Source organism: Mycobacterium venezuelense, from assembly GCF_054919535.1.
Genome location: NZ_JBONDW010000009.1, coordinates 55,109 through 110,578, shown reverse-complemented (window position 1 = coordinate 110,578; position 55,470 = coordinate 55,109). Strand labels below are relative to the sequence as shown.

The following is a 55,470-nucleotide window of genomic DNA, read 5'->3' as shown; positions in this document are numbered from 1 at the left end:
TCGCAGCGCTGCTGGCCGCGTACACCGTGAACGCCATGGACCGCATGGTTTTCCCGGTCCTGTTGCTCGACGTTCGCGCTGAGTACGGGTTCACCCTGGGCGAGGCGGGATTGCAGTCCACGCTCTTCGCGCTCGGCATGGGGCTCACCGGCATCCCGGCCGGACTACTTGTCGAGAAGATGCGCCGGAAGGACGTCGTGGTGCTCGGCACGGTCGTCTTCTCCGCGGCGACGCTACTGACCGTCGTATCGGTGGGCTTTGTCGACATGTCGGTGTGGCGCGTGCTGTCCGGCGTCGGTGAAGCACTGCAGCTGACGGCGATATTCGCCATCGCGGCAAGTGCATTCACCCGGCATCGGGGTGCTGCCGTCGGCTGCGTCAACATGGCCTTCGCGATGGGCTCGTTGATCGGGCCCACGCTCGGCAGCGCCTTGGTGTCGCACTACGAGACGTGGCGTGCGCCGATGATCGCCTTCGGCCTCATCGGTCTGGCCCTGGCGGCCTTGGTGGTCGTCGCCGTCCGGCCCTGGTTCAGCGAGGCGGTCACCGCCGTCGGCGCGGCCGCCACGCAGGTCGGCGGCGCGACGCGGCTGCTGAGCCGAAACCCGATGGTGCTCATGGTCATCACCATCCTTTTCGGGCTGGCGGACTTCGGCTTCATCGGCATGTACGCCAGCTACTTACGAGACCAGCTCGCCTACACCACCGGCGCGGCTGGCCTTGTCGTCGGATTGTCCGGCCTGGCGGCGTTTGCCTCAATCGTCGGCGGTCATCTCGTCGACCGCATCGATCCCAGGCTCGCGATCGGCGGCGCGCAGACGCTCGTCGCCACCGCCGCTGTCGCGCTGTTCGTCGGTCCGGATCAGCTGTGGTGGCATGCCGTCTGGGCGTTCTTGTTCGGCCTGTTCGCGAGTGCGGGCAGCTACGTCATCCTCGCCGGCTGCCTGGTGAAATCTGTGGACGTACGACATGCCAGCCGGGCGGCCGGGCTGTTCGTCTCCGCCGTTTACGTACCGGCAGGCCTCGCGGGTTACGTGTTCAGCGTGCTGGTCGGGGTCACCGGCTGGCAGGGCGCCGGCCTCATCCAGCTCGCCGCGCTGTCGCTGATCGGCGCGGCGCTCGCCCTCCTGCTGCGGCCTCAAGAATTCAGCCGCCCTGCCGATTCCGCTTTCGTCCACCAACCACAGGAAGCCACGACATGACCCTTCCCGCAGCTCCGACCAGCCATCCCGTACAGATTCCCGTGGCCGGGCAGCGCTCACCGGTGCCGGTGCGTCGGATCTATTGTGTCGGAAGAAATTACGTCGACCACATCCGCGAGATGAAAGAGGGGGATGAACGGGACGCACCGTTCTTCTTCCAGAAACCGACCGACGCCGTTGTCGGCGACGGCGCGGCGGTGAGCTACCCGTCCGCCACGAGTGACTTTCAATACGAAGGTGAGCTTGTGATCGTGATCGGCGAAGGCGGACAAGACATTCCAGTGGAGGCGTCAGTCGACCACATCTTCGGGTTCGCGGTGGGCATAGATCTCACCCGCCGCGATCTCCAACGCGAACTCGCCCGTGCCGGGCGGCCATGGGAGGCCGGCAAGTCGTTCGATCAGTCGGCGCCGGTGGGGACCGTGACCAGACTGGCCGATCTGACGGTCCCGCCGGTGTCCGACGGCGAACTGTCGCTGTGGGTCAACGGCGAGTTGCGCCAGCACTGCCGGTTCGCCCAAATGATCTGGAAGGTACCGGAAATCGTGTCGAACTTATCCGCTCAGTACCGGCTCGAATACGGCGATCTGATCTACACCGGCACCCCCGCCGGTGTCGGCCCGCTGGTACCAGGGGACCGCGTGCGGGCCGCGATCACCGGCCTGCATGACCTGACCATCACGATTGTCTGAGGAGTACGGCATGTTGCCCAACGAACGAATCGACTACAGCGCCATTACCGAACGGCCACGCCGTCAACTGCCCGGCGAGGCCCGGCTCGCCGTGTGGATCATCGTCAACGTCGAGGAATGGTCGCCGCTCGAACCGATGCCCCGCACGGTCCTGACCCCGCCGGCCGGGGGCACGCCGACGCCGGATGTGCCCAACTGGGCGTGGCACGAGTACGGCAACCGGGTGGGGTTCTGGCGCCTGCTGCAGGCGATCGACGCGCACGAGGTCCCCGCGGCACTGGCGATCAACGGCAGCGCCATCGCGAGTTATCCCGAGATCACACAGGCCGCGATCGCACGCAAGTGGGAACCGATCGGCCACGGCTACACGCAGAAGAACATGCAGAAGGTGACTGACGAGCGCCTCGACATCCAGCTCACGACGCAGGCCATCGAACGCGCGTGGGGCCGCCCGCCGCGCGGTTGGCTCGGCCCCGGTCTCACCGAAACCTGGGAAACACCAGAACTTCTCGTCGATGCCGGATATAGCTACGTGTGCGACTGGGTGCTCGATGACCAGCCGGTCGAACTGCGCACCGAGCGCGGTCCGATCGTCAACATCCCATACACGCAGGAGTGCAACGACGTCGCGATGATGCTTATCCAGCATCATCCCGCGCAGGAATACTACCAACGGGCCATCGATCAATTCGATCAGCTCTACGCCGACAGTGCGGACTCGGCACGGGTGATGGCCCTCGTGGTGCACCCGTACATCATGGGAGTTCCGCACCGCGCCAAGTATTTCGCCGATGCACTCGCGTACATGCGCCGTCGTGACGACGTGGTGTTCTGGACCGGCGAGCAGATCCTCGACTGGCACCTCGAGAGCCGCAGACCTGTGTCGCATGCAGGCAGCTGACCTTGTCGTGGTGGCCGCTGCGGTGGTGGCCGGTGCCGTCAACGCAGCGGCCGGGTCAGGGTCGCTCGTCACTTTCCCCGCCCTCGTGGCGGCCGGGCTGCCACCCGTCGGCGCGAACATGCTCAACACCGTCGGCCTCGCACCCGGAATGATGCTCGCCGCCTGGACCGACCGCCGCGTGCTTCGCGACATCGCCGGCTTGGTGTGGCTACTGCCGATCGGTGTCCTGGGGGCGGTATGCGGCGCGGGGTTGCTGCGGGTCGCCCCGCCGGACCTGTTCCACGCCGCCGTGCCCTACCTGATCGGTGCCGCTGCGGTTCTGGTGGCCGCCCAACCTGTGCTGGTGAAACGGCTACGCCGCACCCGAAATGGCGGGTGGCTTTATCCGTGCGTATTCGCGGTCAGCGTGTACGGCGGCTTTTTCAGTGCGGCGCAAGGGATTCTGTTGCTGGCGGTGGTGGGCCTGTGCCTCGACACCTCGGTACCCGAACAGAACGCGATCAAGAACGTCATGCAGGGTCTCGTCAGCCTGGTGGCGGGGGTCTTCTTCCTGGCGACGTCGGCCATCGACTGGAAGACCGCGCTGATCCTCGCTGCCGGGTCCGCCGTCGGTACTCCGCTCGGCATCCGGTTGGTGCGACACATCTCGCCGAACGTCTTCCGGATCGGTGTGGCGGCATTCGGCGCGACGGCAGCCGTCGTGTTCTTGCTCAGGGGCTAAGCGTTCGAGGACGCCCATTCGGCCACCCGGCGTTCCCGCTCCTCGGCTGACAGATCTTCGACTCTGGTCATCACGGTCCAGCGCTGGCCGAACGGATCGAGGATCGACGCGAAACGGTCACCGGTGACGAAGGTCTGGGCCGGCTCGCGGACGGTGGCACCCGCCTGTTCGGCCCGCGCGACGACGTCGTCGACGTCGGGGCAGTACAGGCCGATCGAGTGTGTCGCTGCGGCACCCGGAGCGGGTGCGGCGATCTGGTATGCCTCCTGGGGGTCGCCGAGCTGCAGTCGGCCCGCGCCGAAGTCCAGTTCGGCGTGCGCGACCGTGCCGTCGGGACCGTCCATCCGCTCGACGACCTTCGCGCCGAACACCCGCTCGTAGAACTCGATGGCCGCGGCGGCCCCGTCGACGCAGATGAATGGGGTCAGGCTCGTGTAGCCCTCCGGAATCGGTTTAACGCTCATGTGGCCAGTTTCGTAGCCTGGTTGTCGTGGCCGCTTGGAAAAACGCGCCAGTGCGCGGTGTGGTGGGCCGCGCGGGCAGCACGTCGGCGTTCGACCTGCACCGCTGGCTGCCGTCGGAGGACAGTGCCCGGTTTGTCGAGCATTTCTGGTCGGTCAGTTGGGACCGTCGCGAGGACGGGCCGTTCGACAGCACCGTCATCACCTTCCCATCGGTGCACCTCACCCGCGAGTGGGGCGATGACGACGCCCGCCACGGCCATCCGCTGCCGAACACACTTGTGCACGGCGTGGTGCAACGAGTCTTCCGAACCACCATCAGCCAGCGCGGCTCCGTCGTCGGCGCCCGGTTTCTTCCGGGCGGATACACGGCCCGGTTCGGTAGGGACGCGGGTATGATCACCGGACTCGTCGTGCCCGTCGACGACGAATTATTCGGGGCACCAGTCCTTCTCGGTGAGGATATGACCACAGCCGGAGCGCGGCTTGACGCCGCGATCGGAGCCTACTCCGGACCGGCGGATGAGGTGTTTCATTCCTTGACCCCGTTGATCGAGCGCATGCGCGACGACGGCACCCTGCATCGCGTCGAGCAGGTCATGGACCATTCGCCGTGGAGCGTTCGTACCACGCAGCGAGTGTTCCGCCGCTACGTCGGGGTGCCGGTTAAGTGGGTGCTGTGCCGATATCGGTTGCAGCAGGCGGCTTTGGAGATCGAAAGCAGCCCCGATGTCGACTTCGCCGACTTGGCAGTGCGTCTGGGCTGGTATGACCAGGCGCATTTCATCAACGACTTCCGGTCCATGTTGGGCTGGACGCCGGGAGAGTACGCCACCAGGCACGGGGCGTGAGCCGACTCAGAACGGCGGCGGTTCGTAGTTGTCGGCGAGCCAGGCTTGGTGCTGGCGTTGCCGTTCGGCGTTGATCTCGGCGCGTTGGCGTCGTTCAGCGGTGATGCGGGTTTGGCGATCGTGTTCGCGAGTGTGCTTGCGAGTGGGCATCATGATGGCCCGGTTGGGATCGGGTGGTGTGGTGTCGGGGATGTCGACTTCGCCGGTGGGTCGGCCGAGGGCAGGAAAGAGCGCCGCGCCGTGGGGCTCGGTGGTGTAGATGTGGCCGGTGGGGGCGGTGAACTCGATTGTGCCGTCGGCCAATTGGCGGTCGGTCCAGCCGTTCGGTCCAGTGTGGAAGGTTTTGAGCAAGTGGTGCGACCGGCAGTACAGCTTGGTGTTGGACGGGTGGGTCGGCCCGGCGGGGTAGGGCGTGGTGTGATCGATATCGGCTTTGACGGCCGGCGCATCGCAGCCGGGGAAGCGACAGGTCAGATCGCGCAAACGCACGAACTCGGCCAACGCCACCGAGGGCCGGTACCCCGGTTCTGGCGTATCGCCGGGCACGCTCAGCGGTTTGAGCGTGGCCGTTTTGGCGAGCTCGCGCACCTCCTCGGCGGGCTGGATGCCGAATCCCGGTAGGTAGCCGGGCGCATCGCTGGTCCCGTCGATGGTGGCTTGTTCGGCCAGCACATGGATCACCGCCGCGCCGGCGCGGCGTTCGGCGGCGGGGCAGTCGGGTTGCCCGCATTGGCAGGCCAATTGGTCCTGCATGTGAGCAATCGGTCCCATCGCGTCCGAGCGGCGTTGGTCGCGCGTGCGCGGGTCGTGTTCGCAGACGGTGTCGACCAGGGCGTCGAGGCGTTGGTCGATGGCGGCGGCGACATCCGCACGGACCGTCGCCCAGATGGTGGCCAGACCGGGACTGAAGGGCTGGATGATCACCTGGCGACCCTCGTCGAGCTTGGGGGCGACGCGCACGCCGTTGGGATCGTGCGTGGCCACCCATGCGTCTATGCGGTCTTTGAGTTTGGGTTCCGACAGCTTCATCCACTTCGGGGCGTTGCGTGCCATGGCCTCGTCGAGGTCGGGCCAGACTGCCGGGTCGACGAGGTCAGTGCGGGCGATCAGGGTGCTCAGAAGCCGGAAATCGATGTCGCCGGTTGCGAACACGGCTGCGACTTTGGGGAGTTTGTCGCGCAGCACGCGCGCGTAGTGGATGAGGGTCCGGGCGCGCGCACGGCTGATGTTGAGTGCGGCCGACACCTCGGCGGCGACGGCTTCGAACGGATCGGTGCGCCAGAGCTTCATTTCAGCCAGCTCCACCGCCCGGCGGGCGTCGAGCTCGCCGATCATTTCCAGCCGCCACGCTATCTGGGCTGATTCACCCCGTGATGTCGCGCCCATCCCGTCGATCAGGTCGGCATCGGTGAACGCTTCGAACATGTGTTCGATTATGCCAGGACGTACTGACAAGCCCGTCCGGTTGCGGCGAGGCGGCTGCTGCTTTCGTTCCGCGCTACTTGATGACGCCAGTGGCCCTTGAGTCACACTGCAGCGCCTCTTGAATGCAAATTCGCTAAACCGGAATCCGACCGTCGCCGCGTAGCGAGACAATAGAGAAGAACTCCCACTCCCGGGGGCTCCGGGCATCGGTATGAATTGTGTCGCCACTGGCGTGCCCGCCACCGCCCACGGCTGTGAGATAAAACCCTCTTTGCGTCTGGATCGCGTAGGTACCCGGTTGCTGTTGGGCAACCAGCTTGAATAACTCCCATCCCAAGATTTTTGTTGCATCGCTGTGTAGGGCGTCGGAAATCATTCCGCCCGCATTTACCGCGGTGATGAAGTGGCCGCTCGCCGTCTGTAGTGCATAGTTGTGCGTGTCGCTGTCGGACCACAGCGTGAAGGATTCCCAAGCGTTTGGCTGCTTTGCGTCTGTGTGAATGACGTCGGTAATTCTTCCGCCGCCGCCCACGGCTGTGAGAAATGTGCCTTTGAGATGGGTTTTGATCGCATACTTGCCGAACAGTGGCTGCAGTGCCGGTGATGAACCAGTCATTTCAATCTCCTGTGAAACGGTTGTGCAGATGCCATTGTCGGGCCGACATTAACGCTGCGACGCGCTGCGGAATTGAGTAGTGCACTACTTGAGTTTCGTCGAAATTTGAACGTCGCCGGAGCCGCGTCATGTCACACTTCCTCAATGGGACTCTTCGGAAGCTCGGACGGCGACCTGCAGGGCCGTATCGACGCATTGGAGCGGCGAGTCGCCGCGCTCGAACGTGCCGTCTTAGCCGCGGGTCATCCTGTAACGCCGACGCCCGTCGGAAGGTCCACCGAGGCGGTGGCCAGCCACATGGTGCGCCAGCTTGCACTGCAGGGCAACAAGATCGCGGCGATCAAGTTGCTCCGTGACGAGACCGGGTTGGGGCTCAAGGAAGCCAAGGACGTCGTCGACGGCCTCGCCTAACGGCTCAGCGCGACCCGCCAGGCGACCAGCTTGTCCGCATACCGCATCGTCTGAGCTGGGCTCGTCGACGGAACCCGCACCGCTGGAATCGGAGGTTCGGCCACGAGGCGTCGGTAATTCGCCTCGGCTGCGGCGCCGTTGAACACGAGACGAGTAATCCCGCGATGCGTCGCGAAGAAGGCGCCAAAGTCATTAGGCACCATGCTGTCCCGCTCGACCGCCGAGTCAAGGCTGCCGACCCGCCGGCAGGATCGCAGGACATCCCAGACGGCGACGCCGTGGTCCCGCAACGCCGTGACACGTTGCAAATATGGCGCTTGGTAATCGAATCCGAGGATCTCGGCGGTGATCCGCCAGAACGCGTTGCGCGGGTTTCCGTAGTACTGCTGACTGGCCAGCGACATCGCACTCGGCATGTTGCCGAGGATCAGCACGCGCGATCGCGCGTCGGCAATGGGCGAAAGCCCGTACAGAATATCAGCCACCGGACTTCAGCAATTCGGACGCGGTGACGAATCGGTAGCCGTCGGAGCGCAATTCGTCGACGATGCGGGGAATCGCGGCTCGCGAGGCTTCGCGGCTGCCGTACATGACGTGCAAGAGGATGATCGACCCGGGCCGAACCTTGTCGAGTGTCTCCGACACGATCGCGTCCGCGTCGGCCCCGGCCGCCGAATCGGGCTCGACGTCCCAGGTCACCGAAATACGATCGTGCTCGGATAGGTAATGCGGTAGCGCCCAGAGCTTTTTGCCGTAGGGCGGCCGGAACGTGATCGGGCCTTGGTAGCCGGTGGCCCGGATCGCGGCATCGGTGCGCTCGACTTCGTCGGCCACAGTGTCCGACGACATCAACACCATGCGCTGGTGCGAATAGCTGTGGTTACCGATCTCGTGCCCGGCGGCGGCGATTGCCTTGCCCTGCGCTGGTGCCGCTTCCAATTCACGGCCGGTGAGATAGAACGTCGCTGGTACATGGGCGTCGGCAAGGATCTTCAACACCTCGGGCGTCAGATCGGTTGGGCCGTCATCGAGCGTCAGCGCCACCACCTTGTCCGTCGTGTCGACCCGGTCCACCAGTCGGCCAGCCAACTGGAATGTCCGGGCATTCGAAACCCAATATCCGCCGGCCGTCACCGCGATGATCACGACCAGAACCAGGGCCACACCCCACAACCAACGACGCATCCTGCCTGTATACCTGGGCGCGATTGTCACGTTGGAGTGGCGCTGGGCTGCGATTGCCACGCTGGCGTGACAATCGGCGGCGCACACAACGCAACCACACGCAAACACACCCCACACACGCGGGCGCCCCGAACGGAGTGGGGGTGTCACGTTCGGGGCGCCATGTCGTGTGGTCGTCAGCTCAGGTGATGGACCTCCTGCAGGCCGTACACGGGCGTCGGCAGCCCTTCGTAGCGGGCTTTGAGCTGCAACGCCAAATACAGTGAGTAGTGGCGTGATTGATGCAGGTTGCCGCCGTGGAACCACAGGTTTTCCTGTTGGGTCGGCTTCCACATGTTGCGTTGCTCGCCCTCCCATGGGCCGGGATCCTTGGTGGTTCCGGAGCCGAGCCCCCAGACCTTGCCGACCTTATCGGCCACGTCTTGACCGATAAGGTCGGCGGCCCAGCCGTTCATCGAGCCGAAGCCGGTCGCGTAGACCACGACGTCGGTGGGCAGTTCCGTGCCGTCGGCCAGGATCACCGAGTCCTCGGTGAGCCGGTCGACCTGCCCGTGCGCCAGTTTGATGCTGCCGTCGGCGATCAGGTCCGAGGCGCCGACGTCGATGTAGTAGCCAGAGCCGCGGCGCAGGTATTTCATGAACAGCCCGGAGTCGTCGTCACCGAAATCGAGATCGAAGCCGGCGGCTTCCAAGCGCGCGTAGAAGTCCTTGTCGCGCTGGCGGATTGCGTCGTAGATCGGCCGCTGGAAGTCGGCCATGATGCGGTAGGGCAGTGACGCGAACGTGAGATCTGCCTTCTCGGTCGTCATTCCGGCGGCCACCGCGCGCTCGGAGTACAGATCGCCGAGGCCGATTTCCATCAGTGAGTCCGACTTGACGATGTGTGTCGATGACCGTTGCACCATGGTGACGTCTACGTCGTTCTCGCAGAGCGCCTTGCAGATGTCGTGTGCGGAGTTGTTGGAACCGATCACCACGGCGCGTTTGCCCACGTACTGATCGGGACCCGGATGGTGGCTCGAATGGTGCTGGTCGCCCCGGAAAACGTTCTGCCCTGGCAGCACCGGGATGTTGGGCTTGCCGGACATGCCCGTCGCGAGCACGAGATGGGTCGGCCGCAGCGTGACACGTTCGCCCTTTCGGTCCACCTCGACCGTCCAGCGCTGCTCGGCCTCGTCGTACGACGCGGACAGGCACGTCGTCGAACTCCAGTACGGCACCTCCATGACCCGGGTGTAGAACTCCAGCCAGTCACCGATCTTGTCTTTCGGCGCGAACACCGGCCAGTTCTGCGGGAACGGCAGGTAGGGCAGGTGGTCGTACCAGACCGGATCATGCAGGCACAGCGACTTGTAGCGCTTGCGCCACTGGTCGCCGGGCCGTTCGTGCTTGTCGACGACGATCGCGGGCACACCGAGCTGACGGAGCCGTGCACCAAGCGCGATCCCGCCCTGGCCGCCGCCGATCACCACGATGTAAGGCTGCTCGGTGTAGCCGAGCGTCAGTTCCTCGTCGAGACGCTTCTCGGCCCACGAGCGGGTGTCGGGGTCGGAGCCGTGCACGGCGCCCAGCGGCCGGGTGGCACCCTTGCGCTCCTCGTGACCCTTGAGTTCCTGCAGCGTCGTCAGCAGGGTCCAGGCCTTGTCGTCACGCAGCCGCAGATGTCCGTTGCCACGGCCGCCCGCCGTCTCGAACTCGATGAACGCCGAGGTGATGACGGAGTCGCCGTCGAAATCCTCGGTCGGGGTCTCCCTGGTCCGAAAGCCCGACGGGTCGGTGTCGTGCAGACGCGCCGTCAGCATGTCGCCGATGCCCTCGTGCCCCTCGACCGTCTTGATGTTCCAGGTGAACGCGACGAGGTCCCGCCAGAAGCTGTCGGTGGCGAACTTGTCGACGACACGGTCGATGTCGCGTGCGGTGAGAGCGGACTCGAAGTCGGCCAGCCACGCGTCGACCCGCTCTTGCGGTGACAGTGTGGCCAGCGGTGCAACGGTGGTCTGTGTCATGTGGCCTAGCGCACACCGCGCCGCAAGGTTGCGACAAGGGTTGCACGGGGTTGCAGGGAGGCGTCTGTTTGCTTGCGGAAACAAGGCGCAACGGGTTGCAACTCTTCCGGCGTGAGTTGCCGGTCACCTAGAACAGCCACATGAAAGCAGCCGTGTACTACGGACCCAACAAGGTCGAGGTCGCCGACGTTCCCGAGCCGCAGCCGGGGCCCGGCACCGTCAAACTCAAGGTCGGATTCAACGGGATTTGCGGCACTGACCTGCACGAATACTATGCGGGCCCGATCTTTGTGCCTACTGAGCCGCATCCACTCACCGGCCAGCAGATGCCGCTGACCATGGGCCACGAATTCTCGGGCACCATCACCGACGTCGGCCCGGGCGTCACCGATTTCGCGCCAGGAGACCGCGTTGCCGTCGAACCGATCTACCGGTGCGGAAAATGTGGGCCTTGCCGAGCCGGCAACTACAACATCTGCCAGCAGATCGGCTTTCACGGGCTCATGTCCGACGGCGGCATGGCCGAGTACACCGTCGTCCCGACCAACATGTTGCATCGACTGCCCGACAACGTGTCGCTGGAGCTCGGCGCGCTCGTCGAACCGATGTCGGTGGCCTATCACGCTGCGACCCTCGGCGAGGTGGGTCCGCTGCACACCGCGGTCATCTTCGGAGCCGGCCCGATCGGCATCGGGCTGTGGTTCGCCCTGCGCGGCAAAGGCCTCGACTCGGTGTTCGTCTCCGAGCCGTCACCCACCCGACGCGCCGCGATCGAGGCGCTGGGCGCCAAGACCCTCGATCCCACCCAGATCGACGTTCCCACCTTCATCGCCGACCACACCGACGGACGTGGGGCCGACGCGGCGTTCGACGCCGCCGGGGTGGCGCCTGCCGTCGAGGCGGCCACCGCGTGTGTGGGCGCCCGCAAACCGACCATCAGTGTCGCGATCTACGAGAAGCCGCTCACCACGCCGCTGCTGAATCTGGTGATGAACGAGTCTCGGATCCAGGGCTCGCTGTGCTACACGTCCGCCGACTTCGAAGCCGTCATCGAGCTGATGTCGCAAGGCGTGTACGACACCACGGGCTGGGTGACGCCGATCGGCATCGACGATGTCATCGACGAGGGCTTCGAGGCACTGCACGCGGGAACCAAGATGAAGGTTCTCGTCGATCCCGCCGATTGACCGGAAAACCAACTAGGAGAACACATGTCACTTGAGGGCAAAGTCGCGCTTGTCACCGGCGCGGGCCGGGGTATCGGACGCGGGATCGCGCTGCGGCTGGCACGGGACGGCGCCGACGTCGCGCTGGTCGACGTGGTCGCCGACGCCATCGACGAGGTGGCCGACGAGGTATCTGCGATCGGTTCGAAGGCGACGACGTTCGTGGCCGACGTCAGTGACCGCGACTCGGTGTACGCCGCGGTAGAGCACGCCGCAAAGGCACTCGGCGGGTTCGACGTGATGGTCAACAACGCGGGCATCGCCCTGGTCGGGCCGATCGCCGACGTCACTCCGGCCGAGGCCGCGCGGGTATGGTCGATCAACGTCGACGGTGTGCTGTGGGGCATCCAGGCGGCCGCGGCGAAGTTCATCGAGCTTGGCCGTCCCGGCCGGATCATCAATGCATCGTCGATCGCCGGTCACGACGGGTTCGGAATGCTCGGCGTGTACAGCGCGAGCAAGTTCGCGGTGCGCGGGCTGACCCAGGCTGCGGCCAAGGAGTACGCATCGGCGGGTATCACCGTGAACGCGTACTGTCCGGGCATCGTCGGCACCGACATGTGGGTGGAGATCGACAAGAGGTTCGCCGAACTGACGGGCGCCGAGGTGGGCGAGACGTTCAAGCAATACGTCGGCGGCATCGCGCTCGGCCGGCCGGAAACCCCCGATGACGTCGCCGGATTCGTCTCCTACCTGGCCGGCCCCGACGCCGCGTACATGACCGGGCAGGCCGGGCTGATCGACGGCGGGCTGGTGTATCGGTAGGGCGAGTCGGCATTAACTTGTGATGTGGAGCACAATCGTGGGTGATGGCCGGTTCGTCAGTACCTGAGCCCGCGGTCGCGCCCGGCGACGACCCGCGGCGCTACGCCATGCTGCTGTCGGAGGTCTACGACGCCACCATGTCGGGCGCCCGGGCGCCGGCGCGGCCACGCGCGTTGATTGCGGACTCATGGAATCGACTGCTCGGCAAGGGTATTCATCCCGAGCGCCATTCGCCGCCGGATATCGACACGAGCGGGCTGGACATGTTGCGGCAGTCCTCGGGGTTGCTGACGGTTCTTGACGACGTGTCGCGCGGGCTGGAGTCGGTGATCGAGGAGGGCGACAACATCCTGGTCATGGCCGATGCCCGGGGCCGGGTGCTGTGGCGTTCCGGCTCGCCTCGGGTGCTCAATTTCGCCGACCGGCTCGGCTTCATCGAGGGCGCGTCGTGGAGTGAGAGCTCGGTCGGTACCAATGGCATCGGAACGGCGCTGGCCTCGCACCGAGCGGTGCAGATCTTTTCCGCCGAGCATTTCCTGCGCAGCCACCATCCCTGGACCTGCGCCGGCGCACCGATCCGTGATCCGCGCACGGGTCACGTGATCGGCATTGTCGACGTGTCGGGTCCGGCCGCGACCGTGCACCCGACGACCGTCGCACTGGTCGATCTGGTGGCCCGGCTGGCCGAGTCGAAACTGCGCGAGGCGCACGACCGCACGCTCAACCGGTTGCGGACGGTGTCGGCGCCGATTCTGGCCCGGATGGGCAGTCCCGCGCTCGCGGTCGATCCGCACGGTTGGGTCGCGGCCGTTGACTCGCTGCCGCTGCACAACCGGATCCTGTTGCCGGAGAACGGAATGCCGGGTCGGGTGTGGATACCACCGCTCGGTATGTGCGATGTGGAGTCCCTGCCGGACGGCTGGCTGGTGCGGGTGGCCAGCGAGGCGGAATCCAGCCCCATGGTGTCGCGGGTGACCCTCGATCTGCGTGACGGAAACGAACCGTCGCTGGAGATGGTGGGCCAGTTCGGCAGCTGGCGCCGTGGGATCTCGAGCCGACACGCCGAGATCCTGCTGGTACTGGCCACCTGTCCGCAAGGGCGGTCGGCACCCGAACTCGCCGAAGACCTCTACGGCGACCGGTCGCGCGTGGTGACGGTGCGCGCCGAGATGTCGCGGCTGCGTAAGCAGTTCGTCGGGTTGGTGGCTGGCAAGCCTTACCGCTTCGGTGATTCGGTGGCCGTCGACGTGCGCTATCCCCAGGACATGTCGACGCTTCTCACGTCGTCCACGGCGCCGGCAGTGCGCGCGGCCCGCGGGATACGTTGACGGGGTGTCTGAACAGACGGAGCGCGCCGAGCTGATCGACTGGCTGCTGGCCCGCGGCATATCCGCCGACCAGATCGACCATGCCACCAATCCGATGCTGCTCGCGTCACGACGCGTGGCGGGCGATGACGGAAGTTATGTGTCCGCGCGCGAGATCAGCGAGCAGAGCGGCATCGACATCGAGCTCCTGCAACGCCTTCAGCGGGCGATGGGTCTGCCTGCGGTCGAGGATCCGGACGCCGCGGTGTTGTTGCGCGCCGACGCGGAAGCGGTGGCATTCGCACAGCGATTCATCGAACTCGGGATAGACCCGGACCAGATCGTGCTGATCAACCGGGTGCTCTCCGAAGGTCTGAGCCGCGCGGCCGAGGTCATGCGCTATGCCGCGCTGGCGGCTGTGCTGGAGCCGGGGGCCACGGAATTGGAGACCGCGCAGGCGTCGGAAGCCCTGGTGGCCGAGGCGGCCCCGCTGCTCGGCCCGATGATTCAGGACCTGCTGTTCGTCCAGCTACGCCATGCGATGGAGACCGAGGCCGTCAATGCCACCGAGCGCGAGGAGGGGGTGCCGCTGCCCGGTGCCCGGCTGGTCACCATCGCGTTCGCCGACATCGTCGGGTTCACCCGGCTCGGGGAGGTGGTGCCGCCCGAAGACCTTGAGCGGCTGGCGAATCGGCTTGCGGAGGCCGCGCGGGAGGTTTCGGTGCCGCCGGTGCGGTTGATCAAGACGATCGGGGATGCCGTGATGCTCGTGAGCCCCAACCCGGCCGCGCTGCTGGACGCCGTGCTGGCGCTGGTGGCCGCAACCGAAACCGATGAGGATTTTCCGCGACTGCGGGTGGGCGTGGCGTCGGGGCTCGCGGTGAGCCGGGCCGGCGACTGGTTCGGCAGCCCGGTGAACCTGGCCAGCCGTGTCACCGGTGTGGCCAGACCCGGCACGGTGCTGGTGGCCGAGTCCACCCGCGAAGCGATCGGGGATTCGGACGGGTTCACCTGGTCGTTCGCGGGTGCGCGTCACCTCAAAGGCATCAAAGGCGACGTCAAACTATTCCGCGCGCGTTCGCAAACCTGAGCCTTTATCGAATCTTCACAGAACGACGAGGGCAGCCACATCGACAGTCGGCAGGCTCGGAGTCATGTGGAAACGAACAACTTTGGTCGGCGCCGGTGCACTCGTCGCGGTCGCCGTGGCAGCGGGCTGTAGTAGCACGACCGAAACCCAGCCGACGGCGGCCGGCCCGTCGGCTTCGGTCACCGCGTCCAGCTCGGTCAGCGCCCAGCCCCAGGCCCACAATGACGCCGACGTGATGTTCGCCCAACACATGATTCCGCACCACCAGCAGGCAGTCGAGATGAGCGACATGTTGCTGGCCAAGCAGGGCGTCGATCCGCGGGTGAGCGAGCTCGCCACCCAGATCAAGGCTGCGCAGGGCCCCGAGATCGAGCAGATGCAGGGCTGGCTCGACGAGTGGGGTAATCCGCCGAGGCCGCCGATGCCAGGGGGCCACGGCAACATGGACCACGGCAACATGCCCGGCATGGAAGGTATGCAGGGCATGATGTCGGAGGCCGACATGGCCGCGCTGCAGAACGCGCAGGGCGTCGAGGCCGTCAAGCTGTTTCTCACGCAGATGATCGCGCACCACGAAGGGGCGATCACCATGGCGCAGGACGAGATCGACGACGGTCAGTTCCCGGACGCCGTGGAGATGGCACGCACGATCGTCACCACACAACAGCAGGAGATCGACACCATGCGTGGCCTGCTCGGCTCGCTCTAGCCGTCGGCGGGCAGGGTGATGGTGAATGTGGTTCCGGCACCCGAGCTTTCGACGCTGATGCGGCCCCGGTGGGCCTCGACGAGCGCCTTGGCGATGGCCAGGCCGATGCCGGAGCCACCGTGGTCGCGGTCGCGCGCGGTGTCCGTGCGGTAGAACCGTTCGAAGATGCGTGAGAGATGTTCGGCCGGTATGCCTTCGCCGGTGTCGGCAACGCTGAGTGTGACGGTGCCGTCGCGGCCGATGGCTTCGATCGAGACATGGCCGCCCGGCGGGGTGTGTCGCAGGGCGTTGTCGAGCAGGTTACCCAGCACCTGCCCCAGCCGGTGGGGATCTGCCCACAGCCGTGGCAGGTCCGACGCGACCCGGGCCTGCAACGTCACGCCCTTGGTGTCGAACCGGTCGCGCGCCGCGGTTACCGCGGCTTCCACCGCGCTCTGCACCGAGACCGCGACCGGGGTGAAGGTGGCTTTGCCCTCCTCGGCTTGTGCGAGCGCCGCGGCGTCGTCGGCGAATCGGACCAGCCGGCGGGTCTGTGCTCGCAGCATCGAAACCGTCTCGGGGTCGAGCGTTCTCACCCCGTCTTCGACGGCTTCGAAGTAGGCCTCCAAAACTGATATGGGAGTGCGTATTTCATGCGCCAGATCGCTGAACAGCTGCCGGCGGCCGGCGTCGACCGTCTCGAGTCGGCCGGCCATCTGATTGAAAGCCCGCGCGAGGGTGTCGAAGTCGTCACCCAGACGCGGGGGTGGCACGCGCGAGTCGTAGTGCCCGTCGGCCACGGCGGTCGCGGCGCGCGCGACGTCGGTGACGGACCGTTGCAGTCTGCGGCTGAAGTACCAGGTGACGACGAGGGCGGCGAGTACCGAGACGCACAAGGCCGCGCCGACCGAGATGAGTGTGGCGTAGACATAGGCCTCCTCGGCGTGCATCTGCTCAGCCGACGGGCCCGAGACGCCGGCGCGGTGCAAATGCTCACGGAACAGCGGCGGCCCGACGATCGCGGCCACGAGCCCGATCGTCGCTGCCCCGATGGCCAGCACCAATGCCTGCGCGAGCAACAGTCGCGCGCCGAGGCCGGGGCGCTGCCTGGGGCTCATTGCCCGGTTCCCATGCGGTACCCGACACCGCGGACCGTCGTCACGAACCGCGGTGCGCCCGGATCGTCGCCGAGCTTGCGGCGCAGGTGACCGATATGCACGTCGACGAGGTGTTCGTTGCCGACATAAGTGGGTTCCCAGACGGTTTCGAGGAGTTGGCGACGGCTGAGCACCACGCCGGGCCGGGCCGAGAGCGCGGCCAGTACATCGAACTCGGTGCGCGTCAACATGATCGGTTCGTCGTCGATGAACACCTGACGCCCCGCCACGTCGATGCGCAGCGGGCCGAAGACCCGGGCGTCGGCGGCTGGGGTCGCGGCGCGTGGCCGCCGCAGCATCGCGCGGATGCGCGCGACAAGCTCACGCGGGCTGAACGGCTTGGTCATGTAATCGTCGGCGCCCACCGACAGGCCCACGATGGTGTCCACCTCGGTATCGCGCGCGGTGAGCATCACCACATAGGCATCGGAGAACGTCCGCAGTTGGCGGCACGCTTCGACGCCGTCGACGCCGGGCAGCCCCAGATCCAGCACGACGACGTCAGGGTCGACCTCGCGGGCCAGCCGCACCGCGTCATGCCCGTTGTGGGCGACGCTGACCTCGAACTGCTCGCGCGTGAGGTAGCTCGCGATGACTCCGGCGAGTGGGACCTCGTCGTCGACAACGAGGGCGCGGTAGCCGCCCGGTATTCGATCCACTCCCTTATGGTGCATGAGGACCTAGGCTAATACCCTAGGGGGGTATAGTATGAATCGGACAACGAACATCGGACTCCAGAAGGGAACCGCATGAGCACCCAGACCGTCACCGTCACCGGCATGACCTGCGGGCATTGCGCAAGCTCGGTGCGTGAAGAGGTCGGCGCCATCCCCGGCGTCACCACGGTCGACGTCGATTTGGCCACCGGGCTCGTGACCATCGCGAGCGATGCCGAGCTGGACGAAGGCGCGATCGCCGAGGCCGTGGCCGAAGCCGGCTACCAGGTCGCGAGCTGAGCCACCCATGAACGCGCCCCAGAAGATCGCCGCGTTCGCCGCGGCCCTCGCGGTGGTATTCGCCGTTGCCCTCGGGCTCGGGGCGCTGTGGGGACCGGTCGACGCACCGGTGAGCGCACCGGCCGATCATTCCGAGCCGGTCGACGCCGAGCCCAAGGGCGCCTACACGCTCGAGCTCGCCCAGCCCCTGGTGCGGGCAGGCAAGCAGGTTCCGGTGCGGTTCCGCATCACCGACAGCTCGAACGCCGCAATCACCGACTACGTCGAGAGCCATGAAAAGCAACTGCACCTCATCGTGGTGCGCCGTGACCTGAGCGGGTATCAACACGTACACCCGACATTGGATGACACCGGTACCTGGAGCATCTCGTTGGACTTTCCCGAGGCCGGCGACTATCGCGTGTTCGCCGATTTCGTCCCGCAGGGCGGTGACGCCACGACAATCGGCGCCGATCTGCGAGTCGCCGGGGACTATCAGCCGCAGCCGCTGCCGCCGCCGGCCACCACGACGACGGTCGACGGCTATACCGTGGCCCTCGCCGGTTCGCCGACGACAGGCGAGTCGTCGGAGCTCACGCTGTCGGTCAGCCGCGACGGCAAGCCCGTGACCGACTTGCAACCGTACCTGGGGGCGTACGGTCATCTGGTTGCGCTGCGCGCCGCCGACCTCGACTACCTGCACGTGCATCCGATGGGTGACCCCACCGATCCGGCCACCCCTGCCGGTCCGGGCATCGGATTCCACACCAGTTTCCCGAGCGCCGGGGAGTACCGGCTCTATCTGGACTTCCAGCACCGCGACGTGGTGCGTACGGCCGAATTCACCGTATCCGTTCCGGCCGCCGGGCAGCAGGAGACTGAGCCCGACGGGCACGGCCACAGCCACTGAGAGGAGTCGCCATGACGGTCGAACTGCAGATCGGTGGGATGACGTGCGCCTCCTGCGCGGCACGCATCGAGCGCAAGCTCAACAAACTCGACGGCGTCACCGCGACCGTGAACTACGCGACCGAAAAGGCACACGTCGACGTCTCGGGCGAGGTGACGCCCGAGCAGCTGATCGAGGCCGTCGAAACCGCCGGCTACACCGCGCAGCTGCCCGCGCCGGAGATCACCGCCGAGCCCGAGAACACCGACGATCCCGGCGGCGCGTTGCGGGCATTGCGGACCCGGCTCATGGTGTCCGCGGTACTGACCGTGCCGGTGATCGCCATGGCGATGATTCCCGCGCTGCAGTTCACCAACTGGCAGTGGCTTTCACTGACGCTGGCCGCGCCGGTGGTGGTGTGGGGCGCCCTGCCTTTCCACCGTGCCGCATGGCTCAATCTGCGCCACGGCACCGCCACGATGGACACGCTGATCTCGATGGGCACCATCGCCGCGTTCGGCTGGTCGGTGTATGCGTTGTTCTGGGGCACTGCGGGCGTGGCGGGGATGACGCATCCGTTCTCCCTTGCCATCTCGCGCACCGACGGCACCGGCAACATCTACCTCGAGGTGGCCGCAGGCGTCACCACGTTCATCCTGGCCGGCCGGTACTTCGAAGCCCGGTCGAAGCGACGCGCGGGTGCTGCGCTGCGTGCGCTGCTCGAACTCGGCGCCAAAGACGTCGCGGTGCGCAGAAACGGTGCAGAACAACGTATTCCGATCGATCAACTGGCCGTGGGTGACGAGTTCGTGGTACGGCCCGGTGAGAAGATCGCGACCGACGGTGTGGTGGTCGACGGATCATCGGCCGTGGATGCGTCGATGCTCACCGGCGAATCCGTGCCCGTCGAAGTCGCTCCCGGTGATCAGGTCGTCGGGGCGACCGTCAACGTGGGCGGCCGACTTGTCGTGCGGGCCAACCGGATCGGATCCGACACCCAGCTCGCGCAGATGGCCCGCCTCGTGGAGGACGCACAGAACGGCAAGGCCCAGGCACAGCGCCTGGCCGACCGGATCTCGGGCGTATTCGTGCCGATCGTCATCGCGCTTGCGGTGGCCACGCTGGGCTTCTGGATCGGCACCGGGGGATCGGTCGCTGCGGCGTTCACCGCGGCGGTGGCGGTGCTGATCATCGCGTGCCCATGCGCACTAGGACTGGCCACGCCCACCGCACTACTTGTCGGCACGGGTCGTGGAGCACAGCTCGGGATCCTCATCAAGGGGCCCGAGGTGCTCGAATCGACTCGCCGGGTCGACACGATCGTGCTCGACAAGACGGGGACCGTCACCACCGGCACGATGACACTGCTCGACGTGATCGTGGACGACGAGGAACCAGGTGAGGTCATCCGGCTGGCCGGTGCCGTCGAGGACGCCTCCGAACATCCCATCGCCCGCGCGATCGCCAAGGGCGCCAAGGACAAGGTCGGCGAACTTCCGCCGGTCGAGGATTTCGCCAACGTCGAGGGCCTGGGTGTACAAGGGGTTGTCGACGGGCACGCCGTCGTCGTCGGTCGCGGCCGGCTGCTGGCCGACTGGGGACAGTCACTGGGCGCGAAGCTCACCGACGCGATGAACGAAGCCCAGGCGCAGGGGCGCACCGCTGTCGCCGTGGGATGGGACGGCAAGGCACGTGGCGTCCTGGTGGTCGCCGACGCGGTCAAACCGACGTCGGCGGAGGCGATCAGCCAACTGCGCGCACTCGGGCTCAAGCCGATCATGCTGACCGGAGACAACGAAGCGGCGGCCAACGCCATAGCCGAACAGGTTGGCATCGACGAGGTTTACGCCGAGGTGCTGCCCAAGGACAAGGTCGACGTGGTCAAGCGTCTACAGGCCGATGGCGACGTGGTCGCGATGGTCGGCGACGGCGTGAACGATGCCGCGGCATTGGCGCAGGCCGACCTCGGTCTGGCCATGGGAACCGGAACCGACGTCGCCATCGAGGCCAGCGATCTCACGCTCGTGCGTGGAGACCTGCGCGCAGCCCCCGACGCGATCCGGTTGTCGCGCAAGACGTTGGCAACCATCAAGGGAAACCTGTTCTGGGCCTTCGCATACAACGTCGCGGCGTTGCCGCTGGCCGCTGCCGGCCTGCTGAACCCGATGCTGGCCGGTGCTGCGATGGCGTTCTCGTCGGTGTTCGTTGTCAGCAACAGCCTGCGGTTGCGGCGGTTCAAATGACGTCGGCCCTGCGATGCGCGGTCGTGGCGGCGATGGCTTGCTTGGCTCTGGCCATCGCAGGGGAGTGGCAGGCCGCATCGCATGAACACGCCGTCCACCATCCGCACGCTGTCGCAGCGGCCATCGGCGATCATCTCGCAGTGGTCGTCGATCACCCGCACGCTGACGACAACAGTGGTTCACACGCACCGGAGACGTTCGCCAACGCAGTACTTCCGCGAGCGGCAACTGCTTTGTCCCTGCTCGTCCTCGTGGCCTTCGGTGTCGGTTGCACTCTGCTGTCGGGTTGCATCGCGGTAGGCCCGTCCCGAGGGCCGCCCGATCGCCAGGCGCCCACCCTCACCGGTCAAGCTCGACTCGTTCGGTTCTGTATCTCGCGCCGCTGATCGGCAGCGCCGGGCACGTGCCATGCGGCACGCCGCCCACCGCTGTCCAATCCAGCTTGCCGCGCACACCGTGGCTCGAGTGCAGAAACGACGACGCATGAACCATGTTCTGTTCGAAGACGACCGCACATCACATCCCGGCCTGCGCCGAAACCGCGGCCCCAACACCATGGTCGGACACACTCCGGCTCTGTGGATTTCCCGACCCTTCACCGGCGACGGCCGCGGCTTCTGGGCCAAGTTGGAGGGGTACAACCCGGGCGGTATGAAAGACCGCCCCGCCATGCACATGGTGGAACGCGCCCGCAGCCGAGGCGACTTGAACCCAGGTGCGAGGGTCGTTGAATCGACCAGCGGCACACTCGGACTCGGCCTGGCATTCGCCGGAACCGTCTACCACCATCCCGTGACGTTGGTGACCGATCCGGGTCTTGAGCCGATCATCGCGCGCATGCTGACGGCCTACGGCGCCGACATCGAAACGGTTACCAGGCCACATCCCACGGGTGGCTGGCAGCAGGCCCGCCGCGACCGGGTCGCCGAGCTGCTCTCGGCGTATCCGGGCTCCTGGTATCCCGATCAATACAACAATCCCGACAACGTCGACGCGTACCGTCCGCTCGCGCTCGAGCTCATCGCCCAACTCGGTCGCATCGACGTGTTGGTCTGCTCGGTGGGCACCGGCGGACATTCCGCCGGGGTGGCCCGGGTGCTGCGCGAAAACAACCCGCGGCTCAAGCTGATCGGTGTCGACGCGATCGGCTCGACGATCTTCGGCCAGCCGGCGGCCACGCGCATCATGCGCGGCCTCGGCTCGAGCATCTACCCGCGCAACGTCGACTATGCGGCGTTCGACGAGGTGCACTGGATCGCTCCGGCCGAGGCGGTGTGGGCGTGCCGCACCCTGGCGGCGACCTATTACGCGAGCGGCGGCTGGAGTGTCGGTGCGGTCGGCGTCGTCGCCGGGTGGGCCGCCCGTAACCATCCGGCCGGTACCACCATTGCCGCGGTCTTCCCGGACGGGCCGCAACGCTATTTCGACACCGTCTACAACGACGACTACTGCCGTGAACACGGACTGCTGGACGGTCCGCCGCCGCGGGAACCCGAGGTGATCGATCGGCCGGGTGATCGGGTGGTCGGCTCGTGGACCCGATGCACGACGGTCGTCGATCCTGTTGCGGTGCAGCGATGATCGGTGTGATCACCCAATTCCGCAGCTTCGACTTGCCCAGCCGGTTGCTGATGGTCAACCAGTTCGGCATCAATCTCGGCTTCTACATGCTGATGCCGTACCTGGCCGGGTATCTCGCCGGTCCGCTCGGGCTGGCCGCGTGGGCGGTGGGTCTCGTCCTCGGGGTCCGCAACTTCTCACAGCAAGGCATGTTCATCGTCGGCGGCACGCTGGCCGACCGGCTGGGGTACAAGCCGCTGATCGTTGCCGGCTGCCTACTGCGCACCGGTGGATTCGGCCTGCTCGTGGTGGCCGACACATTGCCGGCGATGCTGATCGCGTCAGCGGCAACTGGATTCGCCGGCGCGCTGTTCAATCCGGCAGTGCGGGCCTACCTCGCGGCCGACGCCGGCGAGCGCCGCCTGCAGGCATTCGCCACGTTCAATGTCTTCTATCAAGCCGGCATCCTGCTCGGCCCTTTGGTCGGAATGGCACTGCTGGCGTTCGATTTCCGGGTGACCGCCGGGGTGGCGGCCGGGGTTTTCGCGATACTGACGGCAGCGCAGCTGTTCGCGCTGCCGAGGCACCGGGCCGAGCCGGCGGTTCAGCGCGGTTCGGTGCTGCAGGACTGGCGCACCGTCGTGGCGAACCGGTCCTTCCTGCTGTTCGCCGTCGCGATGATCGGGTCCTACGTGCTGTCGTTCCAGGTGTACCTCGCGTTGCCATTGCAGGCCGCGGTGCTGTGGCCCGGCGCCGAATCGGGCCTTGTGGCAGCGCTTTTCGTGGTGTCGGGTCTGGTCGCGGTGGCAGGGCAGTTGCGGATCACGCGATGGTTCTCGGCCCGATGGGGACGTGGCCGCAGCCTTGTGGTCGGGTTGCTGCTTCTGGCGGTGGCATTCGTGCCCCTGGCGGTGGTGCCCGACGCGGGCCGGTTCGGTTCACCCCCAGCGGTGGCGGCGTTGATTCTCGCCGCCGTGCTGCTCGCGCTCGGATCCGCGGCGGTGTTCCCGTTCGAGATGGACACCGTGGTGGCGCTGTCGGGTGACCGCCTGATGGCCACGCACTACGGCTTCTACAACACGATTGTCGGCGTGGGCATACTGCTCGGCAACGTGGCGACCGGAACCGTCATCGGCGCCGCCCGCGGCGCCGGACTTGCCGAGTTGGTGTGGCTGGGCCTGTTCGGGGTCGGCGTGGCCTCGGCGTTGGCGTTGTGGGCGCTCGACCGTGGACGCCACCTCGACACTCCGCGCGTCGATGCGGCTATAGCTCACCGGTAGAAGGGAATTCGGCGATCAGGGATTGCTTGTCGATTTTCTCGCCGGCGAGCGTGGGCAGCGGCGTCGTGCGGATTTCCCACCGGGTGGGGATGGCGAAGGACGACAGCAGGCCGGTCAGGTGGTTGTGCAATACGTCGACGGTCGGCGGGGTGTCGCCGTCCCGGTAGACAACGACGGCCGCGAGTTCTTCCCCGAGGTCGGGATGGGTCAGCCCGATCGCCGCCGCCTCGATCACCGCGGGATGTGTGATCAGCGCGGCCTCGACGTGCGGGCAGGCGATGTTCTCGCCGCCCCGGATCACGACATCCTTGCGCCTGCCGTCGATGTAGAGATAGCCGTCGGCGTCGAGATGACCGAGATCGCCTGTCGACAGCCAACCTTCGGTGTCGATGATGTCCTCGGCTTTACCCACGTAGCCCCGCATGACGGTGGGGGAGCGGGCCAAGATCTCGCCCGTCCCGGTCTCGTCGGGTGCGTCGATCCGCAGTTCGACGACCGGGTAGGGCCGCCCGACCGTACCGGGCCGGTCGAGGAGGTCGCGACCGTCGGCGACCGTGAGGAAGCCGCCGGCTTCGGTCATGCCCCACGTGTTGCTCAGGCCCCGCCGGCGCAAATTGGGCAGCTTGGCCCGGATACGGTCCAGGAGTTCAGCCGACACCGGGGCGCCACCCAGCGGCCACGAGCGCAGGCTCGTCAGATCGTGGCGACCGAAGTCCGGGTGCTCCAGCAGGCGCACGGCCATGGTCGGCACCGCGCCCCAGATCTGGATCTTCTCGGCCTCGATCAGACCCAGAATCTGCCCCGCGTCGAAGCGGCCTTGAGCCAACACGATCCGGCCGCCGGTCAGAAAGTGCGTGATGAGGCTCGACAGTCCGCCGATGTGGAACATCGGTGTGGTGGCCAGGCTCACGACCTGCGGCGCGTCGGCTGGGATCAGGTCTGGAAAGCGGTTGGTGCGGCCCAGGATGTTCTGTTGGTTGCAGATCACCGAACGGCCGCTCAGTTCAACGGCTTTCGGCATGCCCGAGCTGCCGGAGGTGAAGAGAATGAGGGCAGGGTCGTCGGGATCGGGCTGGGGTCCGAGTTCCGGTTCGCGCTCCGCGGGATCGTCGATCGCCACCGCGAGCTCGCCCAGCGCGCTTGTCGGCGCCGAAAACTCGGAGCCGCTGTCGGTCAATACGTGTCGCGGCGCCAGCAGCGTGATGGCGTGTTCGATCTCGGCCGCGCCCCACCACCGGTTGCCGAGCACGGGTACCGCGCCGGTGAGCCACAACGCCCAAAGTGCGACAACCCATTCCGGGCTGTTGTAGCCGAACAGCAGGACACGGTCGCCGGGACGGATACCCAGGCTCCGCAGATGTTCGGTCGCCGGGCCGAGGGCCCGGCGAAACCCGCTGTAGGTGATTCGCCGGGCACCGTGTACCAGGAACGTGCGATCGCTGAAATGGGATGTGGCGCAGATCAGCTCGGCCGGTGACCCCGGTGCGCTGCGGTAGCGCAAGCCGGGATGTCCGGCGTAGCCGTCATTCTCGACGCCGGTGTCCCATGCAGACGGTGTCACTGGACCGGGATGGTCAATCCCTCGGAAGGCTGGACGATGACGAAACCGTTGCCGTGGAACGCCACCTGCAGTGCCTCGCCGGAGCCGCGCCCGATCAGTGCGCCCGCCTTGAAGCTCGTTTTCAACTGGGTCTGCAAATGCGACGACCATGCCACGACGGCGTTGGTGTCGGCGTACGTCGGCGCTTCGCCGGCATTGAGCACCACCGGTGGGCCGTCGGTGGTCAGCGCGACCCAGCCGCTGCCGCGCAATGTCGTGTTGAACAGACCGCCCGTTGCGATGCTGCCCCCCTTGACCCGCTCGATGTTCCAGTCGAGGCTCGACGAGAACGCGAGCACGTTCTTGCCGCTGATCGACAGGCCGGAGTTGGTCAAGTGCAGCAGATGTACGTAATTGGCTTGTTCGGCGAGGAACACATCGCCCTGCCCCTGGCAGCGCATGAGCGGAAGGCCTTCGCCGGTCAGGGCCTTCTTGAGGAACTTGCTTGCGCCACCGCCCTCGAACGCGAAGTCGACGTTGCCCTGATAGGCCACCATCGAACCTTGGCGGGCCATGAACGGCTCGCCGAGGCGAACCCGCAGCATCCGGTCGTTCTGGTTCGCGATTGCGGCCGACTCTTTTTCGCTGAACCGTCCGTCGATCAGATCGCCGGTGATGCCGGCGAATCCGTCGCCCTGCGCGGAGGCCGGCGCACCCTGTTGCTGGGTCTGGTGCTGAGGCTGCTCGGGTGCGGGCGCGCCGCCACCCGGCGGTGGGCCGCCCAGCGGGGCCCTTCCGACCTGGCCCTGGTGTGACACCTGGTCGGTCCAGGCCTGTCCGTCCCACCAGCGGTACTCGTAGCGGCCTTCGGGATCCGGCAGCCAGCTACCGGGGCGGGGACCGTTCACGGATTCACTCCTTGAGTTGATGTACGACGGGACCGGAAACGACACTAGGCCACGGGCGCCGGTGCGCACACCCTTCATCCGCGCCCGCGACGTGCCGAACGCTGGCATTCTGGTGGCATGGCAAAGGAAATCGACCCGATTCGCGCTCAGGGCGCGCTCGCGGTCTTCAAGCAGCACCCGGGCATGGTGCTGTTCGCCGCTTCGCCGGTGCTCGTCGCGCTGGGCGTGGTGTGGTGGGTGTTCGGTGCGGGCTGGGCGGGCCTGCTGCTGGTGGCCCTCATCCTGGCCGGCGGCGCAGCGCTGTTGATGAAGCGCGGCTGACACCGCACGTCATGGTGTTCGCTCATGGCGAACGGCGCCCTACCAGCGGTGTAACGGTGTAATCATGTAATCATGAAGCGCCAACATCATCGCCACGACGCGGGCGAAGCGGCAGAGTGGTTCGCCGGACGCCTGCCGGAGAAGTGGTTCGCCGGCGATCCCACCGTGATCGTCGACCGTGAAGAGATCACCGTCATCGGCCGCCTACCCGAGCCGGCCGAAGGCGAAAGCGAGGCCCGAGCCTCCGGGCGGGCCGCCCGATTCCGTGAAGAGACCCGCGGCGAACGGATGCACATCGCCGACGAAGCGCAGGACCGGTTCGGTCGCAAGGTTTCCTGGGGTGTCGAGGTTGGGACACCGCCCGAGCGAATCCTGTTCACCCACATCGCCGTTCCGGTGATGACACGGTTACGCCAGCCTGAACGGCAGGTGCTCGACACGTTGGTCGACGCCGGTGTGGCTCGGTCGCGCTCCGATGCACTGGCCTGGTCCGTGCGACTGGTCGGCGAACACACCGAAGAGTGGCTGGCCAAGCTGCGCGAAGCGATGAAGACCGTCGACGATCTGCGTGCCGAAGGACCAGAAGTCTAAAATCGCTCGACGCCGACGTAGACCGAACCGAGGGTCGAGGTCTGCGACAGCGGATCCACCGACGTGCCGTCGGCCAGCAAGTTACGGTTCACCCCGTAGGTCTGCGGTGTGCCGCCGCATGGATCGAAAACCCTTGAGCCCCAGCCATGGTCGATCACCACGACACCCCGGCGGGGCCGGTCGCTGATCGCCACGGCCAACTCCACCGCGCCGGTTGGGGAGAACACCCGCACGCGGTCGCCGCCCGCCACGCCGAGACTTTCGGCGTCGTCGGGATGGATCAGAACTTCGTTGCCCTTACCCGCCGGATGTAGTCCCGGCAGTTCGTTGAGCCAGGAGTTCATCGAGTGCCGATGGCGACGATTGCCGAGTAGATACGGGTAGTCCGCAGGCGCCGATGGCGGTGGCGTGGCGAGTAATTCTCGCGCACGAGCGACGAACTCGGCGGGTGCGGCGTGGATCTTCTTGTCCGGGGTTCGCAGCGCGGTGCGGAAGTGCCCGAATTCTCGCGGCCCGAGCACGAGGCCGTGCGGGTTGGCCCTCAGCTCGCGCCATTTCAACTTGTGGCCGTTGACTTTTCGCGATGTCGCGACAACGATCCGGTCGATCCACCCCGGCCCGAATTCGAGGCCCGGTCTGCCGGCCACCCGAGCCAGCCGTCGGCTGGCACCGATGAACGCGTTGAGTCCTTTCACACCGAACAACGGCCTGCGCATCGCCAACGCCAGATCGGTGAAAATCCGCCATTCCTCGCGGACTTCGTCAGGTGGTTCGACGACCTTGGCGCCGTATTGAACGTACGGTTCGTCGTGCATGCTGCTGGTGAATGCCAGCAGGTCATCGCGTTCGAGCCAGTGCGCGGCAGGCAGCAGCCAGTGCGCATGGCGGTGGCTTTCGCGCTGGACGAGGTCGATGGCCACCAGCAGCTCGAGTTGCTCGAGCGCCCTGTCGAGCCGGGCGCCGTCGGGTCCCGAGATCACCGGATTGCCGCAGTTGAGCACCATTGCGCGGATCTGCCCGTGGCCCGGAGTGGTGATCTCGTCGGGCAGTTCGGCGAGTGCGTGTGCGCCGGCGACCAGTTCGCGCCCGGCCACCCGGCTGCGGTGCGGCTTGCTTGCCGCCAGGCTTGCGAGCCGCAACGTGTCGACGTAGCCGTGCTCGAACCGGCGTCCGCCCGGCCGGTCCATCCGGCCCGTGATGACGTTGAGCACATGCCCCAACCACTCCGCGACGGTGCCCGCGGCGTGCAGCGATACGCCCGTGCGCGTCACCACCATCGCGCCCGGCGCCGCGGCGAACTCCCGGGCGACCCGCTCGATCACGTCGCGTGCGACATCGCAGCGCGCCCCGAGGCCGTCGAGGTCGGCCTCGCCCACCAGCGCGCGCAGCGAATCCACCCCCGTCGCCAACTCGTTGCAGTCCGCGCGGTGCTCAAGACCGCCGTCGAGGATGACTTTCACCATCGCCAGCAGCAGCGCCCAGTCTTGGCCCGGCCGCACCGCGAGGTGCAGATCCGCCTTGTCGGCCGTCTCGGTGCGGATGGGGTCGACCACGACGATGCGCGCGCCCCGCTGCTGTCGCGCGAGTGCGCGACGCCAGCCGCCCGGCACCGATTCCACCCAATTCCACGCGCTGACCGCGGGATTGGCGCCCACCAGCAAGAAGTAGTCGCAGTTGTCGATGTCGGACACCGGGACCATGAGCTGCGAGCCGTACATCGCATGAGCGACCACGTGCAAGGCGTTCTGGTCGACCGACCCGACCGCGTAACGATTGTGGGTGCCGATGGCGTCCAGCCAGCCGTTCATGAACACGAGATTCGACGCCGAGTACCCGGCCGGGTTGCCGTAGTACGCGCCGACCGCGTCCGGACCGCCGCGGGCGACGATCGCGTTCATCCGGTCGGCGATATCGCGCAGCGCCTCGTCCCAGTCGGCCTCGACGTAGCGGTCACCAACACGGCGCATCGGGCGCAGGATGCGCCTCGGATGTTCGACGACCTGCGCGGCGGTTCGGCCTTTGGCGCAGAAGTCGTGCCAACTGTGAGGGTTGAGTTTGTCGGCCGAGATCTTCCGTACCCGGTTGTTCTCGACCGTCACCTCCAGGCCGCACGACGCCAGGCAGTACCGGCAGAACGTGTGCACGGTCCGGGACGTCATTACACCGACACTACGGTTTGTAACGACCCATGGGTGCTAAATCTGCGTCATTTCCCAGTATCGGCCGTGCCGCTCCATCAGTTCCTCGTGGCTGCCGCGTTCGACGATCTTCCCGGCGACCATCACGAGGATCAGATCGGCGTCGCGGATCGTCGAAAGCCGGTGAGCGATGATGAAACTCGTCCGTTCCCGGCGCAGCTCGGTCATCGCGTGCTGGATCAACAGCTCGGTGCGGGTGTCGACCGAGCTGGTCGCCTCGTCGAGCACCAGCAGGCGGGGGCGGGCCAGGATCGCCCTGGCGATCGTGATCAGCTGCTTCTCGCCGGCGCTGATGCTGCCGCCGTCGTCGTCAACTCTCGTCTCGTACCCGTTGGGCAGGGTGTGGACGAACCGGTCCACGTACGCGGCCTTCGCGGCCTCGATGACCTCGTCCTCGGTGGCATCCGGCCGGCCGTAGGCGATGTTGTCGTAGATCGTGCCGCCGAACAGCCACGTGTCCTGCAGCACCATGCCGATCGAGGAACGCAGCGATTGACGGCTCACGGTGGAGATGTCGACGCCGTCGACCAGGATGCGCCCCGAGTCGACCTCGTAGAAGCGCATCAGCAGATTGACAAGGGTGGTCTTCCCGGCACCGGTGGGCCCGACGATCGCCACGGTGCTGCCCGGTGCGGCCACGAGCGACAGATCCTCGATCACCGGGGTGTCGGGCAGGTAACCGAAGCTGACCCGCTCGAACTCGACTCGTCCCGTGCGATTGTCGAGTTCGGCTGGACCGTCGGGGGTCTGCTCATCGGCGTCGAGCAGGTCGAAAACCCGTTCCGCACTGGCAATTCCGGATTGCAGCGTGTTGTACATCCCGGCGACCTGGGACAGTGGCTGGTTGAACTGGCGGACGTACTGGATGAACGCCTGGATGCTGCCAAGCGTGATCTGGCCGGTGGCCACCTGCAAGCCGCCCACGACAGCCACCGCGACATAACTCAGGTTGCCGATGAACATGGTGGCTGGGCCCACCAAACCGGAGAAGAACTGAGCCCCGAAACTGGACTGGTAGACCTCGTCGTTGAGCTCGGCGAAACGCTTCTGCGCGGCCGCGCGGTGGCCGAACGTCTTGACGATCGTGAAGCCGCTGTAGGTTTCCTCGACGTGGGCCGCGAGCCGACCGGTGTTACGCCACTGCGCCACGAAAAGCCGTTGCGACCGGCGGGTGATCCACCGAGTCACCCACAGCGACAGCGGGACGGTGACCACGGCCAGCAGTGCCAGCAGCGGGGAGATCGTCAACATCATCACCAAGACCGCGAACACCGTCAGCACCGCGGTCAGCAGCTGGCTGATCGTCATCGACACCGAGGTCTGGATGTTGTCGACGTCGTTGGTGACGCGGCTGAGCACCTCGCCGCGCTGGCGGGAATCGAAGTACGACAACGGTAGTCGGTGGACCTTGTCCTCGACCTCCGCACGCAGGGCCACCATGGTGCGTTGGACGGTGATGTTGAGCAGGCGCGCCTGCAACCACACCAGCAGTGCGGCAAGCAGATACAGACCGAGCGCCAGGGCCAGGGTCCGGGCCACCGCACCGAAGTCCACGCCCTGTCCCGGCACCACGTTCATGCCGGACAGCAGGTCGGCGAATGTGGAATCCCCACGCGCCCTGGCGGCTTCGATCGCCTGCTCTTTGGTCAGGCCCGCGGGCAGTTCACGCCCGATGACGCCGTTGAACAGCAGATCGGTGGCATGTCCCAGGATTCTCGGGCCGATGACGCCGATCGCGATACCGGCAACTCCCAGCAGGATCACCGTGATCGCCAGCGCGCGTTGCGGCAGCAGTCGTTTGACGAGTCGTAGAGCCGAACCCGTGAAATCACGGGTGCGTTCGGGCGGGGCCTGCGGCAGGGCGCCGCGCCGCAGCATCGGGCCCGTCATCGGTGGTCTCCGGCGACGATCGCCTGCGATTCGGCGAACTCGGCGTAGGTGGGGCAGTCGGCCAGCATGGTGTCGTGGGATCCGATGCCCACTACGCGCCCGTCCTCCATGACGATCACCTGGTCGGCCTCGATGACGGTCGAGATTCGCTGCGACACGATGACCTTGGTCGCATCGGCCGACACGTCGCGCAGCGCCGCCCGTACCCGCGCGTCGGTGTGGACGTCGAGCGCGGAGAACGCATCGTCGAACAGGTAGATCGCGGGCCTGCGGATCACGGCCCGCGCGATGGCGAGTCGTTGCCGCTGGCCTCCCGAGAAGTTGTTGCCGCCCTGAGCCACCGGCATGTCCAGGCCGAGGGCGTGGGCACGGACGAAATCGTCGGCCGCGGCGACGCGCAACGCCTCCCACATCTCATCCTCGGTCGCGTCCGCTTTCCCGTACCGCAGGTTCTCGGCGACCGTGCCCGAGAACAGGTATCCGCGCTGGGGTACCAGGCCTATCGCCGACCACAACTGGTCGATGTCGAGATCTCGCACGTCGGTCTCGTCCACCCGGACAGTTCCGCTCGTGACGTCGTATTGCCGGCAGATCAGCGCGAGCAGCGTCGACTTGCCGGAACCCGTCGAGCCGACGACGGCGGTCGTGGTGCCGCGGGGTGCGGTGAACGAAACGTCCTGCAGTACCGGCCGATCGGCGCCGGGATAGCTGAAGGTCGCGCCGTCGAGGCTGATGTCACCCGCGACGACCGGCAGGCGTACCGGTTGCGGCGGGCTCGCGATCTCGGCCCGCGTCGACAGCACCTGCGTGATGCGGTCCGCACAGACCGAGGCGCGGGGGAACATCACCAACATGAAGGTCGCCATGAGCACGGCCATGAGGATCTGCATGAAGTAGGCCAGGAACGCGATCAGCGAACCGACCTGCATGTGACCGGTATCGATGCGTAACCCGCCGAACCAGATCAGCGCGACGCTCGAGATGTTGATCACGAGCGTGGTGACCGGCAGCATGAGCGCCTGCCAGCGGCCGGCATCGAGTGCGGTGTCCGACAGCGCCTGGTTGGCTTCGGCGAACCGATGCCGTTCCAGTGGTTCGCGGGCGAACGCCCGGATCACCCGAATGCCCGACAGCTGATCGCGCATGACGCGGTTGATGCCGTCGATGAGGCGCTGCATGCGACGGAAGATCGGCATCAGGTGGCGGATGATCCAGTAGTTGGCCAGCGCCAGCACGGGCACACTGACCAGCAGCAGCCAGGACAGTCCAGCGTCCTGGTGCAAGGCCATGAAGATCCCGCCGATCGACATGATCGGAGCGGTGATCAGCATCGTGCAGGTCAACTGCAGTAACTGCTGAACCTGCGCGACGTCGTTCGTGGTGCGGGTCAGCAGCGACGGCGCGCCGAACCGCGCGGTCTCGGCCGCCGAGAACGTCGTGACGTGGTTGAAGATTGCCGACCGCAGGTCGCGTCCGAAGCTCATCGCGGCCCGCGATCCGAAATAGACCGCGCCAACGGCGCACACCACCTGCAGCGCGGTGACGGCCAGCATCACCCCACCGAGTTCGACGATCCGGTCGGTGTCACCTATGGCCACACCGTCGTCGATGATCGCGGCGTTGACCGTCGGCAGGTACAGCGAGGCCAGGGTGCTGATCACCTGCAGCGTGGCAACAACGGCCAACAGCCGCCGGTACGGCCGCACGTACTGTCGCAGCAGCGCCCAGAGCATCCCGCTACTGTCGCACACCCGGCTGTGTCGGCTCATGTTCGGCCGCTGACGTGTCGAAAGGGTTGAAAGTCCAGGTCAGTCGGCATGTCGGTGGTTGGGCCGTCACGCTGCCGCTACAGTGCATGGCGTGACTGTCAGCACGGCCGCTAGCGCACGAACGCGCGGCGCCAAAACCTTGGCGGTGTTGGCCACCGCAATGGTTCCGGTGTTCGCTGCGTGCTCCACGGACGAGCCCGCTTCCCCGGAGGTACCGCAGACCGGAGCCCCGGCCGCGGCCGACGCCAAGCATGGCCCGTTCTTCCCACAGTGCGGCGGTGTGACCGATCAGACCGTGTCCGAGCTGACCCAGGTTCAGGGGCTCGTCAACACCGCGACCAACTCGTCGGGCTGCCAGTGGCTGCAGGGCGGCAGCATCTTGGGCCCGCACTTCTCGTTCACGTGGTTCCGGGGCAGCCCGATCGGACGCGAACGCAAGACCGAGGAACTGTCGCGCACCAGCGTCGAAGACATCAACATCGAAGGGCACAGCGGTTTCATCGCAACCGGGGAAGACCCGTTGGGAAGGCCGGGGGACGTCAACCTGTGTGAGATCGGCATCCAGTTCGACGACGACTTCATCGAGTGGTCGGTCAGCTTCAACCAGAAGCCGTATCCCGATCCGTGCGAGGTGGCCAAGGAGCTCACCCGTCAGTCGATTGTGAATTCGAAATGAGCTCGCAGAAGAGGATCGGCCGGGGGATCGCGACCGTCGCCGCGGCGCTGGCGGTGTTTGCCGGGTTGACCGGGTGCACGCGCACGGTCGAGGGCACCGCGGCCAGAGAAGGCACCGGCGGCGGCCCGAGCAACAACAATTCCGAGAAGCAGTACCCGAACCTGCTCAAAGAGTGCGACGTGCTGACCGACGACATCCTGGCCGAGACGGTCGGAGCCGACCCGCTCGACATCCAGAGCACGTTCGTCGGCGCGGTGTGCCGTTGGCAGGCGGCCAATCCCGCTGGCCTCGTCGACATCACCCGGTTCTGGTACGAGCAGGGCAGCCTCGACAACGAGCGGCAGACTGCGCAGCAGCTGCAGTATCAGATCGAGGACCGCCGCGTGCAGGGCGTCGAGTCGATCGTCATGAAGCCCAACGGCCTCAACGGGGCGTGCGGTGTGGCCAGCGATGCCGCCGGTGTCGTCGGCTGGTGGGTCAATCCGCAGGCTCCGGGCATCGACGCGTGCTCGATGGCGATCAAGCTGATGGAGCTGACGCTCGCCACCAACGCTTAGCGCCTATCGGGGCACGTGGAATGTGAGCAGCTCGGCACCACCCAGCGCGAGTTCATCCCACGCCCCGGCAGGGCGTAGCACGGCAATCGCCGACGTCGGGAACTTCAGCGAAATGTCCTCCGCCGCAGCCGTGTTCGTCCCATCGGACAAGCCGAGCGCCACCGCCGACATCGCCGGCTCATGGCCGATCACCAACACCGTGGCCGGCTCGGTGCCGAAACGTGATCGCACGCCGTTGATCTCGCCGATGACCGTGCCGGGAGTGGCGTCGTAGAGGCGTTCGACGTACTCCACCGGTGCATCGATTCCCGTGCGGGCCAGCGTCTGGCGGGTCCTGGTCGCGGTCGAGCACAGCACCGCATCAATCTGTGGCACGTTGGCGCGTATCCAGTCACCGGCCAGTGCACCTTCCCGGATTCCCCGCGGAGCCAGCGGACGGTCGTGGTCGGCAACGCCGTCGGGATAGTCCGATTTGGCGTGGCGCAGGAGCAGCAGGGTCTTTGCTTGGGTCGCCATTCTTCTCAGGTTAGGCCATGCCGACGCACGTCCCAGGACTTGTCGGAGCCCGGATCTAGACTCGCCTTGCCTGATAGAACGCACGGAGAGGACGGGCCGCGATGCGATTTCTGCACACCGCCGACTGGCAGCTCGGCATGACCCGTCACTTCCTCAACGGTGAGGCGCAGCCCCGGTATTCGGCCGCGCGCCGGGATGCAGTCGCGGGCTTGGGTGAGCTGGCCCGTCGGACCGACGCGGAGTTCGTGGTGGTGGCCGGTGACGTCTTCGAGCACAACCAGTTGGCGCCGCGCGAGGTCAGCCAATCGCTTGAGGCGATGCGGTCCATCGGGGTCCCGGTCTACCTCCTGCCCGGCAATCACGACCCACTCGATGCGTCGTCGGTCTACACCAGTGCGCTGTTCCTTGCCGAATGCCCGGACAATGTCGTCGTCCTCGATCGGGCCGGCGTCCACGATGTCCGGCCCGGCCTGCAGATCGTCGCCGCGCCGTGGCGCTCCAAGTCGCCGACCACCGACCTGGTCGCCGACGTCCTGGCCGACCTGCCCGCCGATGGGGTCACGCGCGTGCTGGTCGGCCACGGCGGCGTCGACATATTCGACCCCGACAAGGACAAGCCGTCGTTGATCCGGCTTGAGCCGGTGGAAGCCGCCCTGGCACGTGGCGCGGTGCACTATGTGGCCTTGGGAGACAAGCACTCTCGCATGAAGGTCGGCAGCAGTGGCCGGGTCTGGTACTCCGGTTCACCCGAGGTGACCAACTACGACGACATCGAGTCCGATCCAGGCCATGTGCTCGTCGTCGACATCGATGAATCGGATCCGCGTCGTGAGGTCCGCGTCAGCTCCGAACGGGTCGGTCGCTGGCGGTTCGTGACGCTGCGCCGCTCGGTCGACACCGACCGCGACGTGGCCGATCTCGACATCAATCTCGACCTGCTGGACGACAAGGAACGCACGGTGGTGCGGCTCGCGCTGACGGGTTCGCTGACCGTCACCGACAAAGCCGCCTTGGACGCATGCCTCGACAAGTACGCCCGGTTGTTCGCGGCGCTCACCATGTGGGAACGCCACACCGAGATCGCCGTCCTGCCTGCTGACGGCGAGTTCGATGATCTCGGTATCGGCGGGTTCGCCGCGGCGGCGGTGGATGAGCTGGTGGCCACGGCGCGTTCGGACGCCGACAGCGCCGAGGACGCGCGCGCGGCCCTTGGCTTGTTGTTGCGGTTGGTGGAAAGGGGTAGTGCGGCATGAAATTGCACCGGCTCGTTCTGACCAACTACCGCGGTGTCACGCACCGTGAGATCGAGTTTCCCGATCACGGCGTGGTGGTGGTCAGCGGTGCCAACGAGATCGGTAAGTCGTCGATGATCGAGGCGCTCGACCTGTTACTCGAGGCGAAGGACCGCTCGACCAAGAAGGACGTCAAGCAGGTCAAGCCGACGCATGCCGATGTCGGTGCCGAGGTGACCGCGGAAATCTCCACGGGGCCTTACCGTTTCGTGTACCGGAAACGGTTCCACAAGCGCGCCGAGACGCAGCTCACGGTGCTGGCTCCGGCGCGTGAACAGCTCAGCGGTGACGAGGCGCACGAGCGCGTGCTGGCGATGCTCGCCGAAACCGTCGACACCGACCTGTGGCAGGCGCAGCGGGTGCTGCAGGCGTCGTCGACGGCACCGGTCGATTTGTCTGGTTCGGATGCGCTGGCCCGCGCGTTGGATGTCGCGGCGGGCGAGGCCGTGACGTTGTCCGGTGACGAACCGCTGCTGGTCGAACGCATCGAGGCCGAGTATGCGCGGTACTTCACCGCGACCGGCAGGCCGACTGGAGAGTGGGCAGCCGCGGTCAAACGACTGCAAGCGGCCGATGCCGAGGTGGCGCGCTGCGCGGCCGCGGTGGCCGAGGTCGACGACGCGGTGCGCCGGCATCAGGAACTGAGCATCGAGGTCGCCGGCTTGGCGAAGGAGCGCGAGCAGGCGGTGGTGCGGTTGACGGCCGCGCGCACGGCAGCCGACGCTGTCGCCGCGATGGTCCAGCGCCTCAAAGAGGCCAAGGTCGTCGCGGACGCAGCCCAGGTGGCCCACACCGCCTCGGTGGCCGCGCTGACCGAGCGGCGGCGGTTACGCGCTGACATCGATGAGCGCACGGCGGCGATCACCGCATTGGAGGCCGAACTCGTCACGGCCGGCTCCGACGCCGAGACCGCGTATGAGGTTCACGAGGCAGCCGAAACCGCGGTTGAGGAGGCGCAGGCCGCGGTGCACGCCCATGCGGACCGGGTGGATGCGGCTCGCGCGGCCGTGCAACGGCTTTCCGACCGCGATGAGGCCGATCGGCTTGCGGCCCGCCTGGCCAAAATCGACGCCGCGGCAAGCGATTTCGCCCGGGTCGAGAACGAACTCGCTCACATCGTGATCGACGACGCGGCGATGCGGACCATCGAGGCGGCCGCCGCCGCGGTCGATCGGGCGGCCGGTCAGGCCGAACTCGCCTCGGCGCACATCGAACTCGTCGCCGAGGCCGATCTCGATGTCCGGGTGGGCGACGCCGACGTGGCCCTGCAGGCCGGGGTGGCGTGGTCGGTGGCCACCACGGCCCACACCGAGGTCGATGTGCCGGGCGTGCTGACCGTACGGGTGCGGCCCGGCACACCGGCAGCCGAGACCCGGGCCAAGCTCGACAAGGCCCAGGATGTACTCGCCGCCGCGCTGGCAGCTGTTGGCGCCGAAAGTGCGGCGGGCGCCCGCGAACTCGACGTGCGACGGCGGGAGCTGATCGGCAGCCGGGACCGGTTGCGTGCCACGCTGGACGCGTTGACGGGCGATGACGAGGTCGCTTCCCTGCGGTCACGGCTGGCCGTGTTGCGTGCGGATCAGCCCGCTGAGGCCGCGTTGTTCGAAGTGGACGGCCCGGCCGACATCGCCTCGGCGCGAACAGAACTCGATGCCGCCGTGGCGGCGCACCGCCAAGCCGTCACAGACTGCGAGACCAGCCGCAAGGTTGTCACCGCCGCAGCCCGGCGATTGACCGAGAAGAACACTCGGCTCAGTGTGCTGCGCGAGAAGCTGACCGCGGCGCAGGCCGAGTTGACGGTTTGCACTGGCCGCCTTGACGTGCAGCGAGCGACGACCTCCGACGATGACCTGGCCCTCAAGGCTCAGGCCGACGACGAGCACGCCAAAGCTGCCGCGGGCCGGGTTGCCGAGCTGCGCGACGAATTGTCGCGCACGGCACCGGATGCGGTGACCGCTGAGCTCGATGACGCCACGCGCAGCGTCGAGGTGCTGAAGATTCGCCACGAGGCGGCGGTCGAGGGGCTGCGGGACGTCACGGCACAATTGAAGGTGTACGGCACCCAGGGACGCAAGGGGCTTCTCGACGCTGCCGAAACCGAACGCGAGCACGCGAAGTCCGAGTATCTGCAGGCGCATCGCCGGGCCCGCGCGGCTGAGCTGTTGCGGTCGGTGATGGCGCGGCACCGCGATGCCACCCGCCAGCGCTATGCCGATCCGTTTCGCCTCGAGGTGCAACGTCTGGGCCGCCTGGTGTTCGGCGAGGACTTCGAGGTCGACGTCGACAGCGATCTGCGGATCTGCACGCGCACGGTGTCCGGGCGCACCGTGCCCTATGAGTCACTGTCGGGCGGCGCCAAAGAACAGCTGGCGATCGTTGCCCGCCTGGCCGGTGCGTCGCTGGTCGCCAAGGAGGACAGCGTGCCCGTCATCATCGACGACGCGCTCGGTTTCACCGATGCGGACCGGCTGACCAAGATGGGCGCGGTGTTCGACGCGGTGGGTGGTGACGGCCAGGTGATCGTGTTGACCTGCAGCCCTGAGCGTTACGCGAGTGTCGGCGGTGCCCACCACATCGAGCTGATCGCCTAGGCCTCTTGCCGGAGCGGGGCACGCGATGTTTTGTAGTGCCTGCCGCGGGTACTCCACCGAAGTCCTTTGACAGACGTTGGAGGCTGCCATGGAAAGCCGCGCAAAAATCCTCGGCCACGCCATTCATCCCATGTTGATTCCGTTCCCGCTGGGCCTGTTGGCGACGGCGGTGGTGTTCGACATCATCTATCTGATCACCGACCGGCCGGCGTTCAGCGTGGCCGCTGCATTTGCCATCGCGGCCGGGATCATCGGTGGTGCGCTGGCCGCGCCGTTCGGTTGGGTCGACTGGTTCAAGATCCCGTCCGACACCCGGGCCAAGCGCGTCGGGTTGGTCCACGGCCTGGGCAACGGTCTGGTGCTCGTGCTCTTCGCGGTCGGCTGGCTGCTGCGCGCCAGCGCCGAGGGATGGGAGCCGAACAACTGGGCCTTGGCGTGCGGATTCGTCGCAGTGGTGCTCGCCGTGGGCACCGCCTGGCTCGGTGGTGAGCTCGTCGAGCGGCTGGGCATCGGCGTGGACGAGGGTGCGAACACCGATGCACCCAGCTCATTGAGTCACAAGCACGTCACCAGCTAGGGGTTGGGCTGCTGAGAGGCCCGTCAAGCCCAGGTGATCGCGAAGGGTGTCACCGGTGTACTCGGTGCGGAACAGGCCCCGCCGCTGCAGCTCGGGCACCACGTAGTCGACGAAATCGTTGAAGGTGCCCGGGGTTTGGGCCGCGGACACCATGAACCCGTCGGCCTCGCCCGCCCGGAATGACTCCTCGATCTGGTCGGCCACCTGCTCAGCGGTACCGACGAACTGGGGTAGCAGTACGCCTTGGGCATACCACTTTCCGACGTCACGCAAAGTCAGGTTGTCACGGTTGGCCACCCGGCGGGCGGTGTCGAACAGCCCCTGCGTACCCGTCACCTTGACGTCCTCGACCGGTGCATCGAGATCGTATCGGGAGAAGTCGTGGTCGGTGTGCACGCTCAGGGTGATCAGCCCAGAGATCGGATCCGCCAGTTTGTTGTGGAACGCCTGTTTCTCGCGGGCGATCGACTCGGTCTCACCGATGAAGGGGATGAACGCCGGGAAGATCAGCACGCCGTCCGGATTGCGGCCGAAGTTCGTTGCGCGGGATTTGATGTCGTCGTAATAGGCCCGCCGGCCCTCCGGTGTCGGGTCGATCTCGAATATCGCCTCGGCCCAACGGGCCGCGAAGTCGCGGCCGGTGCTCGACGACCCGGCCTGGATGAGGACCGGCCTGCCCTGCGGCGAATGCGGCACGTTGAGCGGGCCCCGGGTACGGAAATACTGACCGTCGTGGTCAACCTGCCGTACCCGTGACGGGTCGGCGAACACCCCGTCGGCCTTGTCGAGAACCAACGCGTCGGGGTCCCAGCTGGACCACAGCTCCAACGCGGTGCGGACGAATTCTTCGGCCCGCTCGTAGCGGAACTCGTGGTCGAGGTGCTCATCGTGCCCGAAGTTCTGCGCCTCGCCCTGCGTCAGCGAGGTCACGATGTTCCACGCCACCCGGCCTCGCGTGATGTGGTCGAGGCTCGCGAAGATGCGGGCCAGCTCATACGGGTGAAAATAGGTGGCGGACTTGGTGATCGCCACACCGAGCTTTGACGTCACGGCGCCGATGCTGGCCGCGACGATCGACGGGTCGAGCGTCGCGGTGGCCTGGGTGCCGCGGCGCAGCGGTTCGCTGATGTCATCACCGAACCGGACCGGAGCGGCCAGCAGATCTGCGAAGAATACGAAGTCGAATTTCCCGCGTTCGAGGATCCGCCCGATGCGGTGGTAGTACTCGGGCGTGGTGAACGCGGTGTCACTGCCCGGATGGCGCCACGCGGCATGGCTGTGAGTGACCTGCGAGGCGATCTGGAACCCGCCGAGGTGCAGTTGCCGTGTCAAAGTCGTTCCCTTTCTTGTGATTTGTGCACCTCCAGCGGCGCTGACCGCCGCCGGAGGTGCACAAATCGCTGGGTTGTGATCAGAAGTAGGCGTTGGCGGGTACGGGTGTGCCGTGCAGCAGGTTCTGCCCGATCACGCGGGCCTTGTAGGCAACGGGGTTGTGCAGGGTGATGGTGCGGATGTTGCGCCAATGGCGGTCGAGGTTGCGCTGCCGGCTGGCCGCGCTGGCGCCGCCGAGTTCGAGTAGCCGCGTGGCGGCCTCTGGTGCGACGTCGTCGAGGTGGACCTTGACCTTGGCCACCTTGAGTTGCGCTTCCGCCGCGAGCTGAGCGTCGGGCACGCCGTTGACCGCCGAGTCCGTCGCCGCACCGATCGCCGCGGCCGCGTCGAGCACGGCCGCGCGGGCCACATAGGCAGTGCTGGCCAGCACGCCGAGCTGGCGTTGCAGCAGCGGATCCTCGGTGGGCTTCTCGGCAATTGCGTGGTTGAAGTTGCGGTCCCGTGAGCGCAGCAGGGCCACGCCGTCGTCGACGACATTGGCCAGGATGCCCGCGACCACGGCATGGATGAACAGCTGCAGCGACGCGTACTGGACGGTCGGTGTCGGCTCGGCGTCGTAGGGCGTGTCCACCAGCACCTCGTCGGCCGCGACCGCGACGTCGGTGAACGTCGTGGTGCCGGTTCCGGTCCGGCGTTGCCCGAAGCCATCCCAGTCGTCGACGAGCCGTACGCCGTCGCGGTCGGTCGGCACGATGACGCTGGCCACCGAGTCGTGGTCGGTGGTCGCTGCCACGGTCAGATAGTCCGAGAACAGGGTTCCGGTGCTGTAGTACTTCTCGCCCGTGAGCCGGAAGCCTCCCGTGGAATCGGGCAGCAAGCGGGTGTTGAACACAAGGCTGCCGACGGCCAAGGTGCCCTTCTCGCTGAAGGCATTGCCGAAGATCTTGCCTTCGGAAACTTTGCGCAGCCAGTGGGCCGAGATCGCGTCATCGGCGGTGCGCAGGCGCTCTTCGGTGAACCAGAAGTGGGTCCGGAAGATATGGGCGACGATGGGGTCGGCCTTGGCAACGTCGATCACGGCGGAGAACAGCTGTGGCACGGTAAATCCAGCGCCGCCAAGGGATTCCGGCAGACGCAGGGCACCGAAACCGGCCCGCTTGAGCGCATTGACCTGGTCGAAGGGATTCTCGTCGTTGAGGTCTCGGTCCTTTGCTCCCGCGGCGATCTTGGCGAGCAGTTCTGACCACTCCGGGGTGCCGGGCAGGATTCGGGTCACGTTCTCAACGGTCGTCATAGCAACGTTGTATCGACCCCGGGTACGCCGAGCACTGCTTTGGATCAGCTCGAACGAAAGGCACTCGCCCGAGGTTGCCCCGCGCGGGCAGAATGGAGCGCGATGACGATGAACGCCAAGCGCAGGCGAAAGCACGACAAACTCGCCGCGCTACCGGGGGTGCGGGCGGTACGCCGACCGGTTTCGCCGGGATCCGACGAGCAGTTCGACCTGTACTACGTCCGCACCGGCCGCAAGTCCGCGCGCCCGGTGGTCATCATTCCCGGTGGTCCCGGCGTCGCGTCCATTCAGCAGTACCGGGGGCTGCGGCGCCGCGCCGCGACCGCCGGGTTCGACGTGATCATGGTCGAGCACCGCGGGATCGGGATGTCGCGGCACACCGATTCCGGGGCCGACCTGCCGCCCGCGGCCATCACGGTCGACCAGGTCGTCGATGACGTCGCCGCGGTGCTCGAGGATGCCGGGGTGCGGACGGCGGTTGTCTACGGCACCTCGTATGGCACCTACATCGCCGCCGGCTTCGGCGTGCGTCATCGTGAGCGGGTTTCGGCGATGGTGCTGGACTCACCGTTGCTGTCCACCGACGACATCGAGGAGATGCGCACTGCCATCCGCGATCTGCTGTGGGACGGATGTGATCCACAGACCGCGAGGATGGCGCCCAAGGTTCGCCGACTTGTTGCCGATGGCGTGTTCAAGTCCTCGGGTGGTCAGCTCGCTGGACTGTTGTACGGCTACGGCGGTGCGCGGCTGCTCGACCGCCAGCTCGATCTGCTGCTGCGTGGGCACACACTGGTGTGGTCGGCGCTGCGCCGGTTGGGCCGGTTGTCGACGCGGAAAGCCCCGTACCGCAACGAGGCTGATCTCGTCGGACGGATCGCGTTCCGCGAGTTGAACTATGCCGGTGTTCCGGACGGCCTGCCGCTCGACCCCGCGATCGAACTCGGTGAGATGGCAAGCGGCACAAAGTTCTACGAACCGTTCGACACCGAGCCCTACGATCTGGTGGCCGAAATGCCGAGGTTCGACTGGCCAACGGTGATCGTGTCCGGCGGCCGCGACCTCACGACCCCGCCCGCGGTCGCAGAACGGATCACGTCGCTGATCCCCGGCGCCGTGCTGGTGCGCTTGCCGTCCGCCGCGCACAGCATCCTCGATACACGCGAACGTGCGGCCTTCGCAGTCATGCGCGCGGTGTACGACGATGCCGTCGAACAGCTTCCGGCCACGGCCCCCGAATTGGATGCTCTCCCGAGCCGCACCCCCGTGCGGCTGCTCGTGTCCGCGATCTCGGCGGCGACCACGCTCGAATCGATGCTGCCCGTCCGGCGGGCCGCTACTTCATGAACCCGATCTTGGTGTAATCGAGGTCGCCGATGCCGGCCGGCCCGTAGTTGGCCAGGTTGCTGCGCACCGCGAGGTTGCCCGGCGACTGGAACAGCGGGAGGCTGAAACCCTCGGCCCAGATCAGCTTGTCCAGCTCGTTGGCCAGCGTTCGGGCTCTCGCCGCATCGAGTTCGTTGAATGTCTCCTCGACCTTGGCGTCGATCTCCGGGCTGCTGATCTTGCCGAAGTTGCTCTCCGCGTCCGTGGTGTAGATCTGGTTGAGGCAGCACAGGGAGAACGCGTCGCCGACCCAGGAGAACTGGGCGATGTCGAAGTTCCCGGGAATGATCCAGTCGGTGAAAAACCCCGCGCCCGGCTTGGCCTCGATCTCGAGCTTGACGCCGATCTGGGCGAGTCCGTTCTGAGCGACCTGGGCGATCTGGCGGGTGCTCAGCGAGTCGTAGAGCACATCGCGGATCACGAGCTGCTTGCCGTCCTTCTCCCGGAACTGGCCGTTGAGTTTCCAGCCGAGCGCGTCGAGTTCGGCTTTGGCCTTCTCCGGATCGAACGCCACAACCTCGCTGTTGTCCTGATAGCCCTCTTGTCCGGCGACGAAGATGTGGTTGTTGAGCGTCGTCGGAGTGTCGACCAGCCCGCGCTGGCTGATATTGGCGATGGCCTGGCGGTCGATACCCTTGGCGACCGCGAGCCGCAGTGCCTTGTCCGCCAGGATCGACCCGGGCGCGCCGTTGAAGGTGAAGTGGTACCAGCTGGGTGACGGGGCACGTCTGATCGAGATGCCCGGGGTGTTGCGGGCGATGGTCAACTCATCGAGGGAGGCCACGCCCGTCGCGTCAAGTGCGTTGTTCTGCAGTGCGGGGACTCTGGCCGCGTCGTCGAGCACCGAGTACGTGATGCTGTCCAACAGCGGCGGGTTGCCCCACCACTTGGGATTGCGTGTCAACGTGATTCGCTGTGCGCCCCGGTCGAGATTGGACACCATGAAGGGGCCGGCCGACGGGCCGGGGCCGTTCAGCTGACCCTTGTTGAACACCTCGGGGTTGGCGGTGCTGCTCTTGGGCAACAGCATGGCATTGCCCGCGAACATGCCTCTCCACTCCGAGTACGGCTGGGCGAACGTCATGATCGCCTGCCGGTCGTCCACTCCGCGGGTGACCGACGCGACCCGATCGGCGCCGTTGGGCACCGCGATGGTGAATGCCTTGTCTTTTCCGCTCGTGGCGTGGATCTGCGAGGCGATGTCCTCCCACGTGATTGGGGTGCCGTCCGTCCACACCGCCTTGGGATTGATCGTGTACGTGACGATCTGCGGGTTGGTGCTGGTCAACTCGATGCTGGTGAAGTAGTCGTTGTTGACCGTCGTCGAGCCGTCCGGGCCGACGCGGAAGGCACGGGGGAGCGTCACGCGCATGAGCGCCCCGAGAGTGCCTTCGTTGCCGTCGATGTGCAGGGTGTTGAAGTTGGGCGGAAAGGCGGGAAGTGCCAGGCGCAGGTTGCCACCCTCCCGCAGGTTTGCCGTGTCCTGCGGATTGATGTCGTTCGTCGCTCCCACCGCGGCCTCGCCACCGGCGGACGGGACCTCCTCACCACCGCCCGAACACGCGGTCAGGGTGAAGGCGCTGACGAGGGCCGCCACGGCGAAGCGACGGAGTTTGATCCCGTTCATTCCGCCGATGCTAGAGGCAACCGCGGTCACCGTGCGGCATTACCCGGACGTGGAGTCGCCGTCGACGGGCGCCGGTTGTGGCACCGCGGCCAACAGCCGCCGGGTGTACTCGTGCCGGGGGTTGACGAAAACGCTGTCGCCCGAACCGTGCTCGACGATCGCGCCCTTGTACATGACGGCGACGTCGTGCGCGAGATGCTTGACCACGGACAGATCGTGCGAGACGAACAGGTAGGACAGCCCGAACTTGTCCTGCAGATCGAGTAGCAGGTTGATGATGCCGGCTTGGATTGAGACGTCGAGCGCCGACACCGGTTCGTCGAGGGCGATGATCTTGGGTTGGGTGGCCAGCGCGCGGGCGATGCCGATGCGCTGCTTCTGGCCCCCGGAGAACTCGGCTGGATAGCGGCTGGCGTCGGTCGTGCGCAGGCCGACCACGTCCAACAGCTCGGCCACCCGGTCACGGATCTGCGTCTTACCGAAACCGTTGGCAGCCAATGGCTCTGCCAGTACATCGAAAACGGGGAGCCGAGGATCCAGGGATGCCACCGGATCCTGGAACACCACCTGCATGTCGGTGCGCAGCTTCTTTCGGGACTGCCGGTCCAGTTGGGCGACATCGACGCCGAGCACTTCGATGGAACCCGACTGCGGCGCGGTCAGGTTCAGGATCTGGTGCAGCGTCGTGGATTTGCCCGAACCGGATTCGCCGACGATGCCCAGCGTGCGGCCCTGGCGCAGCTCGAAGCTGATGTTGTCGACGGCCTTGACCTCGCCGACCTGACGGCGGAACACCACGCCCTTGGTCAGCTTGTAAGTCTTGACCAGGTCACGCACGCGGAGGATCACCGGGGTTCCCGCGGCCTGCGGGCTGCCATCGGCCTGCGCCGCGGGCACCCGGTAGATCTCGGCAGCGGTGTGCCTGGCTACTTCGTCGGTGCGGATGCACGCGGCATGGTGGTTCGGCGAAACTTCGATGAGCGGGGGTTCGCCGGCCTCGCACTCTTCGATCGACAATGGGCAGCGCGGCGCGAAGGGGCAGCCGTGCGGCAGGGCGGTGAGAGCAGGCGGCGAACCCGGTATGGGCACCAGACGGGCACCCTGCGGTGCGTCCAGACGCGGTACCGAGCCGAGAAGTCCTACGGTGTAAGGCATTCGGGCGTGCCGGTACATGTCGGCCACGGTCGCGTCCTCGACTGCCCGTCCCGCATACATCACCAGCGCCCGGTTGGCGAACTCGGCGACCACGCCGAGGTCGTGGGTGATGATCAGCACCCCCGCACCCGTCACGTCCCGCGCGGTCTTGAGCACCTCGAGGATCTGCGCCTGCACCGTGACATCCAGTGCCGTGGTGGGCTCGTCGCAGATCAGCAGATCGGGGTCGTTGGCGATCGCGATGGCGATGACGACGCGCTGGCGTTCGCCGCCCGACAACTCGTGCGGGAACGCGCGGGCGCGCTTCTCGGGCTGCGCGATACCGACGAGCTCGAGCAGTTCCACGGCCCTGACCTGCGCCGCCCGCCTGCCGAGTTCGCGGTTGTGGATCTGGAGTGCCTCGGCGATCTGGTCGCCGACGGTGTAGACGGGGGTCAACGCCGACATCGGGTCCTGGAACACCGTGCCGATGGCCCGGCCCCTGACGTGTGACAGCTCCGCGTCCGATTTCCCCACGAGTTCCTCACCGTGCAGGCGGATCGAGCCGGACACCTCGGCGAACTCGGGGAGGAGACCGACGACGGCCATGGCGCTCGCGGACTTTCCGGCGCCGGATTCGCCGACGAGCGCGACGACTTCTCCAGCGTCGACGTGAAAGTTCACCCCCCGCACGGCATGCACGGCATCGGCGTCGGTGGGAAACGTCACGCGCAGGTCGGAGACCTCGAGCAGCCTGCTCATGAGCGGCGCTTCTTCCGCCGCAACTGGCCGCTGCCCGGGTCGAGCGCGTCACGCAGGCCGTCGCCGACAAGGTTGGCGCACAGGATGATCAGCACCAGCACGCCGGCCGGGAACAGAAAGACCCACGGGAACGTCGTCGCCGACTTCGTACCGTCGGCGATCAACGTTCCCAACGACACGTCGGGTGGCTGGATGCCGAAACCCAAAAAGCTCAAGCCGGTTTCGGCAAGGATCGCCAATCCGACGTTGAGGGCGGTGTCGATGATCAGCAGTGAGGCCACGTTCGGGACGATGTGGCGCACGATGATCCGCCAGTTGCTCACACCCATGTACCTTGCCGCCACTACGAATTCGCGTTCGCGCAGGCTCATCGTCATGCCGCGCACGATCCGTGAGCTGATCATCCAGCTGAACATCGACAGCAGGATGATCAGCCAGAAAACTCGATCGGACTGACTGAGCCGGGGCGTGACGATCGCGATCAGGATGAAGCTGGGCACCACCAGCAACACGTCGACGATCCACATCAGGCTCCGGTCGCGCCAGCCGCCGAAGTACCCGGCGATGGAGCCGACTGTGGCCGCGATGAGGGTCGAGATGAAGGCCACGCAGACGCCGATGAGCATGGATTTCTGCATGCCGCGCAGGATTTGGGCCAGGATGTCCTGACCGAGCGCGTTCGTGCCGAACCAGTGCTGGGGCGAAGGCGGTTGCTGCAGTGCGTAATAGTCGAGGTCGGTATAGCTGTAGGGCAGCAGCGGCGGCAGTGCATAGCAGCTGACGAACATCACGGCGAGCACGACGAGCGACACCACAGCGGGCCTGTTGCGTACGAAGCGGCGCAGGACCAGGGTGCGGCGCGTCGCGAATTCCTCGGTGTGCAGACCCGAGCGGGCCGACGTGGTGGAGGCATCGGTCATGTCAGGGGTCATGTCAGCCCACCCGCACCCGGGGGTCCAGCATCGCGTATATGACGTCGGACAGCAGACCGGCCAGCAGCACGACGGTGCCGGTGAAGACCGTGATGGCGGCGATGATGTTGGTGTCCTGTGTGGAGATGCCCTGGACCACCCACTCGCCCATGCCGTGCCAGCCGAAGATCTTCTCGACGAACACCGAGCCGGTGACCAAACCGGCCACCCCGTAGGCGAACAGCGTTGCCATCGGGATGAGCGCCGTGCGCAGGCCGTGCTTGAACAGCGCCTGGCGGCGGGTCAGTCCTTTCGCACGTGCGGTGCGGATGAAGTCCTGGCTCAGCACGTCGAGCATCGCGTTGCGCTGATAGCGGCTGAAACTGGCGATGGCGCCAAGGGCCAGCGTCAGCGTCGGCAATACCAGGTGCTGCAGCCGGTCGACGAACTGCGCCCAGCCACCCCCTATCGCGTCAGGCGACGTCTCCCCGGTGTATTCGAACAGCCGGAAGCCGAGGATCGAGTTCACGTCCAGTGCGGCCAGGATCAGCAGGTTGGCGATCACGAAGGTCGGAGTGCTCAACACCAGCAACGACGCCACGGTGACCGCGCGGTCCGACAGCCGGTACTGCCGGATCGCGCCCCACGCGCCGACGACGACACCGATCACGGTGCCGGCCACCGAACCGAGCACCAACAGCCGCAGGCTCACGCCGATTCGCCGCCACAGTTCGTCGGCCACCGGCTGCCCGGTCACCGTGGTGCCGAAGTCGCCGCGGATCGCCCCCGACGCCCAGTCGAGATAGCGGACCGGGATCGGTTTGTCGAGGCCGAGCTCGGCGGCCTTCGCGTCGATCGTCGATTGGGGTGGGCGCGGATTGCGCTGCAGCAGGCTGTCGAGCGGGTCGAACGAGAACGCCGTGAGGGTGAACGTGAGAAACGATGCCAGCGCCAGCAGCAGGATGTAGTTGAGCAGCCGACGCGCCAGGAAACGCGTCATGCGGTCCGTCCTGCCATGGGAGACAGGGTAGAGCAGCCGGTTGCCGCCGGCTGTGAACGGCGTGCTGGGCAATTGGCAGCCGACACTCAGTTCGGGCGGAGAAAGCCCGGTTTCACTGATGTCATGAACGTCTTCGAACGCAACAACGTGAAATTGCTCGCGGCAGGCGCGGGCGGTGCGGCCATCGTCGCCCTCGGCGTATTCGGCGCCTCGGCGGGCGGGTCGGCAGCAACGCTGGCGGGCTCCAAGATGAACATGGGCCAGACGAGTGTCGAGTCCACCCCGCCGACGGCGCCGATGATCTCGATGGCAGTGCCGAAGATCAAGGGCCCGGCGCCGTTGCCGTCCGAGGAAAAGGCCGCCGAGTAACGGTTTCAGCTCCGGCCGTTTCGGCTACCCGGTCAGCAGACCAGGGCGAAAAGCCGAAATCGAACTGCCGGAGGTGAATCACAGGTGAATTCAGCAAAGAATCGTCGGAAACTGAAAGTTGCATCGGCTGGTATTGGGGCCGCGGCCGGGTTAGCGATGGCGGTCGTGGGCGTCGGTCTGAGCGGAGGCTTGGCCGGTGCGCAGAACGAAGTCGAACCCCCAGCGCTCACCACGGGTGAGACCGTCACCGAGACAGTGCCGCCGACCTCGCCGGAGACGTCAGTGGCCACCCCCTCGGTCAGCGCCACCACGCCCTCTGGGTTTGCTGAACCGCACTGATCATGTCGAGTGCGCGATCTCTCGGGCTGGACAGCCCGCGCTCGGCCTGCTTATGGTGGCGCCCGAGCGCCCGGGGGGATACCGCGCTCATCGTGAAACTGTTCGACGGGCCATCCCGCTGAACGGGGGGCCCTGACCGGAATCCGAAATGGGTGGTCAGAGTGACTGGAGAACAACGCAAAAAGCAATATCGGCTTGTGCTGGCTGGTGCCGGCGCAGCCGCCGTGGTGGCCATGGGCGCGTTCGGTGCGCTGTTTGGCCAAGCGTCGGGACTCGGTGCCGAGCCCGGCGGTGAGATCGGCGAAACCATAACGGAGACAACGGCTCCCACGGAGCTCGAGACGTCCGTCGCCACACCTCCCGTCGAGGTCGAGTTGCCTGACGGCTACGGGATGGGCTAGCCCGTTCCGAGGGGTTGGCCGATGCTCGTCACGGTGGCCGTCGTACCGGTGCGCGTGGCTCTGACCAAGACCCGGTCGGCCACCGCGAACGGCGGTGCGGCGGCCGCCGGCAACACATAGGTCTGGCTGAAACCATCGCCGCTGCGGACTGTGATGGATGCAGTCGACAGCGCGGTGATGGTGCCGGTCTGGGTGAGCGTGGTCGTGTAACCGCCGCTTCCGTCGGCGAGCACGGCCTCGCTGTGTATCGTTGCTGGATCGGTGTCGTCGCGTCCCGCAGCCGCCATCGGCGGTGGGCCGCCGTGCCCGGGCGGGCCGCCGTGCCCACCCATCGCGGGGTCGTCGGTGGCGGCATAGATCGCCGCCCCACCGAGTCCGGCGATCGCCGCCGCCACACCCACCGCGGCCATGGTTTGTCGGATGCTCATGGGGCCAACGGTGCCGATGTTGGCTGTGAGCTCGCTGTGTATCACGTCAGTCGGCGATATGTCGGCATGGTCTCGCGGATTTTTCACAGCCGGCACATAGAAACGGCACAGGGTAAGCCCATGGGCCGGGCGAATAATCGGGGGCGTGGTAACGACCAACAGCTCCGAGACCGAGTCCGGGCGCGCAGTCATGCGCCGGGCGGACGGAAATCCGATCCGGGTTCTCGTGGTCGACGACGAACCCGTGCTCGCCGAGCTCGTGTCGATGGCGCTGCGCTACGAGGGCTGGGACATCGCCACCGCCGGGGACGGTGCGGGCGCAATCGCCTCGGCTCGGGAAAACCCGCCGGATGTGGTCGTGCTGGACGTCATGTTGCCGGACATGAGCGGCCTGGACGTATTGCACAAACTTCGTGAGCAAATACCCGGCCTGCCGTTGTTGCTGCTGACCGCCAAGGATTCGGTGGAAGACCGCATCGCGGGGCTCACCGCGGGTGGCGATGACTACGTCACCAAGCCGTTCAGCCTCGAGGAAGTAGTCCTGCGCTTGCGTGCCCTGCTGCGACGTACGGGCGTGACGAGCGAGGACGGCGGCGCCAAGATCGTCGTCGGCGATCTCGTGCTCGACGAGGACAGTCACGAGGTGACCCGTGCGGGCGATCCCATCTCGCTGACGGCGACCGAGTTCGAGTTGCTGCGGTTCATGATGCGCAACGCCAAGCGCGTGCTGAGCAAGGCCCAGATCCTCGACCGGGTATGGAGCTACGACTTCGGCGGCCGCTCCAACATCGTCGAGTTGTATGTGTCCTATCTGCGGAAGAAGATCGACAGCGGCCGCGAGCCGATGATCCACACGCTGCGCGGTGCGGGGTATGTCCTTCGACCTCCGCGCTGACGCGCCCGGCGGGGTTGCCGGTGGAACCCGGTGGTGGGCGCCGCGCACCTGGACGTTACGGGCGCGTCTCGTGGTCACCCAAGTCGCCCTCCTGGCCGTGGTGTGCGCCAGCATCGGCGTGGCGACCGAGTTTGCGCTGCAACGCTTCCTGATGCACCAGCTCGACGATCAAGTCCTCGAGGCGGGGCGCCGATCGGCGGCGATATTCGAATTGCCGCCCCCGCCAATGGGTTTCCCGCCGCCCATGGCAGGGTCGGACAGAGGCCCGGCGCGCGTGATAATCGCGCCGGGGCTGGGGCCGCCCGATGGCATGCCGCCCGGACACCACGTACGCGTGCTGTTCGACCCCGAACAAGGCCCAGGGCCAGGCTTTCTCAACGCACCCGGTCAGGCCGCGCGCACCGTGGGCGCGGTGATCGTACCGGGACGCCCGGTCGATGCGGGCGTCATCACCGCGGACGGCGAGCGTGAGGTGGTCAGTGCGGCTGCGGCCGAACAGCTCGCACAGATACCTCCCGACCGCACCCCCGAAACGGTCGATCTCGACGGGCTCGGGCGCTACCGCGTGATCGGATTGCACCCGCGGCACGGCGGCGCGCAGACGATCGTGACCGGACTGCCGACCGCGGTGGTCGACGACACGCTGCTGTGGGTGCTCGGAATGTTCTGCGTGCTGGCCGCGGTCGCGTTGATCGCCGCGACCACCGGCGGAATACTCATCATCCGTCGCCAACTCGCGCCGCTCTCAAGGGTTTCGGCGGCAGCGCGGGACGTCGCCAACCTGGAGCTCGACCGCGGTGAGGTGCGGTTGCCGACGCCCATCGTGCGGGTCGATCCGGCCGTCGCGCACACCGAGGTCGGCCAGCTCGGCACCGCGCTCAACCGGATGCTGGATCGGATCGCCAGCGCACTGTCCGCCCGGCACGCCAGTGAGACGCGGGTACGCCAGTTCGTCGCCGATGCCAGCCATGAGCTGCGCACACCGCTTGCCGCGATCCGTGGCTACACCGAGCTCGCGCAACGGAAGAGCGATGAGTTGCCTGGCGATGTCGCCCATGCGATGAACCGCGTCGAGTCCGAGACTGCGCGCATGACACAGCTGGTCGAGGACATGCTGCTGCTGGCGCGGCTGGATGCCGGGCGTCCGCTGGAACGCGAAACCGTGGACCTGTCCCGCCTCGTCGTGGACACCGTGAGCGACGCGCACGTCGCAGGTCCCGAACACCGGTGGTCGCTTGACCTGCCCGAGGATCCGGTGGTCGTCGACGGTGACGAGGCCAGGCTGCATCAGGTCCTGGCCAATCTGCTGGCCAATGCCCGCACCCACACCCCGGTGGGGACGTCGGTGACGGTCGCGCTGGGCACCGACGACACGGGTGCGGTGACGCTCACCGTCGCCGACGACGGTCCGGGAATTCCGGAGTCGCTGCTGCCGGAGGTGTTCGAGCGGTTCGCCCGAGGAGATTCGTCGCGCTCGCGGCGCGAGGGCAGTACCGGGCTGGGACTGGCGATCGTCGCGGCCGTGGTCAAAGCCCATGCCGGCACGATCGACGTCCGCAGCGCGCCGGGCGCCACCGCGTTCACTGTGCGGCTGCCGGGCAAGCCTCACAGCTGACACACAGTTCGGCCCAATCGGACACCTAGTCACCGCCACGACGATGAGGTGGTGACTCTGGTAGCCGCCCAACCCGTTGTGCGTGTCGACGCGGCTGTTCCCCAACCGGCCAGGCCGATGGCCGAGCGCATCGCACTGGCGGCACTGCTGGCCGGCACGGCGGTGCTGTACCTGTGGAATCTCTCGATCAGCGGGTGGGCGAACGCGTTCTACTCGGCCGCCGCCCAAGCGGGCGCGCAGGACTGGACGGCGATGCTGTTCGGTTCCAGCGACCCGGCCAACGCGATCACCGTCGACAAGACCCCGGCGGCGCTGTGGATCATCGACATCTCGGTGCGGCTGTTCGGGTTGAACCCGTGGAGTGTGCTGGTGCCGCAAGCGCTCATGGGTGTTGCCGCGGTCGCGGTGCTCTACGCCGCGGTGCGCCGGGCCGCCGGGCCGTGGGCCGCGGTGCTTGCCGGCGCAGTGCTGGCGCTGACGCCGGTGGCCGCGCTGATCTTCCGGTTCAACAATCCCGATGCACTGCTGGTGCTGTTGCTTGTCGTCGCCGCCTATTGCGTGCAGCGCGGCATCGAGAAGGACGCCGGTCGTTGGTGGTTCGTCGCCGCGGGCGCCGCCGTGGGGTTCGGCTTCCTCGCCAAGATGCTGCAGGCGTTCCTGGTGCTGCCCGCGTTCGCGACGGCAGCGCTCGTGGCGGGTGACCGGCCACTCGGGAAGCGGATTGTGGACGTCGTCACGGCCGCTGCCGCCCTCGTCGTGAGCGGCGGGTGGTACCTGGTTCTGGTCGAGCTGTGGCCGGCCTCGGCGCGGCCGTACATCGGCGGCTCTCAGCACGACAGCATCGTCGAGTTGGCGTTGGGCTACAACGGTTTCGGTCGGCTCACCGGCGAAGAGACGGGCGGGCTGGGCAATCTCAATTTCGACGTCGGCGCCGGGCGGCTGTTCGGCTCGCAGATGGGCGCCGACATCGCCTGGCTGCTGCCTGCGGCGTTGATCTGTCTGGCGGCCGGGCTGTATCTCACCCGTCGCGCGCCGCGCACCGACCGCGCGCGGGCAGCGCTCATCGTGTGGGCCGGCTGGCTGCTGGTCACCGCGGTGGTGTTCAGCTTTATGAACGGCATCGTGCATCCGTACTACACCGTGGCACTCGCACCGGCGATCGGCGCGGTGATCGGCATCGGCGCGTCGCTGTTGTGGAAGCAGCGCAACGACATTCGCGCCGTCACGGCGATGGCCGGCGCGGTGCTCGTCACCGCGATCCTGGCCGCGGTGCTGCTGGCGCGCCACGACGATCCCTACCCGTGGTTACGCGCGGCGGTGGCGGTCGGCGGTGTGGGCGCCGCCGTGCTGCTCCTGATGGCGGGCCGGTTGAACGAAGGTGCGCAGCGGGCGATCGCCGCGATGGCCGTCGTGGTGTGTCTCGCCGCACCGGCGGCGTACTCGGTGGCCACAGCGGCCAGCCCGCACAGCGGAGCCATCCCATCGGTCGGTCCGTCCCGCGGTGGCGGGTTCGGCGGGTTGTTCGCGGCGCCGGAGCCGGGGGAGATGCTCACGGCGACGTTGGCCGCCGACTCCGACAACTACACCTGGGTGGCCGCCGTGGTGGGATCCAGCAACGCCGCCGGTTACCAATTGTCAACTGGCGCACCGGTTATGGCGGTCGGAGGCTTCAACGGAACCGATCCCGCGCCGACGCTCGACGAGTTCAAGGGCTATGTCGAGTCGCGTCAGATCCACTATTTCATCCGCAGTCGGATGATGATGGGCGGATTCGGCGGGCACACGCCGAGCGGCAGCCGGGAGGCCGCGGAGATCGCGCAGTGGGTCGAGACCCACTTCACCCCGATCACCGTCGAGAACGTCACCATCTACGACCTCACACAGCGTGCGACGAACACATAGCAGGCGCATAGCTTCGCCCCACGCCCGTCACACGCCACGGAAGAACGATGAAGATATGACAGAGATCGCCGAGCGATTCGACACCGAAGACGCTGACACCGACACACCGGATCGGTTCCATTTCGCATCGCGCCCCAACGCCGCGGTGGCAGCAAAGGCGGCCGGAGTGCCGGTGCTCGACGTGGTCGTGCCGGTGTACAACGAGGAAGCGGCCCTGGGACATTCGGTGCGCCGACTGCACCGGTACCTGCAGGACAATTTCGCGCTGCCCACCCGGATCACCATCGCAGACAACGCCAGCGTGGACGCCACCCCACGCATCGCCGCCGAACTGGCCGCCGAACTGGACGGTGTGCGGGTCATCCGCTTGGAGGAGAAGGGCCGTGGCCGAGCGCTGCACGCGGTGTGGTCGGCGTCCGACGCGCCTGTGCTGGCGTACATGGACGTCGACCTGTCGACCGACCTGACGGCACTCGCGCCGCTCGTGGCCCCGTTGATCTCGGGCCACTCCGATCTGGCGATCGGCACCCGGCTGGGCCGCGGCTCGCGCGTGATCCGCGGTGCCAAACGTGAGTTCATCTCCCGCTGCTACAACTTCATCTTGAAATCCACGTTGGCCGCGCGGTTTTCGGACGCTCAGTGCGGGTTCAAGGCGATCCGCGCGGACGTGGCCAGGCTTTTGCTGCCGCACGTCGCCGACACCGGCTGGTTCTTCGACACCGAGCTTCTCGTCCTGGCCGAGCGCAGTGGGCTGCGCATCCACGAAGTACCGGTCGACTGGGTCGACGACCCTGACAGCCGCGTCGACATCGTCGCCACCGCGACCGCCGACCTCAAAGGCATCGGCCGCCTGTTGCGCGGGTTCGCCAACGGCTCCATCCCGGTCAACACCATTGCCGCACAACTCGGCTCGTCACGGAACTCGGCGGCACCGGGATCGCTGCTGCGGCAGGTGGTGCGGTTCGGGGCCGTCGGCATCGTGTCGACGTTGGCGTACCTGCTGTTGTTCGTGGCACTGCGGTCGGGCATCGGCGCCCA

At 66.8% G+C, this 55,470-nt stretch carries 53 protein-coding genes (2 of these 53 only partly in view); 32 read left to right on the top strand and 21 right to left on the bottom strand.

The window, feature by feature from the left end; all coding sequences use genetic code 11:
- The 4 genes in view from ACRCUN_RS16730 to ACRCUN_RS16715 are tightly spaced (at most 10 nt apart) and all read left to right on the top strand, a layout consistent with a single transcriptional unit that may run on beyond the window.
- Positions 1-1,202: the 3' portion of an MFS transporter gene (locus ACRCUN_RS16730; protein ID WP_462142742.1), read on the top strand. 46 nt of this gene lie to the left of the window's left edge; 1,202 of the gene's 1,248 nt are visible here — the last part of the coding sequence; its start codon lies beyond the left edge, outside the window; it ends in the stop codon at positions 1,200-1,202.
- The gene (locus ACRCUN_RS16725) at positions 1,199-1,894 is read left to right on the top strand and encodes a fumarylacetoacetate hydrolase family protein (RefSeq protein ID WP_462142741.1); all 696 of its coding nucleotides are present in this window, start codon (positions 1,199-1,201) and stop codon (positions 1,892-1,894) included. Before ACRCUN_RS16730 ends, ACRCUN_RS16725 begins: the two co-directional genes overlap by 4 nt.
- A gap of 10 nt (positions 1,895-1,904) precedes the next feature.
- Positions 1,905-2,795: a polysaccharide deacetylase family protein gene (locus tag ACRCUN_RS16720; protein WP_462142740.1), complete on the top strand. Its 891-nt coding sequence runs from the start codon at positions 1,905-1,907 to the stop codon at positions 2,793-2,795.
- Complete coding sequence (locus tag ACRCUN_RS16715) at positions 2,782-3,516, top strand: sulfite exporter TauE/SafE family protein (RefSeq protein WP_462142739.1); 735 nt, start codon at positions 2,782-2,784, stop codon at positions 3,514-3,516. Before ACRCUN_RS16720 ends, ACRCUN_RS16715 begins: the two co-directional genes overlap by 14 nt.
- Here ACRCUN_RS16715 and ACRCUN_RS16710 read toward each other — a convergent pair.
- Positions 3,513-3,980: a VOC family protein gene (locus ACRCUN_RS16710; protein ID WP_462142738.1), complete on the bottom strand. Its 468-nt coding sequence runs from the start codon at positions 3,978-3,980 to the stop codon at positions 3,513-3,515. The two genes, ACRCUN_RS16715 and ACRCUN_RS16710, sit on opposite strands and share 4 nt — an antisense overlap.
- Before the next feature lie 26 nt (positions 3,981-4,006).
- Between ACRCUN_RS16710 and ACRCUN_RS16705 the strand changes: the two genes are divergently transcribed.
- A complete protein-coding gene (locus ACRCUN_RS16705; RefSeq protein ID WP_462142737.1) occupies positions 4,007-4,828 on the top strand; it encodes a DUF6597 domain-containing transcriptional factor in 822 nt (273 codons plus the stop codon).
- A 6-nt stretch (positions 4,829-4,834) separates the two neighbouring features.
- On the opposite strand, the gene ACRCUN_RS16700 is transcribed toward ACRCUN_RS16705, so the two are convergent.
- Complete coding sequence (locus tag ACRCUN_RS16700; protein WP_462142736.1) at positions 4,835-6,253, bottom strand: HNH endonuclease signature motif containing protein; 1,419 nt, start codon at positions 6,251-6,253, stop codon at positions 4,835-4,837.
- Positions 6,254-6,386: 133 nt separating this feature from the next.
- Positions 6,387-6,869, bottom strand: coding sequence for a fascin domain-containing protein (locus tag ACRCUN_RS16695; protein ID WP_462142735.1), 483 nt, complete (start codon positions 6,867-6,869; stop codon positions 6,387-6,389).
- 144 nt (positions 6,870-7,013) lie between these two features.
- On the opposite strand from ACRCUN_RS16695, the gene ACRCUN_RS16690 reads away from it, so the two are divergent.
- Entirely contained in the window at positions 7,014-7,280 is a 267-nt protein-coding gene (locus tag ACRCUN_RS16690; RefSeq protein WP_462142734.1) for a ribosomal protein L7/L12, read from the top strand.
- Here ACRCUN_RS16690 and ACRCUN_RS16685 read toward each other — a convergent pair.
- From ACRCUN_RS16685 to ACRCUN_RS16675, 3 genes are all read right to left on the bottom strand, one after another.
- Positions 7,277-7,765 carry a DNA-deoxyinosine glycosylase gene (locus ACRCUN_RS16685; RefSeq protein ID WP_462142733.1) on the bottom strand — a complete coding sequence of 163 codons (489 nt, stop codon included), beginning with the start codon at positions 7,763-7,765 and terminating at the stop codon, positions 7,277-7,279. The two genes, ACRCUN_RS16690 and ACRCUN_RS16685, sit on opposite strands and share 4 nt — an antisense overlap.
- Entirely contained in the window at positions 7,758-8,465 is a 708-nt protein-coding gene (locus ACRCUN_RS16680; RefSeq protein ID WP_462142732.1) for a polysaccharide deacetylase family protein, read from the bottom strand. The genes ACRCUN_RS16685 and ACRCUN_RS16680 overlap by 8 nt, the downstream gene beginning before the upstream one ends.
- A 176-nt stretch (positions 8,466-8,641) precedes the next feature.
- Entirely contained in the window at positions 8,642-10,471 is a 1,830-nt protein-coding gene (locus ACRCUN_RS16675; RefSeq protein WP_462142731.1) for an NAD(P)-binding domain-containing protein, read from the bottom strand.
- Between the two features lie 140 nt (positions 10,472-10,611).
- Between ACRCUN_RS16675 and ACRCUN_RS16670 the strand changes: the two genes are divergently transcribed.
- The 5 genes from ACRCUN_RS16670 to ACRCUN_RS16650 all read left to right on the top strand — a co-directional run bounded on the left by ACRCUN_RS16670 (position 10,612) and on the right by ACRCUN_RS16650 (position 15,568).
- Complete coding sequence (locus ACRCUN_RS16670; RefSeq protein ID WP_462142730.1) at positions 10,612-11,658, top strand: 2,3-butanediol dehydrogenase; 1,047 nt, start codon at positions 10,612-10,614, stop codon at positions 11,656-11,658.
- A gap of 24 nt (positions 11,659-11,682) precedes the next feature.
- On the top strand, positions 11,683-12,462 hold the full coding sequence (locus ACRCUN_RS16665) for an acetoin reductase (RefSeq protein WP_462142729.1): 780 nt from the start codon (positions 11,683-11,685) through the stop codon (positions 12,460-12,462).
- A 44-nt stretch (positions 12,463-12,506) separates the two neighbouring features.
- On the top strand, positions 12,507-13,790 hold the full coding sequence (locus ACRCUN_RS16660; protein ID WP_462142728.1) for a GAF domain-containing protein: 1,284 nt from the start codon (positions 12,507-12,509) through the stop codon (positions 13,788-13,790).
- Positions 13,791-13,794: 4 nt separating this feature from the next.
- Positions 13,795-14,859 carry an adenylate/guanylate cyclase domain-containing protein gene (locus ACRCUN_RS16655; RefSeq protein ID WP_462142727.1) on the top strand — a complete coding sequence of 355 codons (1,065 nt, stop codon included), beginning with the start codon at positions 13,795-13,797 and terminating at the stop codon, positions 14,857-14,859.
- A gap of 64 nt (positions 14,860-14,923) precedes the next feature.
- Positions 14,924-15,568 carry a DUF305 domain-containing protein gene (locus ACRCUN_RS16650; protein WP_462142726.1) on the top strand — a complete coding sequence of 215 codons (645 nt, stop codon included), beginning with the start codon at positions 14,924-14,926 and terminating at the stop codon, positions 15,566-15,568.
- Here the strand turns inward: ACRCUN_RS16650 and ACRCUN_RS16645 are convergent.
- Positions 15,565-16,665, bottom strand: coding sequence for a HAMP domain-containing sensor histidine kinase (locus ACRCUN_RS16645; protein WP_462142725.1), 1,101 nt, complete (start codon positions 16,663-16,665; stop codon positions 15,565-15,567). The two genes, ACRCUN_RS16650 and ACRCUN_RS16645, sit on opposite strands and share 4 nt — an antisense overlap.
- Positions 16,662-17,378, bottom strand: a complete 717-nt coding sequence (locus tag ACRCUN_RS16640) for a response regulator (RefSeq protein ID WP_462142724.1) — start codon at positions 17,376-17,378, stop codon at positions 16,662-16,664. Before ACRCUN_RS16640 ends, ACRCUN_RS16645 begins: the two co-directional genes overlap by 4 nt.
- 75 nt (positions 17,379-17,453) lie before the next feature.
- Between ACRCUN_RS16640 and ACRCUN_RS16635 the strand changes: the two genes are divergently transcribed.
- The 6 genes from ACRCUN_RS16635 to ACRCUN_RS16610 all read left to right on the top strand — a co-directional run bounded on the left by ACRCUN_RS16635 (position 17,454) and on the right by ACRCUN_RS16610 (position 23,611).
- Complete coding sequence (locus ACRCUN_RS16635; RefSeq protein WP_462142723.1) at positions 17,454-17,660, top strand: heavy-metal-associated domain-containing protein; 207 nt, start codon at positions 17,454-17,456, stop codon at positions 17,658-17,660.
- Between the two features lie 7 nt (positions 17,661-17,667).
- The gene (locus ACRCUN_RS16630) at positions 17,668-18,549 is read left to right on the top strand and encodes a DUF8832 domain-containing protein (protein WP_462142722.1); all 882 of its coding nucleotides are present in this window, start codon (positions 17,668-17,670) and stop codon (positions 18,547-18,549) included.
- 11 nt (positions 18,550-18,560) lie between these two features.
- Entirely contained in the window at positions 18,561-20,771 is a 2,211-nt protein-coding gene (locus tag ACRCUN_RS16625) for a heavy metal translocating P-type ATPase (RefSeq protein WP_462142721.1), read from the top strand.
- Complete coding sequence (gene lpqS, locus ACRCUN_RS16620; RefSeq protein WP_462142720.1) at positions 20,768-21,157, top strand: putative copper homeostasis (lipo)protein LpqS; 390 nt, start codon at positions 20,768-20,770, stop codon at positions 21,155-21,157. Before ACRCUN_RS16625 ends, lpqS begins: the two co-directional genes overlap by 4 nt.
- 97 nt (positions 21,158-21,254) lie before the next feature.
- Entirely contained in the window at positions 21,255-22,352 is a 1,098-nt protein-coding gene (locus ACRCUN_RS16615; RefSeq protein ID WP_462142719.1) for a PLP-dependent cysteine synthase family protein, read from the top strand.
- Positions 22,349-23,611, top strand: a complete 1,263-nt coding sequence (locus tag ACRCUN_RS16610; protein WP_462142718.1) for an MFS transporter — start codon at positions 22,349-22,351, stop codon at positions 23,609-23,611. The genes ACRCUN_RS16615 and ACRCUN_RS16610 overlap by 4 nt, the downstream gene beginning before the upstream one ends.
- On the opposite strand, the gene ACRCUN_RS16605 is transcribed toward ACRCUN_RS16610, so the two are convergent.
- Together ACRCUN_RS16605 and ACRCUN_RS16600 are read right to left on the bottom strand one after the other, a co-directional pair.
- Positions 23,595-25,172 (bottom strand): class I adenylate-forming enzyme family protein, encoded by a 1,578-nt coding sequence (locus ACRCUN_RS16605; RefSeq protein ID WP_462142717.1) that lies wholly within the window; start codon positions 25,170-25,172, stop codon positions 23,595-23,597. The genes ACRCUN_RS16610 and ACRCUN_RS16605 overlap by 17 nt on opposite strands.
- On the bottom strand, positions 25,169-26,059 hold the full coding sequence (locus tag ACRCUN_RS16600; RefSeq protein ID WP_462142716.1) for an AIM24 family protein: 891 nt from the start codon (positions 26,057-26,059) through the stop codon (positions 25,169-25,171). The genes ACRCUN_RS16605 and ACRCUN_RS16600 overlap by 4 nt, the downstream gene beginning before the upstream one ends.
- A gap of 117 nt (positions 26,060-26,176) precedes the next feature.
- Here ACRCUN_RS16600 and ACRCUN_RS16595 point away from each other — a divergent pair, with 117 nt between their 5' ends.
- Entirely contained in the window at positions 26,177-26,380 is a 204-nt protein-coding gene (locus ACRCUN_RS16595) for a hypothetical protein (protein ID WP_067850974.1), read from the top strand.
- A gap of 72 nt (positions 26,381-26,452) precedes the next feature.
- Positions 26,453-26,971, top strand: coding sequence for an ATP-binding transcription factor AbmR (locus ACRCUN_RS16590; RefSeq protein WP_462142715.1), 519 nt, complete (start codon positions 26,453-26,455; stop codon positions 26,969-26,971).
- Here ACRCUN_RS16590 and ACRCUN_RS16585 read toward each other — a convergent pair.
- The 3 genes from ACRCUN_RS16585 to ACRCUN_RS16575 are packed head-to-tail and all read right to left on the bottom strand — an operon-like array spanning position 26,968 to position 32,792.
- On the bottom strand, positions 26,968-29,130 hold the full coding sequence (locus ACRCUN_RS16585; protein ID WP_462142714.1) for a molybdopterin-containing oxidoreductase family protein: 2,163 nt from the start codon (positions 29,128-29,130) through the stop codon (positions 26,968-26,970). The two genes, ACRCUN_RS16590 and ACRCUN_RS16585, sit on opposite strands and share 4 nt — an antisense overlap.
- Positions 29,131-29,166: 36 nt before the next feature.
- Positions 29,167-31,059, bottom strand: coding sequence for an ABC transporter ATP-binding protein (locus ACRCUN_RS16580; RefSeq protein WP_462142713.1), 1,893 nt, complete (start codon positions 31,057-31,059; stop codon positions 29,167-29,169).
- Positions 31,056-32,792 carry an ABC transporter ATP-binding protein gene (locus ACRCUN_RS16575; protein WP_462142712.1) on the bottom strand — a complete coding sequence of 579 codons (1,737 nt, stop codon included), beginning with the start codon at positions 32,790-32,792 and terminating at the stop codon, positions 31,056-31,058. Before ACRCUN_RS16575 ends, ACRCUN_RS16580 begins: the two co-directional genes overlap by 4 nt.
- A 118-nt stretch (positions 32,793-32,910) precedes the next feature.
- Here ACRCUN_RS16575 and ACRCUN_RS16570 point away from each other — a divergent pair, with 118 nt between their 5' ends.
- Entirely contained in the window at positions 32,911-33,504 is a 594-nt protein-coding gene (locus tag ACRCUN_RS16570; RefSeq protein ID WP_462142711.1) for a DUF3558 domain-containing protein, read from the top strand.
- Positions 33,501-34,061 (top strand): DUF3558 domain-containing protein, encoded by a 561-nt coding sequence (locus ACRCUN_RS16565; protein WP_462142710.1) that lies wholly within the window; start codon positions 33,501-33,503, stop codon positions 34,059-34,061. Before ACRCUN_RS16570 ends, ACRCUN_RS16565 begins: the two co-directional genes overlap by 4 nt.
- Positions 34,062-34,064: 3 nt before the next feature.
- On the opposite strand, the gene ACRCUN_RS16560 is transcribed toward ACRCUN_RS16565, so the two are convergent.
- Entirely contained in the window at positions 34,065-34,577 is a 513-nt protein-coding gene (locus ACRCUN_RS16560) for a SixA phosphatase family protein (RefSeq protein ID WP_462142709.1), read from the bottom strand.
- Between the two features lie 101 nt (positions 34,578-34,678).
- Here ACRCUN_RS16560 and ACRCUN_RS16555 point away from each other — a divergent pair, with 101 nt between their 5' ends.
- The 3 genes from ACRCUN_RS16555 to ACRCUN_RS16545 all read left to right on the top strand — a co-directional run bounded on the left by ACRCUN_RS16555 (position 34,679) and on the right by ACRCUN_RS16545 (position 39,037).
- On the top strand, positions 34,679-35,830 hold the full coding sequence (locus ACRCUN_RS16555) for a metallophosphoesterase family protein (RefSeq protein WP_462142708.1): 1,152 nt from the start codon (positions 34,679-34,681) through the stop codon (positions 35,828-35,830).
- Entirely contained in the window at positions 35,827-38,460 is a 2,634-nt protein-coding gene (locus tag ACRCUN_RS16550; RefSeq protein WP_462142707.1) for an AAA family ATPase, read from the top strand. Before ACRCUN_RS16555 ends, ACRCUN_RS16550 begins: the two co-directional genes overlap by 4 nt.
- An 88-nt stretch (positions 38,461-38,548) precedes the next feature.
- The gene (locus ACRCUN_RS16545) at positions 38,549-39,037 is read left to right on the top strand and encodes a DUF2231 domain-containing protein (RefSeq protein ID WP_462142706.1); all 489 of its coding nucleotides are present in this window, start codon (positions 38,549-38,551) and stop codon (positions 39,035-39,037) included.
- Here ACRCUN_RS16545 and ACRCUN_RS16540 read toward each other — a convergent pair.
- Positions 39,008-40,369 (bottom strand): LLM class flavin-dependent oxidoreductase, encoded by a 1,362-nt coding sequence (locus tag ACRCUN_RS16540; RefSeq protein ID WP_462142705.1) that lies wholly within the window; start codon positions 40,367-40,369, stop codon positions 39,008-39,010. The genes ACRCUN_RS16545 and ACRCUN_RS16540 overlap by 30 nt on opposite strands.
- Positions 40,370-40,448: 79 nt before the next feature.
- Entirely contained in the window at positions 40,449-41,663 is a 1,215-nt protein-coding gene (locus ACRCUN_RS16535; protein ID WP_462142704.1) for an acyl-CoA dehydrogenase family protein, read from the bottom strand.
- Between the two features lie 102 nt (positions 41,664-41,765).
- Between ACRCUN_RS16535 and ACRCUN_RS16530 the strand changes: the two genes are divergently transcribed.
- The gene (locus ACRCUN_RS16530; RefSeq protein ID WP_462142703.1) at positions 41,766-43,010 is read left to right on the top strand and encodes an alpha/beta fold hydrolase; all 1,245 of its coding nucleotides are present in this window, start codon (positions 41,766-41,768) and stop codon (positions 43,008-43,010) included.
- Here the strand turns inward: ACRCUN_RS16530 and ACRCUN_RS16525 are convergent.
- Genes ACRCUN_RS16525 through ACRCUN_RS16510 form a run of 4 tightly spaced genes read right to left on the bottom strand, consistent with a single transcriptional unit; the run spans position 43,000 to position 48,483 of the window.
- A complete protein-coding gene (locus tag ACRCUN_RS16525) occupies positions 43,000-44,676 on the bottom strand; it encodes an oligopeptide ABC transporter substrate-binding protein OppA (RefSeq protein ID WP_462142702.1) in 1,677 nt (558 codons plus the stop codon). The genes ACRCUN_RS16530 and ACRCUN_RS16525 overlap by 11 nt on opposite strands.
- A gap of 39 nt (positions 44,677-44,715) precedes the next feature.
- A complete protein-coding gene (locus tag ACRCUN_RS16520; RefSeq protein WP_462142701.1) occupies positions 44,716-46,572 on the bottom strand; it encodes an oligopeptide ABC transporter ATP-binding protein OppD in 1,857 nt (618 codons plus the stop codon).
- Entirely contained in the window at positions 46,569-47,492 is a 924-nt protein-coding gene (locus tag ACRCUN_RS16515; protein ID WP_462142913.1) for an oligopeptide ABC transporter permease OppC, read from the bottom strand. Before ACRCUN_RS16515 ends, ACRCUN_RS16520 begins: the two co-directional genes overlap by 4 nt.
- A gap of 13 nt (positions 47,493-47,505) precedes the next feature.
- A complete protein-coding gene (locus ACRCUN_RS16510) occupies positions 47,506-48,483 on the bottom strand; it encodes an oligopeptide ABC transporter permease OppB (protein WP_462142700.1) in 978 nt (325 codons plus the stop codon).
- 123 nt (positions 48,484-48,606) lie between these two features.
- Here ACRCUN_RS16510 and ACRCUN_RS16505 point away from each other — a divergent pair, with 123 nt between their 5' ends.
- The 3 genes from ACRCUN_RS16505 to ACRCUN_RS16495 all read left to right on the top strand — a co-directional run bounded on the left by ACRCUN_RS16505 (position 48,607) and on the right by ACRCUN_RS16495 (position 49,592).
- Positions 48,607-48,852: a hypothetical protein gene (locus tag ACRCUN_RS16505; protein ID WP_462142699.1), complete on the top strand. Its 246-nt coding sequence runs from the start codon at positions 48,607-48,609 to the stop codon at positions 48,850-48,852.
- Between the two features lie 156 nt (positions 48,853-49,008).
- Positions 49,009-49,191 (top strand): hypothetical protein, encoded by a 183-nt coding sequence (locus ACRCUN_RS16500; RefSeq protein WP_462142698.1) that lies wholly within the window; start codon positions 49,009-49,011, stop codon positions 49,189-49,191.
- A gap of 161 nt (positions 49,192-49,352) precedes the next feature.
- Positions 49,353-49,592: a hypothetical protein gene (locus ACRCUN_RS16495; RefSeq protein WP_131807635.1), complete on the top strand. Its 240-nt coding sequence runs from the start codon at positions 49,353-49,355 to the stop codon at positions 49,590-49,592.
- Here the strand turns inward: ACRCUN_RS16495 and ACRCUN_RS16490 are convergent.
- A complete protein-coding gene (locus tag ACRCUN_RS16490) occupies positions 49,589-50,020 on the bottom strand; it encodes a hypothetical protein (protein ID WP_462142697.1) in 432 nt (143 codons plus the stop codon). The two genes, ACRCUN_RS16495 and ACRCUN_RS16490, sit on opposite strands and share 4 nt — an antisense overlap.
- Before the next feature lie 190 nt (positions 50,021-50,210).
- Between ACRCUN_RS16490 and ACRCUN_RS16485 the strand changes: the two genes are divergently transcribed.
- The 4 genes in view from ACRCUN_RS16485 to ACRCUN_RS16470 are tightly spaced (at most 55 nt apart) and all read left to right on the top strand, a layout consistent with a single transcriptional unit that may run on beyond the window.
- Positions 50,211-50,915: a response regulator transcription factor gene (locus tag ACRCUN_RS16485; RefSeq protein ID WP_462142912.1), complete on the top strand. Its 705-nt coding sequence runs from the start codon at positions 50,211-50,213 to the stop codon at positions 50,913-50,915.
- On the top strand, positions 50,893-52,530 hold the full coding sequence (locus ACRCUN_RS16480) for a sensor histidine kinase (RefSeq protein WP_462142696.1): 1,638 nt from the start codon (positions 50,893-50,895) through the stop codon (positions 52,528-52,530). Before ACRCUN_RS16485 ends, ACRCUN_RS16480 begins: the two co-directional genes overlap by 23 nt.
- 51 nt (positions 52,531-52,581) lie before the next feature.
- On the top strand, positions 52,582-54,432 hold the full coding sequence (locus tag ACRCUN_RS16475; protein WP_462142695.1) for a glycosyltransferase family 39 protein: 1,851 nt from the start codon (positions 52,582-52,584) through the stop codon (positions 54,430-54,432).
- A 55-nt stretch (positions 54,433-54,487) separates the two neighbouring features.
- Positions 54,488-55,470, top strand: partial view of a bifunctional glycosyltransferase family 2/GtrA family protein gene (locus tag ACRCUN_RS16470; RefSeq protein ID WP_462142694.1) — the 5' portion only. 301 nt of this gene lie beyond the right edge of the window; the window shows 983 of its 1,284 coding nt (coding positions 1-983); the start codon lies at positions 54,488-54,490; its stop codon lies off the right edge, out of view.

Coding starts and splice junctions, on each gene's coding strand:
- ACRCUN_RS16575 (WP_462142712.1), bottom strand. CDS start 32,792: ATGCTCTGGGCGCTGCTGCGACAGTACGTGCGGCCGTACCGGCGGCTG.
- ACRCUN_RS16645 (WP_462142725.1), bottom strand. CDS start 16,665: ATGAGCCCCAGGCAGCGCCCCGGCCTCGGCGCGCGACTGTTGCTCGCG.
- lpqS (WP_462142720.1), top strand. CDS start 20,768: ATGACGTCGGCCCTGCGATGCGCGGTCGTGGCGGCGATGGCTTGCTTG.
- ACRCUN_RS16550 (WP_462142707.1), top strand. CDS start 35,827: ATGAAATTGCACCGGCTCGTTCTGACCAACTACCGCGGTGTCACGCAC.
- ACRCUN_RS16505 (WP_462142699.1), top strand. CDS start 48,607: ATGAACGTCTTCGAACGCAACAACGTGAAATTGCTCGCGGCAGGCGCG.
- ACRCUN_RS16610 (WP_462142718.1), top strand. CDS start 22,349: ATGATCGGTGTGATCACCCAATTCCGCAGCTTCGACTTGCCCAGCCGG.
- ACRCUN_RS16680 (WP_462142732.1), bottom strand. CDS start 8,465: ATGCGTCGTTGGTTGTGGGGTGTGGCCCTGGTTCTGGTCGTGATCATC.
- ACRCUN_RS16615 (WP_462142719.1), top strand. CDS start 21,255: ATGAACCATGTTCTGTTCGAAGACGACCGCACATCACATCCCGGCCTG.
- ACRCUN_RS16660 (WP_462142728.1), top strand. CDS start 12,507: ATGGCCGGTTCGTCAGTACCTGAGCCCGCGGTCGCGCCCGGCGACGAC.
- ACRCUN_RS16720 (WP_462142740.1), top strand. CDS start 1,905: ATGTTGCCCAACGAACGAATCGACTACAGCGCCATTACCGAACGGCCA.
- ACRCUN_RS16565 (WP_462142710.1), top strand. CDS start 33,501: ATGAGCTCGCAGAAGAGGATCGGCCGGGGGATCGCGACCGTCGCCGCG.
- ACRCUN_RS16710 (WP_462142738.1), bottom strand. CDS start 3,980: ATGAGCGTTAAACCGATTCCGGAGGGCTACACGAGCCTGACCCCATTC.
- ACRCUN_RS16530 (WP_462142703.1), top strand. CDS start 41,766: ATGACGATGAACGCCAAGCGCAGGCGAAAGCACGACAAACTCGCCGCG.
- ACRCUN_RS16555 (WP_462142708.1), top strand. CDS start 34,679: ATGCGATTTCTGCACACCGCCGACTGGCAGCTCGGCATGACCCGTCAC.
- ACRCUN_RS16485 (WP_462142912.1), top strand. CDS start 50,211: ATGCGCCGGGCGGACGGAAATCCGATCCGGGTTCTCGTGGTCGACGAC.
- ACRCUN_RS16535 (WP_462142704.1), bottom strand. CDS start 41,663: ATGACGACCGTTGAGAACGTGACCCGAATCCTGCCCGGCACCCCGGAG.
- ACRCUN_RS16665 (WP_462142729.1), top strand. CDS start 11,683: ATGTCACTTGAGGGCAAAGTCGCGCTTGTCACCGGCGCGGGCCGGGGT.
- ACRCUN_RS16580 (WP_462142713.1), bottom strand. CDS start 31,059: ATGACGGGCCCGATGCTGCGGCGCGGCGCCCTGCCGCAGGCCCCGCCC.
- ACRCUN_RS16500 (WP_462142698.1), top strand. CDS start 49,009: ATGGCGGTCGTGGGCGTCGGTCTGAGCGGAGGCTTGGCCGGTGCGCAG.
- ACRCUN_RS16635 (WP_462142723.1), top strand. CDS start 17,454: ATGAGCACCCAGACCGTCACCGTCACCGGCATGACCTGCGGGCATTGC.
- ACRCUN_RS16545 (WP_462142706.1), top strand. CDS start 38,549: ATGGAAAGCCGCGCAAAAATCCTCGGCCACGCCATTCATCCCATGTTG.
- ACRCUN_RS16510 (WP_462142700.1), bottom strand. CDS start 48,483: ATGACGCGTTTCCTGGCGCGTCGGCTGCTCAACTACATCCTGCTGCTG.
- ACRCUN_RS16590 (WP_462142715.1), top strand. CDS start 26,453: ATGAAGCGCCAACATCATCGCCACGACGCGGGCGAAGCGGCAGAGTGG.
- ACRCUN_RS16595 (WP_067850974.1), top strand. CDS start 26,177: ATGGCAAAGGAAATCGACCCGATTCGCGCTCAGGGCGCGCTCGCGGTC.
- ACRCUN_RS16480 (WP_462142696.1), top strand. CDS start 50,893: ATGTCCTTCGACCTCCGCGCTGACGCGCCCGGCGGGGTTGCCGGTGGA.
- ACRCUN_RS16625 (WP_462142721.1), top strand. CDS start 18,561: ATGACGGTCGAACTGCAGATCGGTGGGATGACGTGCGCCTCCTGCGCG.
- ACRCUN_RS16670 (WP_462142730.1), top strand. CDS start 10,612: ATGAAAGCAGCCGTGTACTACGGACCCAACAAGGTCGAGGTCGCCGAC.
- ACRCUN_RS16700 (WP_462142736.1), bottom strand. CDS start 6,253: ATGTTCGAAGCGTTCACCGATGCCGACCTGATCGACGGGATGGGCGCG.
- ACRCUN_RS16675 (WP_462142731.1), bottom strand. CDS start 10,471: ATGACACAGACCACCGTTGCACCGCTGGCCACACTGTCACCGCAAGAG.
- ACRCUN_RS16695 (WP_462142735.1), bottom strand. CDS start 6,869: ATGACTGGTTCATCACCGGCACTGCAGCCACTGTTCGGCAAGTATGCG.
- ACRCUN_RS16520 (WP_462142701.1), bottom strand. CDS start 46,572: ATGAGCAGGCTGCTCGAGGTCTCCGACCTGCGCGTGACGTTTCCCACC.
- ACRCUN_RS16690 (WP_462142734.1), top strand. CDS start 7,014: ATGGGACTCTTCGGAAGCTCGGACGGCGACCTGCAGGGCCGTATCGAC.
- ACRCUN_RS16525 (WP_462142702.1), bottom strand. CDS start 44,676: ATGAACGGGATCAAACTCCGTCGCTTCGCCGTGGCGGCCCTCGTCAGC.
- ACRCUN_RS16560 (WP_462142709.1), bottom strand. CDS start 34,577: ATGGCGACCCAAGCAAAGACCCTGCTGCTCCTGCGCCACGCCAAATCG.
- ACRCUN_RS16650 (WP_462142726.1), top strand. CDS start 14,924: ATGTGGAAACGAACAACTTTGGTCGGCGCCGGTGCACTCGTCGCGGTC.
- ACRCUN_RS16630 (WP_462142722.1), top strand. CDS start 17,668: ATGAACGCGCCCCAGAAGATCGCCGCGTTCGCCGCGGCCCTCGCGGTG.
- ACRCUN_RS16515 (WP_462142913.1), bottom strand. CDS start 47,492: ATGACCGATGCCTCCACCACGTCGGCCCGCTCGGGTCTGCACACCGAG.
- ACRCUN_RS16585 (WP_462142714.1), bottom strand. CDS start 29,130: ATGACGTCCCGGACCGTGCACACGTTCTGCCGGTACTGCCTGGCGTCG.
- ACRCUN_RS16715 (WP_462142739.1), top strand. CDS start 2,782: ATGCAGGCAGCTGACCTTGTCGTGGTGGCCGCTGCGGTGGTGGCCGGT.
- ACRCUN_RS16640 (WP_462142724.1), bottom strand. CDS start 17,378: ATGCACCATAAGGGAGTGGATCGAATACCGGGCGGCTACCGCGCCCTC.
- ACRCUN_RS16490 (WP_462142697.1), bottom strand. CDS start 50,020: ATGAGCATCCGACAAACCATGGCCGCGGTGGGTGTGGCGGCGGCGATC.
- ACRCUN_RS16725 (WP_462142741.1), top strand. CDS start 1,199: ATGACCCTTCCCGCAGCTCCGACCAGCCATCCCGTACAGATTCCCGTG.